This is a genomic window from Mesorhizobium sp. WSM4828 (assembly GCF_055811175.1).
The window spans coordinates 13,486-68,834 of the sequence record NZ_JBVVQK010000002.1 but is presented as its reverse complement, the minus strand read 5'-3'; the positions used below and the strand labels follow the sequence as shown (position 1 = coordinate 68,834).

Genomic DNA, 55,349 nt, shown 5'->3' with positions numbered 1-55,349 from the left:
CAGCACGATCGGCAGGCCTCGCTTCTTCACGTCGAGGATCAATTCGAGCACGCGCCGGCTCTCCTTGACGCCAAGTGCCGCCGTCGGCTCATCCATGATCACCACCCGGCTGCCGAAGGCGGCGGCGCGCGCCACCGCCACACCTTGACGCTGGCCGCCCGAGAGCGTTTCCACCGCCTGGCTGATGTTCTGGATGGTCATCAGGCCAAGCTCGGTGAGCTTGTCGCGGGCGCGCTTTTCCATCGCCGGACGGTCGAGCATGCGCAGCCAGCTGCCAAGAAAGCCCGGCTTGCGGATCTCGCGGCCGAGGAACATGTTGTCGGCGATGGACAGCGCCGGCGACAGAGCCAGGTTCTGATAGACCGTCTCGATGCCGGCCTCGCGGGCCTCCATCGGCGACTTGAAGGCGATAGGCTTGCCTTCAAGCCGGATCTCGCCTTCGTCGGGGGTGACGGCTCCGGAAATCGCCTTGATAAGCGACGACTTGCCGGCGCCGTTGTCGCCGATGACAGCAAGGATTTCGCCCGGATAGAGATCGAAGTCGGCGCTGTCGAGAGCGGTGACGCGGCCATAGCGCTTGACCAGGCTGCGAGCGGTAAGGATCGGTTCCTGAGTCTGGTTCATGCCGAGATCTTCCTGATCCACTGGTCGATACCAACAGCGATGATGATAAGGGCGCCGACGGACAATTGCGTCCATTGGGGATCTGTCCCCCAAAGCCTGAGGCCGAGCGCGAACACCCCGACGATCAGCGCACCGAAGATGGTCCCGAGGATGGAACCGCGGCCGCCGAACAGCGATGTGCCGCCAATCACCACGGCGGTAATCGAATTGATATTCTCGAACTGCCCGGCCTGCGGCGAGACCGATCCGATGCGTCCGATCAAGGCCCAGCCGGCGATGGCACAAATGATGCCAGTCAGCGTATAGACCGTGACCAGCATCCGGCTGACGCGCACCCCCGACAATTCCGCGGCTTCCGGGTCGTCGCCGACCGCGTAGACATGCCGGCCCCATGCCGTGTGATTGAGCACGTACCAGGCAATTGCCCCCATGATCAGCACCAACAGCACGCCATAGGTGAAGACGGCGCCGCCGATCCTGAACGAGCCGCCGAAAAACTGCAGCAGCGGTGCCGTAGCCTCGAGATCCTGGCTGCGGATGGTCTCGTTGCCGGAATAGATGAAGTTGATGGCAGCGTAGATCGACCAGGTGCCGAGCGTCACGATGAAGGGCGGCAGTTTCACCCAGGCGATGAGAATGCCGTTGATCAAGCCGCAAATCGCGCCGACAAGCAGCCCGACGGCAACGGCGACCGGCGCTGGAACACCGTAATGCATGGCAAACTGGCCCATAACAACCGAGCTCAGCACCATGATGGCGCCGACTGACAGGTCGATGCCAGCGGTGAGCACCACCAGTGTCTGCGCGATGCCGACCATGCCTGTTATCGCCACCTGCTGGAGGATCAGGGTGAGGGTGAAGGGAGAAAAGAAGCGGCCACCGACGACGACTGCGAACAGAACCACCGAGATGAGCAGGATGATCAGCGGCACCATGGCGGGGCTTTTGTGCAAGCGGTGCTGGATGCTCTCCAATGTCGAGCGGGAATGCGTCTCGAATGAAGCGACGCTGGCGTCGCTGGCGGCCAGGACCGTCTCGAATTCCTGCGGTCCCTTGCTCCTGGTTGTTTCGACGCTCAAGTCGGCCTCCCCGCCTGTGATGTGGAGCGGCCGAAACCGCTCCACATTCTCTATTGTTGTTTTGAAGTTGAGCCGATCAGGGGATCAAATCAACCCCAGCACTTGCTGAGGCCTTGCTTCGTGTCGATGGATTCGATGCCGGCGGCAGGCTTGTCGGTGATCAGCGTGACGCCGGTGTTGTAGAAATCCAGACCGGGCGACGGCTCCGGCTTCTTGCCCGTGTCGGCAAAGGTCTTGATCGCTTCGATGCCGAGCGAGGCCATGAGCAGTGGATATTGCTGTGAAGTGGCGCCGATCACGCCCTCGGCAACGTTCTTGACACCGGGGCAGCCGCCATCGACCGAGACAATCAGGACGTCCTTCTCCTTGCCGACGGCCTTCAGCGCCTGGTAGGCGCCCGCGGCCGCAGGTTCGTTGATGGTGTAGACGACGTTGATATCCGGATCCTTCTGCAGGCAATTCTCCATGGCAGTATGCCCGCCATCCTCATTGCCGCTCGACAGATCGTGACAGACGTTGCGTGCGTCGGTTTCGTCGCCGATCTTCTTGGGATCGCCGAGGTCGATGCCGAAGCCCTTCATGAAGCCTTGGTCACGCTGGACGTCGACGGAGGGCTGGCTGGCGATCAGATCCATGTAGGCGATGTGCGCATCCTTGGCTTTGTCGCCCAAGGTAGCCTTTGCCCAGGAGCCGATAAGCTCGCCGGCCTTGAAATTGTCGGTCGCAAACGTCGCATCCGCGGCATCGGCAGGCTCGAGCTGCGTGTCGAGAGCGATCACCAGCACTCCAGCATCGCGCGCCTTCTTCACCGCCGGCACGATGGCCGCAGTGTCGGTGGCGGTGATCAAAATGCCTTTGGCGCCGTCGGCGATGCAGGATTCGATCGCCGCAACCTGGCCCTCATTGTCACCTTCCGCCTTGCCGGCATAGGCTTTCAGATCGACACCGATTTCCTTGGCTTTCGCCGCGGCACCTTCCTTCATCTTGACGAAGAAGGGGTTGGTGTCGGTCTTGGTGATCAGGCAGGCACTGACATTGGCTGCGGACGCGGTCGAAGCAAAGGCCATCAGGCTCAGTCCGGCCGCGGCAAACACGGTGGATTTCAACAGTTTTGACGTGGTCACGATTTTCCTCCCATGGAACCATTTAGGATGCCGGCCAACCGGCATCTGCAGCGCGTCCGACGAAATCTCCCAGTGTCGGCGCCGACCTCAAGAGACACCAGTCCGCCAGCACTGTCAATAATTAAATCACTCTTATTTATTATTGACAACGTAGGATTGTTCACTCACTCTAGACCAAAAGCATTGAGGGGAAACGACGGGAGGAAACAGGGTGGAGACCGGCATTACGAGGCACGGCTCGCCCGATGCGGCCGAAAGCCGTCTGCACCGCGGCACCAATCAAAGCGGCATGCGGGACCACAATGAGCGGCTAGTGCTTTCACTCGTGCGCCAGCACGGCAGCCTGGCCAAATCCGACATCGCACGTATGACCGGGCTCTCGGCGCAGACAGTATCAGTCATCATGCGCGAGCTGGAGGAGGACGACCTGCTCGTCCGGCAGGCGCCGTTGCGCGGCAAGATCGGCCAGCCCTCGATACCCATGGCGCTCAATCCCGACGGCGCCTATTTCATCGGCCTGAAGATCGGCCGCCGCAGCGCCGAGCTGGTGCTGATCGATTTCCTCGGCAATGTGCGCTCGATGCTGCAGCATTCCTACCGCTACCCCGCCCCGCGCGAGACGGTGGAATTCGTCACAAGCGGCATGAAGAAGATGCGCGGCGAACTCACCCCTGCGCAAGACAAACGCATCGCCGGGCTTGGCATCGCCATGCCATTCGAGTTGTGGAACTGGGCCGACACCGCCGGCGCACCGCGCGAAATCATGGACGAATGGCGCCATCGCGACATCCGCGCCGACATCCAGGCGCAATGCGAATTTCCAGTCTATCTGCAGAACGACGCCACCTCGGCCTGCGGCGCCGAGCTCGTGTTCGGCCACGCGGCGGGTACGGCACGCGATTTCGTCTATTTCTATATCGGCGCCTTTGCCGGCGGCGGCATCGTGCTGAACGGCCGGTTGTTTGGCGGCCCAACCGGCAATGCCGGCGCGCTGGGCTCGATGCCGGTGCCCGGGCCGGACGGCAAGCCGACGCAGTTGATCGACGTGGCGTCGATCGCCATGCTGGAAAAGGCGCTCAACGCGCGCGGCGTCGAGGCCTCGCATCTGTGGACATCACCGGGAGATTGGGGCGAGATCGGCGCCGAGCTTGACGACTGGATCGCCAGCGCCTCGCAGGCGCTCGCCTATGCCATCGTTGCGGCGTCCTCAGTCATTGACTTCGAAGCCGCGGTGATCGACGGATGGATGCCGCTCGCCGTGCGCAGGCGGCTTGTCGATGCCGTTATTCAGGCCATCGGCCGGATCGACGGCGAAGGCCTGAGGCTGCCGGCCGTTCGCGAGGGAACCGTCGGCATCCATGCGCGGGCGCTGGGTGGCGCCAGCCTGCCGCTGTCGGAGCGCTTCCTCATCGGCTCGACCACGATTTCCCGGAGCTTCTGAAAATGCTGATCGGCATCCCGGCGCTGCTCGGCCCGGAGCTTCTGGCGATATTGCGCGCCATGGGACATGGCGACGAGATCGCGCTGGTCGACGGCAACTACCCGGCCGAGCAGCAGGCACGGCGGCTGATCCGCGCCGACGGTCATCATCTCGTCCCCGTGCTCGATGCGGTACTGAGCGTGTTGCCGGTCGATGACGCCGTGCCGCAGGCGCTGTTTCGCGCCTCGGCCAAAGGCGATCCGCTGCTCGCCGATCCGGTTCACCATGAAATGGAAGCGATCTGCGCCAGGCGTGCGCCGGGCCGCAAGGTGGTTGCGCTTGCCGGTGCCGACTTCTATGCACGGGTCAAGGCCGCGCACGCAATCGTCGCGACGAGCGAGCCGCGGCTTTATGCCAACATCATCATTCGCAAGGGCGTGATCTATCCGCCGGAAAGCAAGACTTCATGATCCTCTGCTGCGGCGAAGCCCTGATCGATATGCTGCCGCGGACCACGACGGAGGGCGAGCCTGCCTTTGCGCCCTATGTCGGCGGTGCCGTCTTCAACTCGGCAATTGCGCTTGGCCGGCTCGGCGCGCCCGCTGCCTTCTTCTCCGGCCTGTCGTCGGATCTGTTCGGGAGCCAGCTCAGGGAGGCGCTGGGAGCCAGCAAGGTCAGTTCCACCTATGCGCACACCTCGCCGCGGCCAACCACGCTCGCCTTCGTGCGCCTCACGAACGGCCAGGCGACCTACACCTTCTACGACGAGAACACCGCCGGACGCATGCTGACCATCGAGGACCTGCCGGAACTCGGCAGCGAGATCGAGGCCATGCTGTTCGGCGCCATCAGCCTGATCTCGGAACCGGCCGGGTCGGCCTATGAGGAGTTCATGCGACGCGAGCATGAGCGCCGCGTGATGATGCTCGACCCCAACATCCGGCCAAACTTCATTCCGGACAAGGCCAAGCACCTCAGGCGCATCCGCAACATGATGGCGATGGCCGACATCGTGAAACTGTCGGACGAGGATCTGAACTGGTTCGGCGAAGCCGGCTCGCATGAGGACGTGGTCCGCAACTGGCTGGACCGCGGTCCGAAGCTGATCGTCGTCACCCATGGCAGCGAGGGCGCGGTCGGTTATAGCAGCCAGCACCGGGTCACCGTCGTCCCGGACAAGGTCGAGGTGGTCGATACGGTCGGCGCCGGCGACACATTCAATGCCGGCATTCTTGCCTCCTTGCACGAACAGGGTCTGCTCTCGAAGACGGCAATCGCCAGTTTACCCGAAGACGCCATCCAAAAGGCGCTGACGCTCGGCGCCAAGGCCGCGGCGGTGACGGTATCGCGGGCCGGCGCCAATCCGCCATGGCGGCATGAACTCGCCTGACCGGCCGGTGCGCAGCCCATGGACTGCTCACCGGCGATCACTTTATGTTTCGCCCAGCCTGGCGGGCGGGATGCGAAGCCTGTATCAGGCCGGCCGAAGCCCGGATTTCCCGCGTTTAAGAGGGCAGATCGGAAATTAGAGGTAACAGGCTGCGACACTTGAGCAATTCAGGGTTTTGCCCTGCGGCTTTCTCGGCCGTGCCAAGTCTGCTACCAGCGGCCGGTTATCTGACTAAAACGGTTTGAGGCCGACATGCAGTTCATCGATCTTGGCGCGCAGCGCGAACGCATCCGCGACAGGCTGAAAGCGGCAATCGACCGGGTTGTCGACGAGGGCCGCTATATTCTCGGACCTCAGGTCACCGAATTCGAAAACAAGCTCGCCGCCTATATCGGCACCAAGCATGTCGTCGCTTGCGCCAACGGCACCGATGCGCTGCTGCTGCCGCTGTTTGCCGCTGGCATCGGCCCGGGCGACGCGGTGTTCGTGCCGAGCTTCACCTTCGCCGCCACGGCCGAAGTGGTGGCGCTGACCAAGGCCGAACCGGTGTTCGTCGATGTCGATGCTGACAGCTACAATATCGACATCGCCAGCCTCGAGGCGGCAATCGCCATGATCAAGGCGGAGGGCCGGCTGAGGCCGAAGGCAATCATTCCCGTCGACCTGTTCGGCCTCGCCGCCGATTACGAGGCGATCATGGCCATCGCCAATCGCGAAGGCCTGATGGTTATCGAGGATGCCGCGCAGGCGACCGGCGGCTCGGCTGACGGCAAGATGTGCGGCTCGTTCGGCACCGTCGGCTCGACCAGCTTCTATCCGGCAAAGCCGCTCGGCTGCTATGGTGACGGCGGCGCGATGTTCACCAATGACGATGCGCTGGCCGAACAGCTGCGCTCGTTCGCTTTTCACGGCAAGGGCGAGACGCAATATGACAATGTCCGCGTCGGCATCAACTCGCGGCTCGATACCCTGCAGGCGGCGATCCTGATCGAGAAGCTGGCCATCCTCGAGGACGAGATGGTGGCGCGGCAAGCGGTCGCTAATCGCTATGCCGAAGGTCTCGGCGATATCGTCAAGGCAGCGCGCAATCTGGGCGGCGGCCGCTCGGCCTGGGCGCAATACGCCATCGAAACGCCGAAACGCGACGGGCTCAAGGCACATCTCGGCGAAAAGGGCATTCCGTCGGTTATCTATTATGTGAAACCGCTGCACAGCCAGATTGCCTATCGCGACTTTCCGCGCACGCCGACCGGCCTTGTCGTTTCGGAAGAGCTGCCGAAGCGCATCCTGTGCCTGCCGATGCATCCCTATCTGAGCGAGGCCGACCAGGACCGGATCATCGAAACGATCCGTAACTATATCGGCTCGAATTCGGCACATGTAGCGGCGGCATGAATCCGAAAGTTTCGAAGCGTGGTCGCGGATTACATCGACGAGTTCATCATGTTCTGCGCCGGGTTGTGGATGGCTGGCGTCGGCTTCGGATTTTTCCCGGACCCCTCTCAAGCTCGCCCCGGCCAACTGTCGGCATGGTGGACCAACTTTGGAACCCATTTTAAATGGATGGGGCCGCTGTTGATCCTCATCGCGATAGTGCTCGCGTTCGCGGCACCTTCCTAGATGCGCTCGCGCCGGCAACAGGCTCGCCATTGACGGCATCGCTGATCAACAACGGACCGCTCACCTCTGGGCCGCCGGTATCGATTTCGGGATGCTTTGCTCTGCGCCGAAGCATAGTCTGCACCTGTCTTCCCTCTAGGCTGGCTATTTCATGAAGAAGATTGGTTTCCTCTCGTTCGGGCACTGGACGCCCTCGCCGCAATCGCAGACGCGGACGGCATCCGATGCGCTTTTGCAGTCCGTCGAGCTGGCCGTCGCGGCCGAGGAGCTGGGTGCGGACGGCGCGTATTTCCGCGTGCATCACTTCGCGCGCCAGCTCGCCTCGCCCTTCCCGCTGCTGGCAGCGGTTGGGGCGAAGACCAGCCGAATCGAGATCGGCACGGCGGTGATCGACATGCGTTACGAGAACCCGCTCTATATGGCCGAGGACGCCGGCGCCGCCGATCTAATCGCCGGAGGGCGTCTGCAGCTGGGCATCAGCCGCGGCTCGCCGGAGCAAGTAATCGAGGGATGGCGCTACTTCGGCTACGCCCCGCAAGAGGGGGAGAGCGATGCCGACATGGCCCGCAGACACACCGGAGTGCTGCTCGAAGTGTTGCTGGGCAAAGGCTTTGCGCAGCCCAACCCGCGGCCGATGTTTCCCAACCCGCCCGGCCTGCTTCGCGTCGAGCCGCACTCGGAGGGCCTGCGCGAGCGCATCTGGTGGGGCGCCGCCACAAACGCCACCGCAGAATGGGCTGCGAAACTGGGGATGAATCTGCAGAGCTCCACGCTCAAATTCGACGAAGGCGGAAAGCCGTTTCACATCCAGCAGGCCGAACAGATCCGGGCTTTTCGTGAGGCCTGGAAGGCGGCCGGACACACGCGCGAGCCGCGGGTATCGGTGAGCCGGAGCATTTTTGCGCTGGTCGACGATCGCGACCGGGGCTATTTCGGCGGCAACCAGAGCGGAGATCATTTCGGTTATATCGAGGCAGACAGACGCGCGGTGTTCGGCCGCTCCTATGCCGCCGAACCGGACGTCCTGATCGAGCAGCTAAAGGGCGACGAAGCCATCGCCGAGGCCGATACGCTGCTGCTTACCGTCCCCAACCAGCTCGGCGTCGACTACAATGCCCACGTCATCGAGGCGATCCTGACCCATGTCGCCCCCGGCTTGGGCTGGCGCTGACGCGCGACTTTGTTGGAAAAGCTCACGGCGGTCGATACGATGCTCGCGTTCTAGCGGTCTCACTGCTGCTTCCCGTCGGCTCGTTTCAGCATCGCTAATGCGCGACTGATCCGTTGCAGCGCTGTGGCGTTGGCCAGCACTGCGTACAGCACGAACCCACCCGCCAGAATCCAGGGAGAAGCCGCGCCCATGGCGGTAGCGACTCCGTCGGCGGCGAGCAGCACGCAAATGAACACCAGGCGTTCCATCCGCTCGAAGAAATCCGGCCAACCGTGGTTTTCCACAGGGATTTCCAGCGCCGTCCGCGCCTTGGCATAACTTGTGAGTATCCCGCCGGCGAACGCGAACATTGCGATCGCCCACAGATCGGCGACCCAGCCGATTGCCGCAAAGACGGCCAATTCCTGATAGCGGTCGACGACGGCATCGAAATAGCCGCCGGCCTTGGTGCTCATGTTTGTCCGGCGGGCGACCGCACCGTCCAGCGCATCGAAGGTGAAGGCAAAGGCCAGGCAAAGGCCAAAGGCAAGGCTTGAATGGTGGTAGACGTAGGCCGCCGAGGACAAAGCGACGAGCACGAGCCCGCTGGCCGTAACCTGGTTCGGCGTCATGCCGATCCCGATCAGGGGAGAAGCGGCCTGCTCCCATAGCGGGTCGATGCGACTTTTCATGAGACCGGCGATCATGGCGGTTCCTCTGATGATGTCGTTTCACCGAGCTTTACCAGCAATTTGCGGGTTTGTTCCACCGTCGCTACCGTTCGACTTGGTCAACGCAGACGGAGAACTGGCTCAGCAACGTTCTCAACCCGCCGCAACAGCGATTTCTTTTTGGCGAATGCGGCCGACGGATTAAGGTGCTCGCCAAGCCGACGGAGCAAATCGACCGGCGGTCTGGCGGCCGCACCCGAACGATGTGACTATGATTGCTTGCCATCCGTCGGAAGCCAGCCGAAAACTCGATGCATAAATTTTCACCCAAGTTTGCCTACCTGCTCGCGACCTCTCTTGGCGCGGGATTATCTCCAATATGGCCGGGTACAGCGGGCGCAATGGTTGGGGTGGCTGTTGCCGCGGCTCTGGTACCAACATCGCCTTGGCTGACCGTGCTTGCCTATGCGGCCCTGTTCGCCGTCGGCGTGTGGGCGTCATCGCATGTTATCTTCCGAACCGGGACGGAGGACCCGCAGATCGTCGTCATCGATGAGACCTTCGGCGCCGCCGTGACACTTTCAATGCTGCCACTCGACCCACTCTGGTGGGCAGCAGGCTTCCTTGCTTTCCGGTTTTTCGACGTCGTCAAGCCTTGGCCCATCCGTATCATGCATGACAAGATAAGGGGTGGGGCCGGCATCATGCTGGACGATGCTGCCGCGGCTGTCGTCGCTGGGCCGTTGCTGCTCCTGCTGAACGGTTTGATTGACCGTTTGCGGTAACGGCGACATTCGGCCCGCCAAGGCCACGGTGGTCCATCGGAGTTTAGCGACACAAGCGGAGACCGGACCGATGCGAAGCCACAGGATCGCGGCCATTCCAGGCGATGGGATCGGCAAGGAAGTCGTAGCAGCCAGGCTTCGTGCGCTGGCCGTCTGCGCCCTGGGCATCGGAACGCGGGAGGCATCCGCGCCGCTCACCGATGGTGTTCGTGTGCCTGCGTACGGAAACCAAACCCGTCAAGTGTTTCGATCAGCACCTGTACGGGATCAGGCACACCGTGCGATGACCGCCATGCGACAAAGCCGTCCGGCCTGACCAAGACAGCACCGCCGCTTTCAACCCCGAGCGCGGAAGGCCACCGATGGTCCAAGTCAACCAGCTCCCCATTGGCACCCAAGGCGTGGCAGGTCAGCGGCATTCCGAAGCGCTGGCTTACGGCGTCAGCGGCCCGACACCATGCTTCGTCGGCGCAGAGGAGAAGAAGATCGCGATCGCACAAATCGAGACTCGAAATCCGCTGGCCGGCGCGCTCGACCGCGAAATGCGGTAAACGCGTCCCAGAGCGGCCCGACAGCTCCGTGGATTTTTGGAACGGGTGATCGTCCGGCGTGGATTCCCGAGCCACGATGCCTGCAGTGTAGCGTTGGCCAAATACCACGTCGTAATCCTGGACGATCGCAACCGGAGGAGGCAACCGCTTCGACGGATTGTCGAACCATTTCTGTAGGCGGGCGAGCGCTTGCGCCAACGTAGCCTCGATGACCGGCCGGCGCTCCATGTCACCAGGCGACTTGCCGAGGTGACCCATACGATTACGCTGGCATCAGCGGCTTGACGCGATCGACAATGGCGGCGACCGCTTCCTTCGGGCTCTTGCGACCGAGGACAGCAAGCTGAACCTCCTCGAGAAACGTCGACTGAGCGCGAGCGGCTTCGGGAAAAGCCGGGAAGGCCGGTCGCGCCTTGGCGAGCGCGGCAGCCTCGACCTTCGCCTGCGGCAGCGACCCGGCGAACGACGGCTCGGCATAGGTCGAGGTGCGGACGGGGCCATTGCCGTTGCGCGCCATGTCGAGTGTGGCGGCCTTGCTCGCTACGAAGCGGATGTAGCTCCAGGAGAGCTTCTTGTCCGTCGAATTGGCGGGAATGGCCATCGCCCAGGATTCGACGACCGGATGCATTTCGTGACCGCTGCCGAGGGTTTTGGAGCCGGGGAACTCGATTGCCTTGATCTTTCCCGGTGCGGTCGACTGTTCCTTGTTGTTGAGCTGCGCGTAGCGGGCGAAAGGCAGCACCGCGAAGGCAGCGCGCCCCTGCTGCATCCACGTCACCATGTCGTCGTTGCGCGTTGTGGCATAGCTGCGGGGGAGCGCGCCGGCCTTGAAGAGGTCGGCAAGCACGGACAGGCCTTTTTCCATCGCCTCCGGATCGGGGACCACCTTGAACTGCTTGTCGATGAAATCGCCGCCGAAGGCGCGGGCGAACATGACCGGGAAGACGGCGAGGTCGCTCGCAAGGATCATGCCGACGACGGGCGTGCCGGACCTGGAGGTGAAGCTCAGCTTCTTCGCCTGCTCGACCAGTTCCTCCAGCGTGTTCGGTGGCGCCGAAATGCCGGCCTCCTGAAGCAGCTCCTCGTTGTAGAAAAGCCCCTGCGTAGCATGGCGCACCGGAACGCCGACGAGCTTGCCGCCGACGATCATCGACTGGCGCAGGCCCTCGGCGATATCGTCGAAATCCTCGATCGGCTCGGCTTTCCGGAGATCGTCTAGCGGCTCGAACAGCGAGGCGATCTGCGACGTCATGCGGTTGTCGATGACATAGCCGACGTTGAAGTCGGTCTCGCTCAGGCTCGCCTCCCGGAATAGCCGGTCCTGGAGCGGATTGCTGTCGAGCGTCGTCCAGGAGATCTGGGCGTTGTTCTTGTCCTCCCAGGGCTTGATGACATTGCCGGCGGCGCCGGTCGTCAGGTTGGCTTGGTGGACGCGATGGCAAAGCACGTTCAGCGTCTTTACCTGGGCATGGGCCAACCGACCCAAGGCGCTCGTCGCGCCGACGGCCATCGCGGTCGTCAGCAGGGCTCTGCGTGTCATGTGCAAAGGCATTGTCTTCCTCCCTTTCTCGGTGACGTCGTCACCCCTTGGTCGCGCCGGCGGTCAATCCGGCGACGAGAAACCGGTTCATCAGGACCACGAAGACGAGAACCGGCAGCAATTGGACGGTAGAGGCCGCAAAGAGCACGCCCCAGTCGACGCCGTCGATCGAACTGATCATCTCCGAAAGGACCAGAGGCGCGGTCTTGGCGTGGTTGGCGGTGAAGATATAGGCGAACAGAAACTCGTTCCACGCGAAGACGACTACGAAGACGGCGACAGCGAGCATGCCGGGCGCTACGAGCGGCAAGATGATCTTCACAAGGATCGTCAGCGGCCGCGCGCCGTCGAGGACGGCCGCCTCGTCGAGTTCGCGCGGTACCTGGTCGATGAACGTTCGCATCAGGAGCGTGCCGAGCGAGACGAAGAAGGTCGCGTAGAGCAGGATCAGCACCAGATGGGTGTCATTGAGCCCGAGCCGATTGACGACCGGGAACAGTGGCAGCGTCACGACGATCGGCGGGATCAGCCGCGATCCGATCAGAAACATCACCGATCCTTCCAGGAAACGGACGCCACGATAGCGCGAGTAGGCGAAACCGGCGAGCAGACTTGCCATGACGGCAAGCGCCGTCGCCCCGGTGGTGATGATCAGGCTGTTGACGAGCCCGTCGAAAAAGGCCGGCCAGCGCTGCCACAGCGAGGCGTAGTGCTCGAAGGTCGGTTCGAAGAAGAGCTCCGGTGGAACCGCGAAAATCTCGCGACCGGGTTTGAACGACGAGAGCACAATGAAGCCGATCGGAAGCAGTGACCAGACGACGATTGCCGCAACAGCGAGCATCTTTCCGGCACCGATGGCGAGACGCCTAGAACGCATTGGCCACGGATTCCTTGCGCAGCCGCCATACATAGCCAGTCGCAAGCAGCAGCGAGATGACGACCATCATCCACGCCGTCGCCGCCGCCGTGCCGAACGAGTTGTAGCGGAAGCCTTCCTGATAAAGATAAACGGAAACGACCTCGGTCGTGCGTGCCGGGCCGCCCTGGGTCAGGAGCCAGACTTCGGAAAAGAGGCGGAAGGCGAAGATGTAGCGGAAGAGCAGCGCGATCAGCATCGCTGGCGCCAGAAGCGGCAGCGTGATGTTGCGGAAGAGCTGGAACCCATTGGCTCCGTCGGTGCGCCCAGCCTCGTAGAGCTCCTTCGGAACCGCGAGCCGTGCCGCATACAGGATGATGAATGTGAATGGCAGGTGCAGCCAGATCGTGAGCAGGGCGACGAGGATGAGGCCGTGAGAAGGGATAAACGTCCAGTCGAGCGTCGGCAGACCGGTGTATCGCAGCATCAGCGTGATCGGGCCGACGTCCGGATCGAACAGGAAGCGCCACATTGCGACCGCCGTCACCTCGCTGATGGCGTAGGGAGCGAGCACCACGACGAGCATGACGCGCTGGAGGGGAAGCCCGGAGGCGAAGAGCAGGGCCAGGCCAAGGCCGAGCAGCAGTTCGATATGAACCGCCACAGCGACGACGAGGACCGTGTTCCAGACCGAACGCCAAAAATAGGGATCGGTGAGGACGCGGATATAGTTATCAAACCCAACGAAGGTCGCCGATTGGCCGAATGACGAGGCTTCGAAACTCAGCCACAGGACGAAGATGGCGGGGAGCACGATGATCCCAAGCACCAGGAGGTGCACGGGCGTCGCATAGAGGTAGGCAGGCGAAAACGCGAAGCGCCGCCTCTTGGTCTCGCCAGCCGCTTCCGCCGCCCCTTCCCCCCTGTGGCCGACAGACGCCTCGGAACCAAATGCCATTGCTCCTCCCTAAGCGGTTGCGCGTCAGCCGTCCCTGGCGGCAAGTGGAACGGTGCCCTCCACCGTTGTTCTGTACATCACCCGGCGGTATCCGGGGTAATCGTTGATGGCGGTGTGCAGGACATGGGGGTTGTTCCACATACCGAGCGTCTTCGGTTCCCAACGCAGCCTGCAGTTGAATTCGGGCCGGACAGCCCGCGCCATCAGGAAGTCGATCATCGGCTTGCTTTCTTCCTCCGTCATCCCCTTAAAATTGGTCATCACGCTGCTGACGAAGACATAGCGCCGGCCAGTCTCGGGGTGGCGACAGATCACAGGATGCTCGACGACGGCATTCTCGATCGCCTCGACATCGGCCTTGACGCCGAGCCGGCTATGGGCTGCGTTGATGGCGAAGACCCCGCGGCCGCTATGGACGCCCGTCAGCCCTTGCAGGATCTCGACCAGTCGCGGCGAAAGCGAGTCATATGCCTTCTCGAGGCTGGAGAAGCAGGTGTCGCCGCCAACCGGCGGCACCTCCTCACCGTAGAGGATCGTAATGCCCGGTGGCTTCGGTAGCCAGGCGAGGTCCATGTGCCAGTCCTCGCCGATCACCTTGCCCGTGTCGTCCGGCTCGCGCACGAACCGCACAATATCGTCGAAGCCGTCGATCGGCGTGTGCACCGGATTACCGCTAAATGGTCCGAACCGGCGGGCGACCTTGTGGACGCCGGCGGCGTCAAGCTCCTGATCGCGCACGGCGAGCGCATGATACTTGTAGAGCGCGCGGCGAACGTCCTGGAAAGCATCCTCGCTCGCGCTCACCAGATCGATCCCACGAATTTCTGCACCGAGCGCTCCAGTGAAGGGGCTGACCTCGAAACGGGTGAATGCATCATCGCGCAGCACGTGATCCTCCCTAATACGCGTCTCGTCGCCATCAAGGGCTGACTTACCTGCAAGTAAGTAACTCGAAAGCGAAAGGCTGTCAACTCACCCTCGCTTTGATCCACCGGATGTCTAGCCTCGACCCGAGCCCTTTCCCGCATCCTGCCACGCGGCGCGGATGATCGCGGCGAGCGCTGCGAAGGTCCTGGCGACCTCGTCGAAGCTTCCGGTGTCCTGCGTCATCGGTGGACAGGACAGAAGGGTAATGCGCAGCATGTGCACGAGCTCGTCGCTGAGTGTGTCGGAGGAAAGCTCTCCGTCCTTCACCGCCTGGTCCACCGCATGACGCAGGCTCTGATCATAGACCCGGTTGACGCGCTCCAGGGCACGTTCCGCTGGTTCGCCGAGAACCGGGAGGTCGTGGCGAAGGCGCGAAAGCGGGCTCCACATATTGCGGGCTCCCTTCTCAGCGTTGAAACGTTCGTAGAAACGGCGCAGATCCTCGAGCTGCATATCGAGTCGGTCGAAGAACCGGATATCGGGAGTCGTCCAGAAGCGCTTGATCCGGGCCTCGGCGTTGGCGGCGAAGTCGGCGATCAATTCCTCCATCAGCTGACGCTTGTTGCCGAAGTGATGATGGATGTTGGCGCGGGTCGTGCCGATCGCCGTCGCTATATCGCCGAAGCTGAAACCATCGTGGCCGCGCAGGACATAGAACTCGGCCGCGACCTCTTTGATTCTGCTGCGGGTAGAGTGCGCCTCATCGCCGGGAGATCCTGAAGTGTTGGCTCTCATATCCCTTCCGAAATTCATGCCGCCGTTGGACGATCAGTATAGGGGAGCGGGCTGCACCCCCTCGTTTCATACATGGATATTCTTCTACGCACGAGTGGAAGTAATTTGCGCCAGGTGCAGACATTCGCGAAGCATCTTGGCGGCAGCCATTAGCGCGGTGCGGCGGGTGAGCAGATACGGGATGCCTGTATCGAACTTCAATCGGGTTCGCGCCCTCGACTGAGAATTCCGGGTCAAAGCAGGCCCAATCAGCTTGCTGGCGACACGCCGCAAACTCAGGCAGTGGATAGCGGCCGCGCATCCGCTGCGCCGATCACTTCCCGCATTGTCACGATGGTGCGGAACGCCTTCACGTTTGAATCGGCGTGGAAGACCTCCCGCGCAAAGACATCGTACGCCTCCATCCCCGGCAATTGCAGGAGAAGCACGAAATCGGTTTCACCGGTGACATACCAGGCCTGCCGAACCTCCGAGCGCCCACGGAGCTTGCCGATGAAGGCGTCCAACTCGACAGCGCTCTCCCGTTCCAGGGAAACGAGCACATGGACGGTCAGCGGCAGGCCTACGGCCGCCGGACGAACGACGGCAACGTCTGCTGCGATCACGCCATCCTTTCGCAGCCGGCGCAGGCGGCGCAGGACCGCGCTCTGGGAAAGCCCGACCTGCTCGGCGAGACGCCGCGCCGGGATCTGGTTGTCGCGCTGAACCAGCGACAGCAGCACATGGTCGAAGCGATCGAGGGCGGCAGTTTTCGTCATGAGGACAGGCATCTATGACGAAATCAGGCAGCTGGGCAACGACAATAGGCGCCAAGCGGCATCGTTTCCGGAATAGAATTTTCGCCTCATGACCACAGACACACAGCCGGGCCTTGGCCCCGATCTCATTGCGGCGCTGTTACAGCGCCTGTCGCCGTTTTATGCACCGACACCGCTGCTCGACCTGCCAAACCTGGCTGCGAGCCTGGATGTGACCCAGGTGCTTGCCAAGAACGAGGGCCACCGTGCCCTGGGCAGCTTCAAGTCCCTCGGCGGCACGTATGCCGGTCTGTGCGCTCTCGCTCGCACTACCGGGATGGATATCGATGAATTGCTCGATCCAGAGCGGGGCCAGACGCCGCTGCCGGCGCTAGTCACGGCCAGCGCCGGCAATCACGGACTTGCCGTTGCGGCGGCGGCGAAGTTTGCCGGCGGGAGGGCAAGAATATACCTCCACACGGGCGTTCCTGCAGCGCGAGTGCGGCGTATCGAGTCCCAAGGCGCTGAAATCGTGTGGGTCGACGGCACCTATGACGATGCGGTGGATCGAGCCTCTGCGGCGGCCCGCGCTGGAGAAGGCATTCTGGTTGCCGACACCTCGAGCGACCCGGATGACCCAGCTGTCGCTGATGTCGTCGCTGGCTATGGCGTGCTTGCTGCGGAAATCCGTCGCCAGGTCGACGAGACCGGCCATCTGAGGCCAACCCACCTTTTCGTGCAGGCCGGTGTCGGTGGACTTGCCGCCGCCCTGACGACTGGGCTGAAGGACTGGCTGATGCCTCCAGCCATGATCGTCGTCGTAGAACCAGAGGCCGCAGCCTGCGTCGCGGCCGCGCTGTCGCAAGGACGGTCGGTGCGGATATCCGGCGATCTCAAGACGTCGGCGGACATGCTCGCCTGTGGCGAAGCAGCCGCATCGGCGCTCGACGTACTCCGCCAAGGCAACGCTCGGGTCATAACCGTGTCCGAAGCGGCGCTTGCCGACGCGAAGAGCCGGCTTCGCGAGGCAAACGGTCCAGGTACAACCCCGTCGGGTGCCGCCGGCCTCGCTGGTCTCGCCACAGCCGTCGCGGCTTCCGGCCGGTCGCAGGAGCTTGCGCTCGACCGATCGAGCCGGGTGCTGATCATCGTGACCGAGGCCGAACTGGAGAAGGACGCATGACGATGGCGCCGGACCCGGGACTATTGAGCAGAAGAGCGGCTGGGCCACGGACTGCTCAGATGGCCGCGTTCCAGACCCAACGCAGAACGGGTCCATGAAGCTTATCTACCAGACCCACTCCCCCTACGCGCGCAAGGTTCTGGTCTTTGCCCACGAGGCTGGGCTTGCCGGACGTCTGCGCGTCATTCATCAGGAGACGAGCCCCATCAATCGCAACGATGATGTGTTTGCGATCAATCCGCTTGGCAAGGTGCCCGTTCTCATTCTCGATGACGGCTATGCGATCTTCGATTCGGGCGTAATCTGCGACTATCTCGACAATCTCGAAAGCAATCGTCGGCTCATCCCCGAGACAGGGCGGGCCAAATGGTCCGCCTTGCGCGCCTCCAGGCGCTCGCCGGCGGCATGTGCGATGCAGGCATTTCCATTCGCTGGGAAAACGAGCGCCGCCCTCAACATCTGCGTTATCCCGCCTTGGGCGCAGGCATGACGATGAAGCTTATCGAATCCTATGACTTCGTGGAACGCGAGGTCGAATTCGACGCGCCGCTCCATATCGGCCACATCGCGCTAGCCACTTGCCTAACCTGGCTGGAATTCCGCGGACTGCCCGACTTCTTGCAGGGAAGGCCACGACTGGAACAATGGTATAGATCCTTCGTGGAGCGCCCTTCAATGCGTGCCACACCCTACGGCGGCGACACGCGAGATTGATATCGATCGCCAGGCTTTCGAAATCCAGTATGTGCCGCTCACCAGCCAAGCATTCTCGCGACCATTCGCTGGTCGGCCCCGATGATACTGCGCGAAACCGGTAATCTTGCCAGCACAGCCTTGAGGGCGGCCATCAAGGCCATTTCTTCGTCTGTGCGCCTGGCCTGACGCAGCGCCGCGTCAGGAAGCGGCCACTGCAACGAAAAGCGATTGTCCTTGCCTTTCGATGCGGAACAGGATGGGCTTTTTCTGCTGGCGGGATTTCGCCCACTCTTGCTGGATATCCGACGGCTGCGTCACGTTGCGGTTGTTGGCCGAGACGATGACGTCGCCAGGCCGAAGGCCGTTCTCGGCGGCGGGGCTATTTGGCGCCACCTCCTGGATGAACACGCCGGTGGTACCCGGCTGGAGACCGAGTTGCTGGCGCGCTTCGTCCGGAATCGGGCTGAGCGACAGTCCGAGGCGTTGGTCCCCCGCTTCGGGACTCGGAACGGCACCGGTCTGCACCTCCTCGTCCTTGCGTTGACCGACGGTCAGCTCCACCTCCTGCTGGGAGCCGCCGCGGTTCCTTGTCAGCGTCGCTTTCGACCCTGGCTTTTCGTTTGCTGCCGCCAACGTCAAGTCATGGACGCCCTGGATGTCCTGGCCGTTGAACCGGGTGATCACATCGCCCGATTGCAAGCCTGCCTTCTCCGCCGGGCTGCCGGGCTCGACAGAGGCGACCAGCGCTCCCTTGGTGCTCGATATCCCAAGCGCTTGGGCAAGCGACGGCGTCACCTCCTGGAGACGCACTCCGATAAAACCGCGCTCGATCCGGCCCGTGCGGATCAGCTGATCGGCGACGCTCCGTGCAGTTCGGGACGGCACGGCGAAACCGATGCCTATGCTGCCGCCCGACGGCGAGACGATAGCCGTGTTGACCCCGATTACTTCGCCGCGCGCGTTGAACAGGGGGCCGCCGGAATTGCCTCTGTTGATCGAGGCGTCTGTCTGGAGGAAATCGTCGTAAGGGCCGGCCTGGATGTCGCGCGATCGGGCGGAAAGAACGCCGACGGTCACGGTTCCGCCGAGCCCGAAGGGACTGCCAATCGCGATCGTCCAGGCACCCGGCTGCATTGCGTCAGAATCACCCCAGGCGGTGGTCGTCATGTTGGGGCGTGGATCGACCTTCAGCACCGCGATGTCGGTTGCTGGATCGCGGCCCACCAGTCGCGCGGGCGACGTCTCCTTGTCGGAGAATACGACGTGGATTTCGGTGGAGTCGGCCACGACATGATTGTTGGTGACGATGTAGCCCTCGGGACTGATCACGAAGCCGGAGCCAAGAGCTTCTCGCACCTGCGGCTGGGCAGGCCCGCGGCTGTCGAAGGGGTTGAGAAAATCGTCGAGCATCGTTTGGTCCTGGATGATCTGCCTGGTCGTGATCGCGACCACGGCTGGCAGCTTCTGACGCACGATTGCGCTGAAGTCGTTCGGGATTTCCTGTGCCGAAACCGCAGCAGGGCCGCCAGCCGAGAGCATTAAAATTCCTGCGACGAGGCCAATGCACAGTCGCTTCCTGGAAATGTAAGACATGATTGGTTCTCCTGCCCGACCGCCCTGGCACTGCTGCGCGACTTGTCCCAGACGCAAGAACTGACATTCACGCCGATTGTTTCACCGGTTCGAAAAAATGTTGATGGTGGGCTGAACGGCGAAGAATGTGGCCTTGCGTGGCCATTGAAATTTGGTCGAAACTCTCCAAAATGTCAGCTGGTGGAAATCGCGAGAGCCACCAACATGACGTCAACATAGGAGACCATTCAAAGCGGAGGACCATCGATGGAAGGAACCATGTCGACGAGTTTTCCCCCGATCGGGCCCGAGAGCCCTGATGTTTTTCTTGACCGGTTGCTCCATCCGGCACGGCATTTCGAGCGACCTCAGGACGTGCTGACCGACGTGACGCTGGACGTCCAGGAGAAGCGTGCGATCCTTTCGTCATGGGCATCGGATGCCTGTGCGGTGGAATCGGTGCCGGCGCTGCGCATGCCGCCGGGAGTCACCGAACCGGTCAGCTTCGATGCCATCATGGACGCGTTGCGCCAATTGGATCAATTGGAGAAGCTTCCCGGCGCCGGTCGCGGTCGTGAGGTCGACAGCATCGCGATCGCCGGTTTCACAGCATCGGTCGATCGACTTTGAGCGAAATGCCGCCCCTCCCCGGGGCCCGATCCGCTGGCGAGGAACTCGCCAGCGGCAACCGCCGAATGCGTTCACCCGCCCATTCGTCTACACGTCTGGATCACGCCTGAAAATTTTTCCATGGCCCCTCTTGAACGCGTAACGCACTGTTATAAATAACTAATCGCCGGTCGCCAGATGGGGCCGGCGTAAGTCCAGGAGGTGTCAAGGCGCTCTTGGCGCTTCTTGTATCCATGTTGCTCAAAGGAGGATGTGGCTATGAGGACAAACCTCGATTTTACCCCCCTGTTCCGGTCCAGCATCGGCTTCGACCGCATTTTCAACATGCTGGAAAACGCGAGCCGTGTCACTGCGATAGACAATTGGCCGCCTTATGACATCGCCAAGACTGGTGAAGACGCCTATCGCATCACCATGGCGGTCGCCGGCTTCCCGCAGGATCAGCTGACCATCACTCATCAGCCTAACCTGCTGGTTGTGAGCGGGTCGCAACCTGGCGACGATAACGGCCAGTATCTCTATCGCGGCATTGCCGGGCGCGCCTTCGAGCGTCAGTTCGAACTGGCCGACCATGTGAAGGTCGTCGGCGCCAGCCTGGACAACGGGCTGCTGAACATCGATCTCAAGCGCGAGCTTCCCGAAGAGATGAAACCGCGCCGGATCGCCATCGCCGGCAGCACGGCAAAGACAGCACCGCGGCAGATCGAAGCCGAAAAGAACGCAGCCTGAGGTCAGAGTGAATCAGAAGCGACAGGCACCGGCATTCGCCGGTGCCGCGCGGTTGAACATGGAGGTGAATGAAGATGAACATGCGTGACCTTATCCCGTGGGGCCGCAACAACAACCAGGCCCCGAGCATCTATAGCGGTGGCGATCCCTTCCTTTCGCTTCACCGCGAGGTAAACAGGCTCTTTGACGATATGTTGAGGAGCTTCGAGACGCGCTTGCCTACTATGGGGCAGATTTCGCCTTTCGATAGCGGCTGGCCGAAGGTGGAGATTTCGGAGTCGGATAATGAGCTTCGTGTCACCGCCGAGGTCCCCGGTATGGAAGAGAAGGACATCGAAGTCCTGCTCGACGAAGACGTGCTGACCCTGCGTGGCGAAAAGCGGTCGGAGACCGACGAGAAGGGCTACTCCGAGCGCTTCTACGGTCGCTTCGAGCGGCGCATACCCCTCGGCTACGAGGTCGAGGACGACAAGGTCAAGGCGTCCTTTGCCAATGGCGTCCTGACCCTGACGCTGCCGAAGAACCCGAACGCGCAGTCGAAGGTGAAGCGCATCCCGATCACCCACTGACGCATGGAGCAAGCCGGAGGCGGCAGGCCGCCGCCTCGGGCGCATCCTTCGCCAAAATGGGAGGGATGAATGATGCAGGAAAGAGAAGTCACACCAGTCGTAGAAAATCTCGAACCGGCAAACGACAACCGCGGGCGAGCGCCGTCGTTCGGCAGATCCGAGTTCCCCCGCGATGCGGTCGCGCGGATCTACAAACCTTGCCGCTCGGTCATGACCTCGGGCCGTGCGCGGCCGAAAGGCTGGCGGCTGGTGTTCGAGCGGCGTACTGCGCCGGTCATCGAACCGCTGATGGGCTACACCGCAAGCGGTGACACGCTGACCCAGGTGGAGCTCGATTTTCCGACGGCTCAGGCGGCCATCGACTATGCCGAACGCCAGGGGCTTGCCTATACGGTTCAAGGAAGCCCGGGGGCCGAAGAGTCCAGTGTCGAATCTTGCGATGCGGAAAAGCGGCTGCAGGCCGGCGAAGACGTTGTCTGGAACCGCCTCAAGTTGGCCTTGCTGCAGAGCAGCCACGGCGGGGTTTCGCAGGCGCCACATTATGGACCGGCGCTGACGGACCCGGAGGCGCTTTATGCATCGCCGATGGACGTGGTCGTCGATCCTCTTCTGACAGCCGACGAGAAGCGCGCCATCCTGCGCAACTGGGCCTGGAACGAGTATCTGGTCGATCTCGCGACAGCCGAGGGGATGCCTGAAAACGCGCGTCCGACACGGCTCGACGAAGTGGAACTGGCCCTGCTCGCGCTGGAGTCAGCTACGGCAGCGAACCTGGCCGTTTCCATCCCTGAACAGAAGCGGAAGGCAATGTGAGGTGGCGTCATGGATCCGCTGATCGTGTTCGATTGTGAAAATACGGTGCCGAACCGTTTCGCACTGGCCGTCGCCGCGGCGGGACGGGCTCGTGCGCTCAGCCGGGGTGCTGAGCCTCGCCTGACCGAGGAAGTGACGGCGCCCGTCGAACTTGCCCTGCGCGAGATCGCCGGCAACCGCTTCCAGCCCGACGAGGTCAAGCCCTTCGTTCTGGCCGGTACGGTTGCGCGCGATGGCCGGGTTCGGCCCGGCCAACGAAGAAAGCTTCGCGGTGGCGAAGGGCAATCCTTAGCCGCCGCACCCGCCTTCGCTCGGAGGGCGGTACACTGACCAATGTCAGGAAAGGAGGATGAACAATGGAGAAATGGCTGAAAACTGAAAAACGTCCGGTGATCGATATAGTCAATGTGATCGCCGGCATAGCGCTGGTACTGTCGCCTTGGTATCTCGGGTTTGCGGCTGAAACCTACGCGGCCTGGAACGCCTGGATCGCCGGCGCGGCGATTGCCCTGATCGCCGTGGGTGCGCTGGTTGCTTTCCATGCCTATGAGGAATGGGCAAACCTGGTGGTTGGGCTGTGGACGCTGATCTCGCCCTGGGCCCTCGGTTTTTCGGCCCTGGCAACGGCTATGTGGGTACATGTGGTCGTGGGTGTCATCGTGGCGGCCTTGGCTGCCGGAAGCCTCTGGTTCTTCGGCGACCGTCCGCTTTCAACGGCCTGACCAGCATCTCTGGCGGGCCCGTATCTCCGGGCCCGCTTTTTCTCAAACGCCACGGATGCGGTCTGCCGTTGTAGGCGTTGCGGCCAGGCAAATCGGCAGCCGAAACATAGGCCGCTTTTTCACCGACGTGTGTTGAGCCGGATCTCGGCCTGCATTTGCACCTCGTCATTTCCTGTGCTTGGCGAGCGGGGAAGAAAGAGATGAACGCTTGTTCCCTCGCCGACCGCACTCTCGATCCTAACATGCCCCCCGGACTGCTTGATGAAGCCGTAAACCTGGCTAAGCCCAAGTCCGGTTCCCCGGCCATCGGCCTTGGTCGTAAAGAACGGCTCAAACACGTAGGCCAGGACCTCCTTGCTCATCCCGCACCCCGTATCGCTGACCGTGACCCGAACAAAAGAGGCAGCCGGAGCGGGCACGTCTTCGATGTCGCCGGGAGTATCGCTGGTCTCGATCGCCAGCGTGCCCCGGCCGGCCATCGCGTCCTTGGCATTCACAGCCAGGTTCAGGATGGCGACGTCGAGCTGATTGGCATCGACAACGACGGGGCCAAGTGCCGGATCCAGCTCAAGCCTGATGCTGATCTCGTTCCCCAGCGTCCGCTCCAGCAGCATCGTGACGGATTCGATACGTCCATTCAGGTCGATTGTCTCCGGATACAGCGACTGTCCGCGAGAGAACGCGAGCAATTGCTGCGTCAGCGCACCGCCGTTTTGCGTTCGTTTGAGCAACTCTTCGATCAGCATCGCCGTGTTCGGATTGGCAGGATCTTCGCGCAGCTGCTTCTGAAGCAGTCGCAGCCCCGATTCGAACACCGCGAGCAGATTGTTGATGTCGTGAACGATCCCGGCAGCGAGCCGGCCGATCGCTTCGAGCTTTTGCGATTGACGTCGACGCTCCTGCTGCGCGCGTTGCGCGGAGACGTCGCGAAGACTGGCCAGAAGTGCCGGCCTACCGTCCCAGCTAAGCTCAACCGTCCGCATTTCCACTTGGGCTGGTGCTCGAATGGGTCTGTGGACGGTGATCTCCCTGGTTTCACCCGACATGACTGGCCGTCCGAGAGGAATGTGGACGAGATCGGCAGCCGGATAGCCGAAAATGGTGGCCGCCGCCGGATTTGCATAAAGCACCGTTCCCGACAGATCGACGACCAGAACCCCGTCGGCTGTGGTTTCGATCAGCCGTCGAAAGTCGAGCTGGCTGATGCCCGTCAGACTTGCGTCGCCGTATTGGTCGGAGATTTCGGCTGCGCCGCGCGCCATCTCAACGCTCCTCACGCCGGGACGCGGAGGACTCGCCGAACACGTCGGGTGCGCCGTGGAAGGGCTGACCGAGATGCATGCCAGCGCCGTCGATTGTGAAGCGTCGAATCTGCTTGTCATGCTCGCTGCCGCGCATTTTCAGCACCATGATCCCGCGATGCATGAAATCTCCTTCCTGGATGTACCGCAACAGGATGATCGAGTCCGTGAGGGTTGAAATATGTTGTTCGCTGGCACTCTGGCCGCCGACGAGCGACTTGTTGGTGGCTGTGCAAAGGCCAGCGATCTCGTGTTTCTTGATGAAGGAAGTGAGACTGATCAGGAATTCCCGGAAACCGGTCTCTGGCGCGATCCGTTCCAATGCCGACAGGCTGTCAATGGCGATCCGGTCAGGTTTGAACTCCTCAACGAGTTCGCGGATCATCAACAGGTGGTCCGGCAAGTTCTGCGCTTCCGGGTAAATGCAAACGACCTTCAGCCGCCCATCCGCCTCCATAGCCTCGAAATCGACGCCCCAGCCGCGCGCATTGCGAAACAGCTGGCCGCGGCTCTCTTCGTAGCCTACCAGCAAGGCACGTTCGCCAGCCGCCGCGCCGCCTGCCAGAAAGTTTGTCACCAGCAGCGTCTTTCCGGTCCCCGTCGCACCGCTGACGAGGGTGATGCTGTCGCGGAAGAATCCACCGCCACACATCATGTCGAGTTCCCGATTGCCGCTCAAGACACGCGTCAGCAAGCCTGACAAATCGAAATTGCCGATAATCATCTGGTCGTGGTCACGCGGGCTGGCGTCGACGAAGACCAGCTTGTTGATCTCCCGCCAACGGCGGATGTCCCAGCCGAAGCTGGCCATGTTGACCTCGATCTCGACCGGCGATTCCTCGAACGTGACGAAGACGCCGGGCTCGTCGAGCATGGTGATGCCGTGGGCCAGAAACTGCGTTGCAAATACAGTCTTGCCACTCCCGGGCGTGCCACCGACGATGGTGGTGCGCCCGCGCGGCAGGCCGCCCATCACAAGATCGTCGAAAGCCTCGATACCGGTCCTGACCCGTTCGAGCACGGGATCGATGAGGATCTCTTCAGCTGTGGTCATGGCCACTGTCCTTCCTGCGATAACCGAAATAGTCGAGAACCTGAGCGATGTTGCTGATGTCGCCAATCAGCCGGCGTGGAGGGGTGGTTGACTCATCCGAGAGCGTCGGCGTCGCTAGAATGCCGGCCCTTTCCGCCTCTTCAGGATGCGCGAGGACGTCGACGACCTGGATTTCGATACCGCCGGCCAACTCCTCTACTATCCTCCGACGGCTTTCCAGCGCCCGACGGGCGCCCGGCGCATCGCCGGCGACATACAGGCGAAGCAGGCCGTTGGCCCCTGGATTGGACCGATGACTGACGCTCATGTTTACGCCTTGCTGCAGGGAGTTGCAGTTTTCGGCGTGCACGAGGCGCCACGCCACGGAATCCAGTCGCCGGCATTTTTCTTCCCTGAGCAGCTGTCGGTCTGCCTGGAAGCCGATGCACCCGCGGCTCGCGCTCGGTGAGGCCTGGATCAGCGCCCCTGTGCAATTTGTAGATAGCGGCGCCCGCCTCGTCTGCGCACTTGTGAACATTTCGCCGCGCCGGTCGTTGTAAATGCCGCCATTTGGGAAGAGGAGTGCGATGGAGAACCCTCGAAGACGATCAGACCCGATCGGAAACAACCTGCTTCGGGCTCTCAGAGCCGACGACTGGGAGATCCTGCAACGGAGGCTCGAACAATGGTCGGCGTCCGCCGGGACCTTGCTGCACGAGCCAGGCGATGCAGTCCGTTACGCCTACTTCCCGCGCGGATCGGCCCTGGTCTCCTACCGCGTCGTGCTGAGCGACGGGCGAGCGATCGAGACTGCGCTCATCGGACGTGAAGGAGCGGTCGGCGGCATCGTCAGCCAAGGCAGACTTCCGGCCTATGCACGGGCCGAAGTTCAACTTGGCGGTTCATTCTTCAGGATCGACCTGCACCATCTCGAGGAGGCCAAATTGCGTTCCTTGACATTGCGTCACCTGTTTGCCCGCTATGCTGATTGCCTGATGGCGCAAGTATTCCAATCCGTCGCCTGCAGCGCAGCGCATTCGATCGAACAGCGCACGGCAAGATGGCTGCTGGCCGCGACAGAACGGACGGGAGCCGAAAACCTTGCGGTGACACAGGAACAGCTTGCAACAATGCTGGGAGTAGGCCGCTCCTATCTGAGCCGGGTCATTCGCGACCTGCGGCAGCGCGGCGTCATCGAAACCCGGCGCTCCCGGCTTGCGGTACGCAGTCCAGAAGGACTGCGCTCGCTCGCCTGCGAGTGCAATGCGGCCGTCAGCCGCCATTTCAACGAAGTTCTGAAGGGGGTCTATCCGGCGGAGGAAAACGGCATGAAGGGTTCGCCAGGCATGCCGCACAGGAAAGGACAATGACTGACCATTATCGTCGCTGGCTGGTCTGGGCCTCCACTTTTTTGCGCCGGACCCTGCCTACACCGATGCCGCGCGGGCTGGGCGACCTATATCCGGTTTCCTGTGGAGGCCGCCATGGACATGAGCAACAGAAAGACGCAGTTCAATATCTGGTACTGGATCGCGGCGTTCGTGGGCGTGATTGTTGTCCAGTACATCTATGCCACGACGCAGCACGTCGCCCAGATACCGTACAGTCAGTTCGAGACCTTGCTGAACGCCGGCAAAATCGCCGAGGTGCAGGTTTCGGACCGCTTCATCCAGGGCCGCTTCAAGGAGCCGCAGGACGGCAGGCCGCTGTTCATCACCACACGCGTCGAGCCGAACCTCGCCCGTGACCTGCAGGAACACGGTGTCACGGTGACTGGCCAGGTCGAAAGCACCTTGCTGAGCGACCTGCTCTCCTGGGTTGTGCCGGTGCTCGTCTTCTTTGGCCTGTGGATGCTGCTTCTAAGACGCATGAACGGCGGCGTCGGCGGTTTGATGCAAATTGGCAGAAGCAAGGCCAGAATCTATGTCGAAGCCAATACCGGGGTGACGTTCGACGATGTGGCGGGGGTCGACGAGGCCAAGGCCGAGCTGCAGGAGATTGTGGATTTTCTCAAGAACCCGGGCGAATACGGCCGCCTCGGAGGACGCATGCCCAAAGGCGTGCTGCTGGTCGGACCGCCGGGCACGGGCAAGACCCTGCTCGCCAAGGCCGTCGCGGGCGAAGCCAAGGTTCCGTTCTTCTCGATCTCCGGTTCGGAGTTCGTCGAGATGTTCGTGGGGGTCGGGGCCGCGCGCGTGCGCGATCTTTTCGAGCAGGCACGGTCCAAGGCTCCCGCCATCATATTCATTGACGAGCTCGACGCGCTTGGCCGCGCCCGCGGGACCACGGTCGGCGGCCACGACGAAAAGGAGCAGACGCTCAACCAGCTTCTGGTCGAACTCGACGGTTTCGATCCACAGATCGGCGTCGTGCTGCTGGCGGCGACGAACCGTCCTGAAATCCTTGACCCGGCACTTCTGCGCGCCGGCCGTTTCGACCGCCAGGTATTGGTCGACCGGCCCGACAAGCAGGGTCGCATCAAGATCCTGCAGGTTCACATGAGCAAGGCCAAGCTGGCGACGGATGTCGATGCGGAAAAAGTGGCGGCGCTGACGCCCGGTTTCACCGGTGCTGACCTGGCAAATCTCGTGAACGAGGCGACGTTGCTCGCCACGCGCCGCAAGGCGGATGCTGTAACGATGGACGATTTCAACAATGCGGTGGAGCGCATCGTCGCGGGACTTGAGAAGCGCAATCGGCTCCTGAACCCGAAGGAGCGCGAGATCGTCGCTTACCATGAAATGGGTCATGCGCTGGTAGCCATGGCGCTGCCTGGCGTCGACCCGGTGCACAAGGTGTCGATCATACCACGCGGCGTCGGCGCGCTCGGCTACACTATCCAGCGTCCGACCGAGGACCGCTTCCTGATGACACGCGAGGAGCTGGACAACAAGATGGCAGTGCTGCTCGGCGGCAGGGCGGCCGAATGGATCGTATTCGGCCATCTGTCCACCGGAGCCGCCGATGATCTCGCCAAGGTAACCGACATAGCGCGCGCTATGGTGACGCGTTACGGCATGTCGGCAAAACTCGGGCACGTGGCGCTGGAAAAGGACCCACGCTCCTTCCTGAGCCCCAACCCGCTCGCCGGCGGACCGCGCGAGCACGATTATGGCGAAGCCGCCGCCGATGCCATCGACGCGGAAGTGCGCGACATTGTGGAGGCCGCGTTCGAACGAACCGTCAGCCTGCTCACCGAGCGGCGCGAGGTGCTGGAAAGGGCGGCACGCAGGCTGCTCGAGACCGAGACGCTCGATGAGACTGAACTTGCGTCGCTGGTCGGAGATGTCTCGGCGGCAGATCGCGCTGTACGGGATAGGTCTAGTCAATCGTCGGACAAGAGAAAGCCTGCGCTGCAGCCGGCCAGGACCGCGGCTGCAATCCCCACGCGCGGATCGGGGAAATTCGGGACGCAATGAGTTCCGGACTGCGCCCGCTGGTATAGATCCTTCGTGGAACGCCGTGCCGCACGCTACTACGGCGACACGCGAGATCGACATCGATCTCTAGGCTTTCGAAATCCAGTATGTGTCGGTCACCAACCAAGCGTTCTCGAGGCCATTTTTTGGTCGCCCTCGGTGATATTGGGCGAGACGGGTGACCTTGCCTCGCGCAGCCTTGAGGGCGACCATCAAGGCCTTTTCTTCGTCACTGCGCCGGGCTCCGCTGCAGGGGTAAAACCCGCATGGCACCAGTGATCGCACGGGAAACGTATCGCCAGCCCTTTCCAGAAGCATCATGAAACCTCGTCGGTCTTCACCTGTGAACGGCAATGCCATCCGGCCAGCATCGGACAAATTTGAAAGCCACCGTTCCGGCACGTGCGTCACTCCGGCAAAAGCGATCACGACATCGAGGTCTGGCAGATCAACCGCCTGCGTTGCATCACCGGACACCACTTCGACATGGGCATAATGAGCAAGGTTGCTTTGCGCGCGCCGAGCTAGTTCTTCGTCGATCTCATAGCCAATCACGCGTCCTTCTGAACCCGTCAGTTCAGCGAGGATGGCGGTGAAATAGCCGACACCGACGCCCACCTGAAGGACAGTCTGGCCGGGAGCGATGTTCAGATGGTCGAAAACCAATGCCCAAAGCGACGGCAAGCCGCTGTTTAGTCCGCGTTTTTCGTCAAGCAAGACCAGAACGTCGTGATAAATCTCATGAAGTGCGGCTGAAGGGCTGGTATGGACCGCCCCGATTTGCAATCTCGAATGGATACGCCATGGCCCGTCGCCAAGATACTGTTCGCGCGGAACCTTTGCGAAGGCCTCGATGACCGCAGGGTTGTGCAAGACGGGTGATGCGACACGCAGGTCTTCGGCAAACCACCGGCGCGCTTCACTAGCATCGATTTCTGTTGGCATAGAATATCGGCTCCCGGATTGCGCGTACTCCATCATGCTCTCAGAAAACCGAGGGACGGCAAAGGGCGCCTATCCTCGTATGGACGGGGCGATGCGCGCTGTCCGTTTGCGATCGAGCGCGGTTTCGCCGAGCGCCTACTGCGAGACTGTAAACCGTGGCGATATGGAAGAACACTCTGGCCGACGATCACATCCTCCGGCTGGCAAGCAGCCTTGTCAGCCAGTCCGGATCCATTTCGGGCACGGAGGACAAAAGCCGCTCGGTATACGGGGCATGCGGGGGCGTGAGAATTTCGCTCTTCAATCCCTGCTCAACGACTTTACCCTGGTGCATGACCACAATTTCGTCGGCGATCGCTCGCACGGTGGCAATGTCATGGGTGATGAAAATGTAGCTCATGCCGAGCTCGCGCTGAAGCCGCATTAAGAGCTTCAGGATTTCTTCCTGCACAATCTGGTCGAGCGCGGACGTGATTTCGTCGCAGATGATGAGTTCCGGATCGGCGGCCAACGCTCGGGCGATGCAAACGCGCTGCTTCTGGCCCCCCGACAGTTCGGCCGGCAGACGGTCAAGATAAGTGTCGCTCATCTCGACCATGTGCATGAGTTCGCCGATCCGCCGATCCCGCTGCGCACCCTTGAGGCCAAGATAGAATTCAAGCGGCCGAGCTATGACTTCTTCGACCGTCTGGCGCGGATTTAGCGCGTTGTCGGGCATTTGATAAATCATCTGTATGCGGCGCAGGATCTCTTTTGTGCGCGTCTTCAGGGTCTTGGAAAGGGCCTGGCCGGCAAAGGAAATCGACCCCGAAAGCGGGGGCAGCAGGCCGGTAACAACCCGAGCGAGCGTCGATTTCCCGGAACCGGATTCGCCGACCACAGCCACTGTTCTTCCACGTGGAACTTTGATGGAGACATCCTGGAGCACCTTAACCGCCCGGCCGTAGGCCGCCGTGACGTTGTCTATCGTAAGCAGATATTCATCGGCCGGAACTTCGGGCTTGGCGAGCTTGCGTACGGCCCAGAGCGTTTTGGTATATTCCTGCCTGGGCGAGGCGAGCATCTGGCGCGTTTCTGCCTCCTCCACGGTTTGTCCATGGCGCAAAACCATGATTCGGTCCGCCATTTGCGCCACCACCGCCAGATCATGCGTCACATAGATTGCAGCGGTGTTGAATTCCTCCACGATGTTGCGAATGGAGGCGAGAACTTCGACCTGTGTCGTCACATCGAGCGCCGTCGTTGGCTCATCGAAAACGATGAGGTCCGGGCGGCAAGCCATCGCCATCGCGGTCATTGCCCGTTGCAACTGTCCGCCGGATACCTGATGTGGATAGCGAAAGCCGATGGTCTCCGGATCTGGAAGCTGAAGACGACGATAAAGATCGACCGCACTGCGGTTCGCTTTCTCTCGACTGGCAATCCCATGCGCCACCACAGTTTCGACAGTCTGATCGAGGAGTCGGTGGGCCGGATTGAAAGAGGCTGCGGCGCTTTGCGCAACATAGGCGATACGGGAGCCTCTGAGGCGACGCCGCCCTGTTTCGCTTAGTGCCAGAAGATCGATCCCGTCGAACAGGATCGAGCCCTGAGTAATACGGCAGCCCGGCTTGGCGTAACCCATCGCGGCGAGGCCAATGGTGGATTTGCCGGCGCCTGACTCGCCGATCAAGCCAAGAACCTCCCCCCGCTTCAGCGCCAGATCGACCCCGCGGACGATGGGATGCCATCGCTCGTCCGAGAAACCCTCCACATGCAGATTGCGGATCTGAAGCAGATCCTTGCCTTTTTCGCGCGAGGCCGGATCGCTACCTTTCATCGCGCAACCCGCTTGTTGCGTGCAGGAACCAGTCCACGACGAAATTCACGGAGACCGTGAGGAGGGCAATCGCGCCGGCCGGCAGCAGCGGCGTGACATCGCCGTAGGTGATCAGGGTCGCATTCTCACGCACCATCGATCCCCAATCGGCGGTCGGCGGCTGAATACCGACGCCCAGGAAGGACAGTGCCGCGATTGTGAGAAATACGAAGCAAAATCGCAGGCCGAACTCCGCGACCAGCGGCGGCATCACGTTGGGAAGGATTTCCTTGGCGATGATCCATTTCGGGCCTTCGCCGCGCAATCGCGCCACTTCCACATATTCCATCACTGCCACATTAAGCCCGACGGCGCGTGCGAGCCGAAAGACACGGGTAGAATCGAGCAGCGCAATGATGATTATCAGGCTGGTGATCGACGAGCCAAAGATCGAGAGCAGCACCAGGGCGAAGATCAGGCTTGGGATCGACATCAACACGTCCACCGCACGCGATAGTATCTGGTCGAGCCATCCCCTATACAATGCAGCGAGAAGGCCGAGCGAGACGCCAACCGCGAAGGACAGCAGTGTGGTCGCGATGGCGATACCGATGGTGTTGCGCGCACCGTAAATCAAGCGCGTGAGCATATCGCGGCCGAGCTGGTCGGTTCCCAATTTGAACTCTTGGCTCCACGGTGCGAAGGCTTCGCTGAAGACCTGCGTTTCGCCGTATGGGGCGATCCAGTGCGCGAAGACCGCAACGATGACATAGCCGATGATCACGAGCATGCCGAACCAGGCACTGAACGGTGCCTTCTTCAGTGCCGTTTTGACCCGGGTGGCGCGCGAGCGCCTCAGCCTGTGAACCTGAGCGATGGGCTCGTAGCTGGTCATCGTGGATGCAAGAGCCTGGGATTGGTGGCGATGGAAATGATGTCGGCTGTCAGATTGAGGAGGATATAGGTCGCCGCGAAAATCAGGGCGCAAGCCTGGACAACCGGAACATCCCTTGATTTGACCGCGTCGACCATCAGCTGACCGATGCCGGGATAGACGAACACCACTTCGACCACGACCACTCCGACGACGAGATAAGCAAGATTGAACGCCACCACCGTGACGATCGGAGCCCATGCGTTGGGCAAGGCATGCCTGAGCACGATCGCCATGGGCGACATTCCCTTGAGACGCGCCATGTCGATATAGGGGCTTGCGAGCATGTTGATGATCGCCGCTCGTGTCATGCGCATCATGTGTGCCACGATGACCAGCGTAAGCGTGGTCGCCGGCAAGGCTACTTTCCAGACGTGGTCCCAGAACGGCGTCTGGTCGTTCACGTTGGACAATGTCGGGAATTTGGGAACTGCGTTGAGTATCCAGTTCAGTGACACTGCGAGCCAGTGCGGCAGGGATTGTGCGAACTCGGATCCGATGAATGTGTCGCGCGAGATGACCAGGTAGGCAAGCATATAGGCGACGAAAAACTCCGGGAACGAAATGGTTGTCAGCGTCACTGCGTTCACCAGCCGGTCGAACCAGCCATTGCGGTAGAGCGCAGCGAGGATGCCCAGTCCCAGGGCCAGCGGAACTGCGATCAGCGCAGTCATCGATGCGAGGAACATCGTATTATAGAGGCGCGGCGCGATGATCTCGGCGACGGTGCGCCGATATCCGGTGCGGCTCGCGAAGGAAGAGCCGAAATCACCGTGGAGCATCTGCCCGACCCAGACGAAGTAGCGCTCGACAGGCGGACGGTCGATGCCAATTTCTCGCTGGAAGGCGGCGACCGTTTCGGGTGTTGCGGATTGTCCGAGCATCGCCTTGGCGAAGTCGCCCGGCAGCATTGCAATCGCAGAGAAGATAATGATGGAGACGATGAACAGTGTGACGAGGCCGAGGCCAAGGCGCTGCAGGACCGTTCTTGCGACGGGGTTCATTTGGACGCGTTTCCTGTTGCCGTCGCTGCCCGGCCGGCAGGGCACGCGGCTGCAAGCCGGAGCCCAGTGACCATCGCGGGTCCGGCCCGCACTCTCACGCAGTGGCGATCCACCAGCGTTCGGCCATCTTCAATCCATCGTTCTCCCAGTTCGGCGCCACTTCGCCATGTGCGAGCTTATTGGATTTGGCGCTGACGAAATTATTGAAGACCAGCACGATGCTGCCGCCATCATCATGCGTCAGTTGCTGCATCTCGGCATACATTGCCGCCCGCTTGGCCTCGTCCGTCTCGGCGCGCGCCTGGACAAGCAACTCGTTGAAGCGGGGATTCTTCCAGAACGACTCGTTCCAGCTGGATTCCGCGGCGAAGGCTTGCGTGAACATCCAGTCCGCCGTCGCCCGACCGCTCCAATAGGAAGCGCACCAGGGTTTCTTGAGCCAGACATTGTCCCAATAGGCGTCCTCGGCCTCGCGCACCACGTTCACGTCGATGCCGCACTGGGCTGCCGTCTCGCGGATCAGCGCAGCCGCATCCACCGCGCCTGCAAAAGCGGCATCGGCGACCGAGAGGTCCACCTTCAGTTTCTCCATTCCAGCCTTTTTCAGATAATGCTTGGCCTTCTCCGGATCGAAACTGTGTTGCGGCTGCGGGTTCGTGGCGAATTTGATCGCCGGCGCGATCGGGTTGTCGTTGGCCACAGTGGCGTGGCCGAGAAAGATCTTGTCGACGATCTCCTGACGGTTGATCGCCCATTTCAAAGCCATTCGGACGTCCGGATTATCGAACGGCGCCATCGTGACATTCATCGGCAAGGTATAGTGGCCATAGCCGGTGACCTCGACGATCTCCACCTTGGGGTTGCGTTTCAACATGCCGAGAGTCTTGAGGTCGGCGCGGCCAATATAGTCCACCTCCCCTGTCGATAACGCGGCCATGCGAGCGGCGAGATCGGTGATGGCGATGAACTCCACCTCGTCGAGATAGGGTTTGCCGTTCTTGAAGTAGTTCGGATTGCGCTTGAGTTTGGCCGAAACGCCGGGCTGGAAATTCTCAAGCACGAAAGCGCCGGTGCGAACGCCCGATCCCCAATCCGCCTTGCCGTCCTTGGCCGGCATGATGACCAGATGGTAGTCACTCATGATGTAGGGGAAATCGGCGTTGCCGCTTTTCAGCGTGAAGACAACCGTTTCGGAGCCATCCGCCTTGATGCTGGCGACGGGCTCAAGCAGCGGCTTCGCCGCCGACTTAGTTTCGTCGCCCATATGATAGCGCAGCGAAGTCACGACGTCGTCCGCCGTCACATTCTTGCCGTTGTGGAAGGTTGCGCCCTTGCGCAGCTTGAAGACCCAGGTTTTGGCGCCATCAGACGATTCAAAGCTCTCGGCAAGGTCCGGTTGGACGTTGCCTTTCGCATCGACCTCGGTAAGGCTGTTGGACATCGAGCCCGAGAACGCTGTCTGTGTGAAGGTGTCCAGGTAACCGGCCGGATCGATCGAATCCGTCGTTGCGCCATGTGCCATGCCGAGCTTGGCGAAGCCGCCCTGCAGCGGTTCGGCCCGGGCCGTACTGACGAAGAGCTTGTCTGCAGCGGTGACAGTCAGCCCAGCGGCTAGCCCAAGATGAATGAAGTCGCGACGGGAAATCTTGCCGCGGCCAATCAGGGTTTGAGCGATACCAAGCTTGTATTCAGATTCTGACATTTGACTCTCCCATTGCGGATTTTCCGCGTTATTGTTCGTCACGCACCCTGTGAAGAAATCTGCTCGTCAGCCGCGATTATCCTTTCTTCTGACTGCTCAAATCCGCACCTCGATCAGGCCGTCACATAGATGCTGCCCGCCTCGACGGTGACTGGAAATGTGCGCGCGCGAACGGACGGATCGACCAGGGCCGCGCCTGATTTGATGTCGAATTCCCAGCCATGCCAGGCGCAGCGCACGATCTCGTTTTCGCGGTGATAGATGAATTGCGCCTCTTCGACCGGTGCAGTTGTTCCGCATTGCGGCCCCTCGCAAAGCGGAGCGCCACGGTGCGGACAAACATTCAGCAGCGCGTGGAACGAATCTCCGATGCGAAAAACCCCGACCGAAAGGCTGCGGATCTTGGCGATGAAGGGAGATCCGGTTTCGATCTCGTCGACTCTGCAGATGTATGTTTTCTCGGGCATCGTCTGCCTCCTCAGGCGGCATTCGCCGCTTGCGCGCGGGGGATGCGCTTGTAGACCTCGAGCGCATTCAACCCCATGATCTTGCTCTTCCAGGCAGGAGGGATTTGCAGCGTGTTGGCATCGTCGTAATCCCAATGCGGATAGTCAGAGGCAAACATCAGCGTATTTTCGCCGTCCATCGCCTCGAGAGTGGACCAGAGATGCTGGATATTTGCGGGCTGCTCCAGCGGCTGCGTGGAAAAGCGGATGTTGCGCCGGCAGTATTCCGACGGCAGCATCTTCAGCCATGGCGTCTCTTTGCGTAGGGCTTTGTAATCGGCGTCAAGGCGCCACAGTACCGACGGCACCCAGGCGACGCCGCACTCGATGACGACGAAGTAGAGGTCCGGCCATTTTTCGAAGACGCCATGCGCAATCATGCTTGCGACATGCGAAATCGCCGACATGTGCAGGATGGCATGGGTCTCCCAGAAGAATGTCGTCGGGGCCGGAGCAATCGCGGTCGAATTCACGCCGCCATGGCCGCCCAGATGAATGGCAAAGGGTAGCCCCACCTCGGCGCAAGCCTCATAGATCGGATGGTAAAGCGGATCGCCATAGGGCTTGACGGAGCCTTGCGAGGCAAGAACCTGAACCATGCGGGGATGACTGCCCAGGCGACGTATCTCGGCGGCCGCGAGCTTCGGATCCTGTGGCGCGATGATGATCGAGCCCATGAAGCGATCGTCCTTCGGAAGCCACTGGTCGATCTGGTAGTCATTGTAGGCGCTGACTAGGGCGCTGGCATAATAGGGATTAGCGAGGGTGGAAGCCTCGATCGGCTCGTCGCCGGTCAGGATCGCCACATCGACCTTGTACTTGTCGAGGTGCTTCTCCTTCATGATGAGATAGTTGTCGGCTTCTGTTTTCGGACGGACGTCCTTGCGGGAGAAGTCCTGCGGATGAAACCAGGGACGATGGCCATGCGGGAAGGCGCCAACGGGACCTGTCTTCTCGCCTTCGACGAACATGTCCTTCCATAGGCCGGAAAGGTAAGGCTCCAATACGGTCGCGCTTGACCAGTAATTGTGACAATCGCAGTCGACTATGAACACGTTGATCAGCTCCGTAGCTTCAGCCTGGTCGATCTGCCGGCCGATTTCACCGCGTGCAGCTTCCGCCTTGAGTATTGTTTGATCAAGCTTATGATCCTGCGCAATATGATCGACTTTTTCGATCGGGGTGTCCCGTGCAGCTAGATCACATCGAAACCTTTCTCGACATCATCGAGTCGCGAAACTTCAATCGCACGGCCGATCGGTTGGGATTGACCCAGTCGACGATCAGCACCCGCATCAAGAATCTGGAGAGTGCGATCGGGTCGGAGCTCTTTCAGCGCGGGCGTGCCGGTGCTGAGCCGACAGCCGCAGGGCGGCGGTTCGAAGCCTACGCCAGATCCCTGCTGTCGACGTGGTCGCAAGCTCGCCACGACGTGCGAGCGTTCAATCGTTTCGAGGGCACGTTGCGCATCGCCGCACAAGTGGGCATGACTCGTTCGGTCCTGCCGGGATGGGTCGAGACACTGTGCCAGGCGCTTCCCAAATCCTCGATCCATGTCGAGTCGGATTATTCGAACCAGATGGTCAGCGATCTAAGCATGGGAAATCTGGATATCGCCGTGCTTTATGCGCCTCGTTACCTGCCTGAGATCGCCTACGAACATCTGATGGTCGAGGAATATGTGATGGTTTCGACGGCTGCCAGAACGCTGTCCGACGTCGACCCTGAAACCTACATTCGTCCGGGCTACACCGCCGTGCTCGAAAAGACGCACGCAGAGCTGCTGGCCCAGTTGGCGATCTGCCGGCTTTCAACGGGATCGGAAACTCTGGCAGAGATCATGCTGCGGCGAACGGGCGGCACCTGCTACATGCGCAGCGACGATGCGCGCAGGTTCACTGCCGAGCTCCCATCGTTCCTCGTCGAGGGAGCGCCGACGCTGCACCAGCCAGTCCACACCGCGATACTTGCTCGCCGCAAACACGAACCCATTATTCGCAAAGGCATCCGAGCTCTCCAGGTCGCCGTAATGTCACTGGAAGTTTAATCGAAATTGCCGATCATAAAGGTAGGATTGCGCGGCTGTTCAGCGCGTTTTTAAGTGACATCTTGGCTCGACTTCAAACCCGAGTTGAATGATGAACGCACACGCGGCCTTAGGAACCCTCGGCTTCGCCTCAACAAGGCTTCACCGGCAGTGGGCACAGACCACCCCGCAACTTGTGCTCTGCCGGCGCGTGATCGACGAAACGCACGATGTGAAAACATTCGTTCTCACAGCCGCTTCAGATCGGATGTTCTGCTTCAGCGCTGGCCAATATGTTGTGGTGCACCTGAGGATCGAGGGGGCCGCGGTGACGCGCTCCTACTCTGTTTCGTCGCCACCGACGCGACCGCTAGACCTTCAGATCACCGTGAAACGGACGCCGGGCGGGCTCGTTTCGAATTGGCTCCATGATAATTTGAAGCCGGGTGATGGGATCGAGATCGAAGGCCCGCTCGGCTCGTTCAATCTCGACGATCTGCCGCACGGAAAGTCCCTTTTCCTTTCGGGTGGCAGCGGGATAACTCCCGTCATGTCGATGCTGCGCGCATTTACCGACCGCGCAGCCGACCAGGATATCCGCTTCATTCACAGTGCGAAAACGCCGGACGACATTATCTTTCGGCTTGAACTGGACGCACTTGCCGCTCGCTTTTCCAATGTTCAAGTGACTTGCATTTGCAGTCAGGAAGACCCCGCCTGGACGGGTCCAACCGGGCGAATTAACAGTGAGATGCTCCTGACCTTGGTTCCCGATCTCCACAGCCGCACGGTTTTTGCCTGTGGGCCGGAATCCTACATGAAGGCAGCGCGCGGCTGCCTCGGCGCGATCGGCCTCGCCCCTTGGCAGTATCATGAGGAGAGCTTCGGAGGCGGCAACGTTTCGCCCTCGGTATCGGATTCAAAGGTTTCGTCTTCGGTCCGCTTCGCCCGCTCAGGCATTATGCATCACTGCGCGACCGGAGAGACCCTGCTGGAAGCTGCGCGCCAATGTGGCGTTTACGTCCCCACCGCTTGCCAGCAAGGAATTTGCGGGACGTGCCGGATCGCCAAGCTGTCCGGCGAAGTTGTCATGGATGACTTGGGTGGGCTGACATCGGAAGACAAATCGGCAGGCTACGTCCTGGCGTGCTGCAGCCGCCCCCAAGGCGACGTTTTTCTTGATCTCTGATTGTCACATCCGCACCGCGGGACGAAATCGGATCAGCCTTGCGTTGCACAACCAAGCCGTACTACTGCGTCGCAAAGTGTTTGGCGTTTCGGAGCCTGTTAGCCGGCCTTACCCGGAGACTTGACCGCCCCTGAACACTCTAGGTTAACGGCAGTTTACCTCATTCGAACAGACGAGGACAGTGGGCCAACCCGCCTTTCGGTTTCCGTGGCTTGGACGGACCCCGTCTTGCGTCGCTGGCGTCCATAACCGAACTCGCTGTTTTTGAAATTTCCAGTAAAGAACTGGCCGAGGCCATCCTGTCGGAAGGCCAAATCGGGACGAAGATCGCCTGCTCCCTGGCGCGCCCGAACGCCATCCTTGCCGAACATCTCATAAATACGGGCGGCGGAACGCGATGAGGCGCACCGCCCATTCCCTGCTCGAGTTGGAGGAGAGGCTCTCCATGGTTGGGCTGTCGGCCCGTGGAAGATATGCGTGTCTCCTTGCCCAGCATGAACTAGCCGACATCCTCGGAATGACCGCGGTTCACGTCAACCGAACGTTAAGGGAGCTCCGTAAGGCCGATCTCGTCTCTTTCAAGTCAGGCCATCCGATCTCGTCTCTTTCAAGTCAGGCCATGTAGAAGTGATCAACCCGAAGAAGCTGGTCGAAATGGTGGCCGGATTCGATGGCGAGTATCTCAGGTAGTGTGTGTTTCGGCGTGCAAATATTGGACACCGATCAGCGGTCAAAGGTCGGCGCCGATTGACAGGCTTAACTGCCCAGCCCATATCCGCGAAAGACTGCGAAAGACTTTGGGAAGGGTGAACACCGCCGGTGTCTACGACTGCGACAGCTTGCCCTGGGTCGCCTGGCAAAAAAGTGCGACCTGAAGCCGGCAGGGTATAGACGGTATATTACTCGACCCTAATTAAACGCCATGTTCCGGTTGCTGCTTAGCTTCGTCTCGTTGTTATTTTCCACCACGCTTCTTTGTGCGCAAGAGTGGCAGCCCTTCGGCATCAAGCAGTTTGGCTTTGTATTCGATGTGCCCCCTGGCTTTGTTCTAACTCAGCGTTCCGATCAGGGGGCAGCTTTTCAGGGCAAAAACGAGGCCTTTCTTGCTGTTTGGGGGGCAAGGCTCGGAAAGGCCAGTTTCCGCGCCGAGATAGAGCATCGAATTGTCGAGGACGAACAGGCGGGCTGGAAAGTGACCTATCGGCGCGTTAAGCCGACGTGGGCCAGTTATTCCGGCCTCAGGGACGGGGAAATCCGCTATGTACGCGTCATTGCGATCTGCAATGACCGTGCGGCGCTCTTTACAATGAACTACAGCAGATCCGAAAAAATCGCGTACGATCCCGTCGTGATGCGAATGGTGCGATCCCTAAGGGCGGAAGGCTGCTAAAGCCAGATCAAGCTGCAGAAACATGGCATCTGCAGGGTGAAGCGAGAGAGGGCCCCGAACCCGACCAACTGGCTCTCGCCCTGGAAGGCCTCGACGGCGATGTTGCCCGCGGCGGGAGACGCGAGCCGGCGTCGAGAGGTCGCCGTCCGAGCGCCTACAAGTTCGGTCTCCATGCTGCTCTCGATTGGCTCCCAGTCTCTGGGGGATTAGCTGTCGTGGCCTACTTCACAGTCGTTGCCGATAATTAGAAGCCGTGTAGCAAGGTACTTGCGTTCGTGGGATCGCGTGTCATCATCCCTCATGACCATGGATGAGGCAGAACAGGCCGTTCGCTATTTCTGTACGAAATGGGCCGAGCTGCGCGGACTTCCTCATGCGCCTGAGAATCCAAATTTTTCCGACGTCTTTTCGTGGCTTGAGCAGAAGTCTCCTGGTCACCTGAAATTCCGGAGTATCACTCCAGTGCGCGATGACGTGGAACGATGGTTTGTCGATGAATTCAAGCAGGGCTGGCGCAATTAATTTAGCGGTCTTCCTCACGGCGAAATAGCCGCCTCGAACGCTTGGATTTTTAGATGCAATTCCTTCAGAGCTTGAGAATCTCCAGCCTAACCGGCCCGCGGCTCCAGCCTTCTCGCGCAAGCATAACGACATGTAGGCGCGACCGCGGAGTGCATCTTTAATCGATTGACTCGCGTGATGCACCGGCAGTTAATTGCCCGGTTGGTCCTGACCAAAGAGGGGCAGTAAATTGGGAGCAAACGATGAAGGTGCAGAAGGAAGACTATCGAACGAATAGGGCCGACTATGCCATTGCTGCGATGCCGCAGTTAGCGGCAGCACCCGTTCTTGGTGACCCATCGGTACGCTCCTTGCAGCGGCGAAGTTTGGCGCGCGATGCTCTGCCGTTCAAGGAAACGGCTTGAACGCTGCCGCGCGAGATTCCAATTGGGCCGCACCTAAATTCCAGATGTCCCGATGCAGGCCCACGTCCCGTCGTCGCCTTTTTTCCAGACGACGATGTACTTGCGCGCCATGGTGGAGAGGGCGCCGCCTTTGCTCGGCACGGAGCGAAATGCGCCAACTTCGTAGGCGAGATTCCCGCTCCCTTCTGGCGGTCGCCCTACTGGAACCCCGAACTTTTGCGAATTGTTGGCGGATCCGACAGGAATCTGAGGCATAGCTAAGATTGCCTTAGCTCGTGCTCGAGCATGTTCCCGTCTTCGATCATCTGCGGGGTCATCCCAACATCTTTTATGGCATGGGCTTCAACGGAACCGGCATTGCACAGACGCGATCGGCGGCCGCGTCGCCGCCTCCTGGCCAGTCTGGTGCTCGAGCGCAAGGATCGGTGGAGCGCCAGCGGTCTCGTCGGGATCGACCGGCGGCTGGCATTGCCTCCAGAGCCGTTCCGCTATCTCGGCGCCAGACTTGTGCGCGGCGCTATCCGGCCCAAGAATGACATCGAGATCCGCAACGGGAACCCGGATGTTCTCACCCGTTCTCTTGCGCAGCTCACGCCGGGGCATCGTAAGCAGTAGTAGTCGTGGCCAGCAGTCCGCCTGGGCTGTCATTCAGCCGAGCCGATCCGCACCGGCCGCTACTATAGGTAAGCGAAGGCGACAAGACAGTACAATCTCGCTGCATGGCATCGACCCCGGCGTAGAGGCGCTGCAATTCAGCTCCAGCCGGACCGTCGCGGCCGAAGATCAGACGGCCTGGCGGTTGCGATGGACCGCAATTGAGTTACGCTCCACCAACCGGGCCGCCAGCACACGGTGCTCGAAAGGCAAGGTGCCCTCCCCTAGCCTCCTCAAGAGAAGCTCCGCCGCCGCCGCTCCGATCAAATGCGCCGGCTGTGCGATGGCTGTGATACCCTGGGCCACGAATTGCATCCAGTCGAGATCGTCGAAGCAAAGCAGCGAAAGGTCTCCTGGGATCGCAAGCTTCAGTGCCGATGTCGCCTCCAGAACGCCTGTCGACATCACGCCATCGGCGGTAAACAGGGCGGACGGCGCATTGCGCATTGTCAGCAGATCGAGTGCCTCCTTGCGGGCCGCCTCGCTGGAATAGATCGCCACGCGGCGGATCAACTGCGGATCCGGCGTAATGCCCGCGGCGCGATGGGCTTCGAGGTAACCTAATAGCCTTTGCCAGCTTGGATGATGATAGCGAATATCAACGCTGGAGAGATCGGCGTTTGCCACAAACGAGCCAACATCATCCCGTTGGCCCGGCCCGAGCTCCGCCAGAATTCCAATGCGGCTGTGTCCGGCGCCGATCATCGCCGCGATGCTGCTACGCGTTACGGAAACATTGTCGACCACGACTGAATCGGTTTCCAGGCCCGCAACCATGCGGTCGAACTGCACGACGGGACAGCGGGCTGCGACTGCCTCACGAAGATGATCCGCTTCGTCCCCGAAAGTCGATGAGACAATCAAACCGTCGACCTGCTTTTCCAGCAGCAGCTGCACCGCCTCTCGCTCGAGTTCGGCATTTTCGTCACTATTCGTAACGATAACCCCGAAGCCGCCACGGCGCGCCATATCCCCTATTCCGCGCAGCACGCTCGCGTAGAACGGGCTTTCGATGTCGCCAACCACAACTCCGATAGTCTGCGTCTTACCGGTGATCAGACCTTTGGCCAGGCGATTGGGGCGATAGCCCAGCTCAGCTGCAGCGGCACGCACCTTCTCCTGGACCTCGGGGCTGCTGTAGCCATAGTCACCAAGTACACGCCCCGCCGTGGCGGAACTCACCCCGGCGCGGCGAGCGACCTCTATGATGGTTGCGTTTTTCGACAATCTTTCAGTCACTCGGCAAACTCCGCCGCCAAGGCGCGCGTTGTGACGGCGACCTAGCGGCAGTTAAGCCCGCCCCGCAAGGCCCAACACTGCAACCCCCGCGGTTGCGCACACCATTGCAATCACAGTACCTCTGACAGAAAGCGCCGAAGACGTGGACTCTGCGGATTGTCGAAAAGGTCCTCAGGCCGTCCTGCCTCGATGATCCGCCCCTCGTCCATGAACACGACCTGGTTCGCGACTTTGCGGGCAAAGTTCATCTCGTGTGTGACGACCACCATCGTCATCCCGCCGCGACCGAGATCGGCCATCAAATTGAGGACACCCTTGACCAATTCAGGATCGAGCGCGCTGGTGACTTCGTCGAACAGCATGATTTCGGGCTCGAGGGCGAGCGCACGCGCGATGGCCACCCGCTGCTGTTGCCCGCCCGAGAGATTGGCTGGCCGGTGATCCTTGCGCTCCAGCAGTCCGACTTCATGCAGCCTCGCCAAGGCCGCGCCCTCAGCCTCCTCGCGCGACATGCGTTTCACCTTGCGCAGAGCCAGGGTGATGTTGGCGAGCGCGCTGCGGTCGGGGAACAGATTGAACTGCTGGAAAACCATGCCGACGCGCCGCCGGAGTTGGTCAGGGGTGTGTTTGTAGATGCTTTCGCCGTCGAGCAGAATGTCACCGGCTCGACACTCTACGAGGCGATTGAGGCAACGCAGCAAGGTCGACTTGCCCGAGCCGGACGGACCGATGAGGCAGGTGACCGTCCCGGGCTGCACCTTCAGACTGACGTCATGAAGCACCTGGACGACGCCGTAAGCCATGTCGATATTCTTCACCTCGATGCCGCCGCCCTTGAAGCGTGTGGGCGCTGCTGCAGGCAACGTCGCTGCGCCCGGCACGATCGCTTCGGCAAGCTCGGCGACTTCCTTGAGGCCGCTGTGCACGGCGGTGATACGTTTGCCGACGCGCATGCGCGTGTCGATATAGTTGACGAGGTGGGTTAGCGGGACCGTGATCACGAGATAGAACACGCCGGCCAGCAACAGCGGTGACAGATTGCCGGTCAGCACGGCCTGGTCCTGGCCGACGCGGAACAGTTCGCGTTCGGAAGCGAGCAGGCCAAGGAAATAGACCAGGCTGGAGTCTTTGACGTTGCCGATGAACTGGTTGACCAGTGCAGGCAGGACGCGGCGGATGCCTTGCGGAATCACCACTAGGCGCATGCCTTGGCCATACGTCATACCAAGAGTGCGGGTCGCGTCGATCTGACCACGCTCGACGCTTTGAATGCCGGCGCGGAAAATCTCCCCGATATAGGCGCCCGCAATAAGGCTGAGTGCCAGAATGCCCAGCGGATAAGGCGATGGACCGAACAGCTCTCGGCCCAACCGCGCGAAGCCCTGGCCAATGATCAGAATCGTGACAATGGCCGGGAGCCCGCGAAAGATATCGGTATAGACCCGCGCAAGGATTTTCAGCGGCTGGTTCTCGGAAATCCCCATCACGGCGAGTACGATACCGATCAGCGTCCCGAAAAACGTCGAGGCAAGGGCCAGGATCAGGGTGTTCTTGAGGCCGACCATCACCATGTTCGGCAGAACTTCTGCCATCGCCTGGAAATCAAGAAAGCTGCGGGCGAAGTTGTCGAACCAGCTCATATCAAGTCCATCTATAACTCGGCCGGGCACCGTTGCTCACGGGCCCGGCCGGAAACGATAACGAATACGCGCGAATTTACTTCTTTGGCAGATATTGATCCGGCATCGGGGTACCCGGGAACCATTTCTCGTGAAGCCGTTTCCAGGTGCCATCGTCCATGGCCTCGCGCAGGGCCTTGTTGAGCGCTTCTCGGAAAGCGTCGTTGCCTTTTTTGACCACGAACCCGGCAGGCGCGTCGAAGGACGGCACATTCATTGTTATCTTAAGGTTCTTGTAGCGCTCCACATACTGCTTGGCCGACTCATAGTCGGTGAAATGGCCATCGATCGTCCCGTTGTTCAGCGCCGCCACCGCAGTGTTGTTGTCGGGGAATTTGACGATGTCGCCCTTCAGGTTCTTCTCGGCATAGATTTCCTGGAGCGTTCCCTGGATCACGCCGATGCGCTTTCCGGCGGTGCTCTCATTGCTCGTCAGAGCCGGATCAGCCGAAATGATCGACAGGTAGCCGGCGAGATAGCCGTCGCCAAAATCGACGGTCTTCTTGCGCTCCGCGGTCGTGCCAATAGCGGCGACAGCGACGTCGAAGCGGCCGTTGGCGACAGACGGCAGCAGCGCCGAGAATTCCTGGCCGGTGAAAACGACCTGCTCCTCCTTGAACCCGAGCCGGCGCGCCACGTCGCGGAAGAGTTCAGCGTCGAAGCCGGTGAAGTTGCCGTTGGCGTCGGTGAAGACATAGGGTTTCGCATCGCCCATGGTTCCGACGCTGATCACCGTCGGGTCGATGAGGTTGTAGGGGTTGTTGGCCGCTTTTGCCTGCGTTGGTGCGGCCAGCGTGCCAAGTCCTGTCACCAGCGCGATCGTCAGCGCCAGACCGGATTTCACCAGTTGGCGCCTGTTCGAAATCGTTTGCATGTCTTCTCCTCTTACGATTGGCCGAAGTCGGCCTGCGGTCCCACTCGACGTCTCATCCGTCAAACGCTCTGGGCGGCGCTGCGTGGATGAATGAGAACGTTATCACTTTCCCTAGCATTGTCTATTTCTCGCGTCAATTGTCCGTGGAATTACGCAGCTAGATGGCTTTCCCGCCTCGAACGTGCCCCGCTCCGCGGAGGATCTCTGGCGTCATTGTCCCTATGTCGATCGCTGTCGCGTGGCCAATCGCCCCGTAGTACTGGCACGTAGCGGCTGCTGCCTCCGCCGCACGATCGAGAGTGGCTTCAGGCGCCTCTTCCCTGAGCAAGCCGACTAACGTTCTGGCGATGAAGGTGTCGCCCGCGCCCAGCGTGTCGACGGTTTCGACCAGTCGCGCCGGGGTGCTGTAGGAGGTCGAGTCTCGGTAGAGTGCGGCGCCAGCTCGACCGCGAGTCACCAGGACCCACTTTGAACCATATGCAAGCAGTTCGGCTGCGATTGCAGTCAATTCCTTGTCGTCGAGGCCGTCACCCGAAACGGAAGCCAGATAGCAATAAGGCCCGATCTCGCGTCGATGTTCCCGTTCGCGCCGCGTGGAAAAATCGTAGGACAACAGTGACTTACCCGACACCGCGGCAACCCACGGGTCTAACCCGCTGGACTGGCCGATGTGGACGGCCTGAAAGCCTGAGAGAAAATCCAGATCTTCTTGCGTCGGCGTGAACATCGAGACCCCGAGATCGAAATCCAGGAAAATCCGATCGGCGTTGCGGTGACCTATGAGGCAGTAAGCGGTCGCCCCCTCGAGGCGTCGCAATCGGGTGACGTCCACGCGCTCGGACTTGAGTACGGCGTCGATCAAGTCCCCGGCCCGGTCTTTGCCGATTGATCCAACATAGGCAGATTGCCCGCCGAAGCGGCTCACATACACCGATAGATTGAGGCAATTTCCGCCAGGATACATCTCGCCGCGAGCGAGATAGCAATCGACCACGTTGTCGCCCATCGCGGCAATATTGACCATCGCAGGACTTTCAGTTTAAAGGACGTGAGAACGTTCGCACAATGACCTGCCATTTGTCAATTGTGCGCCGGCCCAAGCTCTGTCACCGAGAAGAGAACCTCATGATTTTCGCCCTCCCCGCCGACGTTGAACGAGCCCTGGCCGCTATGGCGGGGAAGCACTTTGCGCATCTATTCCTCGTGGCGTGCGGCGGCTCGCTCTCGATCATGATGGCAGGCAAATACTTCATCGATCGTCGCAGCGGCACATTCGCCTGCGACATCTACAACGCGGATGAGTTCGTATGCCGAGATCCGCGACGGTTGGGACCTGACACACTCGTTGTTCTTTGCTCGCAGACCGGAACCACCAAGGAGACCGTCCGAGCGGCCAATCACGCAAGAATTCGAGGCGCAACGACAATCGGCATGACACTTGACCAGGTATCGCCCCTCGCGCGCGCCGTCGACCACCCTGTGGCGTACCAGGCCTCCTACACGACGGGCGAACCGATTGATGCAGCCCGCAGCAATTACGGCGTGCTCTACATGTTGCTCGCCGGCTTGATCGATGCTCGGGAAAATGCCGGGCTAACCGCCGATCTGCTGAGGAGTCTGAGTCATCTTCAGCCGGCGATCGAACGTGCGCACCGCACCTATGCCGACCGGTTTAAGACCTTCGTACCCCGTTTCGCGCCGTGCAATACGATCTACACACTGGCCAGCGGTGCAAGCTATGGCGCGGCCTATTCGTACGCCATCTGCGTATTGATGGAGATGCAGTGGTACGACTCGCAAGCCATACACGCTAACGAGTTTTTCCACGGTCCTTTTGAGGTGGTGGATCGGGACGCTTGCTTCGTGGTCTTGCTGGGTTTGGACGAAACGCGGAGCCTTTCCGAACGCGCCCGCGATTTCCTTTTCAAGTACGGCAGGCGGGAAAACATCCTGGTGCTCGATGGAACGGAACTCGACCTCAGCGGTATGTCCGAACACATCAAACCTTATCTCGTGCCCCTGGTCTTCTTCGACACTCTATGGCGTTTTGCCTACGAGCTGGCCGGTCTGCGCGGCCGGCCAATGCTTGAGGGCCGGCGCTACATGAAGAAGCTCACGGATTACTAATTCCGCAGCACTCTGCAGCCATCCAACAACCCCCAGCCCGTCTTCTGCGAAGAAGGATTTTTCCATGATTGCATCCCCAAAGCCGCGCCATGTCGTTGTTATCGGCGCGGGCATCTTCGGCATCTCTTCCGCGCTGCACCTCGCTCGTCTTGGCTTTGATGTAACGGTTGTCAACGACGGCGCACCGGCCAACGGTGCATCCGGCCGTTCACTTTCCTGGCTGAACTCAGCGCGACGTGCGGACACTGCTTACCACCGCTTGAGGCTTGCAGGCATCGACCGCTATCGGACCCTGGCCGCCACAAGGCCGGAAACGGCGTCGTGGCTTCGATTTGACGGCGGCCTCACCTGGGATGCGGATGATGAGGCGAACCAGATCGCGTCCATCTGCCAGCTGGAGCAGGATATTGGTTATGACGCGCTTCTGCTCGGCCCTGCCGAAGTCGGCGCAGTAACGCCCGGTGTCAACGCCAGCGCAATCACCCGGCAGGGCGCCATCTTCAATCCTGGTGAAGGATGGGTTGACCTGCCCTCTTTGATCAGTCTGCTGCTCAATGAGTTCCGCTCCCGCAGCGGCAAGCTTGTTCAGGACGCTGGACGCGTGCGGATAGATGCCACAGGTGGTCGCGCGCGTGGCGTCGTCACTGCCGACGGTGTGCCATTAAAGGCGGATGCAGTGCTTCTTTGCGCTGGGCCAGCGACGCCTGTCATGCTTGCGGAGGTCGGAGTACATATCCCCGACGCTACACCAATTTCACTTCTCTTGAGGACCAAGCCGATCAAGACCGAGTTCCGTGCCGTGCTGAATACGCCGCGCGTGGCGGTGCGCCCGACGCCAGATGGCGCGCTTGTTTTGGATTCGGCGTGGTCGGAGGAAGAAGTCGTGGTCAACTCTGACGGAACCTACGCCGTGCACGAGAAGACCGTCAAAGGACTGCTCGACGAGGCTAGTGCAGTGCTCGAGGGTCATCCGCGGCTCCAGCTCGCTGCCTATGCAGTTGGCCCGAAGCCCATCCCCGGCGACGGCGAGCCTGTGCTTGGCACCGTCGAGACCGTCGCCGGGCTTCACGTCGCCTTCAGCCATAGCGGCGCCACGCTTGGATTGATCGGCGGCGAATTGCTCGCCAGAGAAATCGCCTCAGGCAATCCGCATCCCATGCTTGCAACGTTCCGCCCCAATCGTTTCAGCTGAAAGGGCAATTGGGGCAAGGTCGACCGTCCTGATGGGCCGCGGGCCTGGGGAATCTTTCCCTTACCGAGAGAGGGGTGACAGGATCGCGTGATCAGGTCGTCGTCTTACGGCAACAGAGACGGCGAGGAGTGTCGGCGCTGCGCGTCCAAGCGCGAACGCCCAAGGGAGAAGATGAGTGCGCTGACCGCGACAAGTTGCGCAAGCTTCCGTCAGCAAAATCGGACACTGCGCACGATCGGACGCCCGTTCCTCCAGAACGATTTCGCCTTATCGAGAGACGGCCCGCCTTGCGGCGTGCGAGGGGTCGGCAGTGACTTGACCAACCGTCAGGATTGCGCCCATTGTCTCGTACAAGAGCGCTTGTGGGTAATCCACACTCAGCTCAGCGGCAAGAACACGGCTCGCCACGTTGGCCTCGACGCGTGCAAGGACAGGGAATGACCATCAAGGTGAAAGTTGGCGAGGCCAAGACGCATCTCTCGGAACTGCTTTCAAGGGTCGAAGCCGGCGAGGAGGTGATTATTTCGCGCGGCAACTATCCCATCGCCAAACTGTCGCGGATTCAACGGCGCAACGATGTCGAGGCCGTGATCGAAGAGATCGGCGCTGCCCGGGCCCGCGCCAAGCCCGTGACGCACGACGAAATTCGGGCCTGGCGCGATGAAGGGCGCCGCGCTTGATGGCGATCATCGTCTGATGCTTTTCGTTGTCGACCTTTCCATGGCGGCTGCCTGAATTCTTCCTCACGAAGACAGCGAGGCGGCGGCGCCCTGATGCGACAATTGCCGGGAACAAGGGCGCCTGTCCCTCCCCTATTCTGGCACGAGGCGCGTAACGTCGTACTGATGGCCGAGCGCCGTGGCCGCATCGCGGCGGGCGAAGCTGCCACCGCCATAGCACGGCTGCGCCGATTGCCGCTGGAGGACGCGGGCGGCGGGTCGGACGGCGCGGTGCTGACGCTAGCGGCGTCGCACGGGCTCAGCGCCTATGACGCCGGCCTAACTTGCCCTGGCAATCGAAACCGAGTTGCCGCTGGCCACCCTCGATCGCAAGCTCGCACTTGGCGCGCGCGGCCAGGGGGTTCGAATTCTCGGGCCGCGCGCGAATGGAAACTGACCTCTTCGCTCGACCACCTGCCTATGTCGTTCGACGTGCCGAAGCGTTCGACCCTCTCGATTCCGAACTGCCATTGGACCGCCGCGATTTTCTTGCCGAAAAACCCGAGAAGATCGAAGGTAGAACGCACCGAAGAGCCTCTACCTTGTGGGAATCAGATGCAGTGCAGACTTGCCGCCCTTCACGGCCGCCGCCGACAGCTTGCGGTCAAAGCTTGCAAGCTGGCCGCCACGCGCCTTGGCGAGCGCGAGAAGATAGGTATCGGTGACCTGTCCAGAGGTCAGGATTTTCGCTGGATCGATGTCGCCAGAGCCAACCAGGCTCACATCGTCGGGCCAGAAGCTGTGCCCGTGCAGGGTCCGCAACTTGGCAACCATTTGCGCTACGATGGCGGGCGAGCCGGGAGAATTGGGATATCTTTGGTTGCCGACGATGCGCAGGACGCCGTTTTCGGTGATGGGACACGTAGCCCATGCGGAGTTACCGGTCTCTTCGAACCAGCCATGCGCGTCGTCATGGGCGACGTGGCCAGGATCGATCAACGCGACCAGCACGTTGACGTCGAGCAGGAACGTCACGGCAGTTCGTCTCGCAGGGCGTTGACCGTCTCAAGCGTGACAGGAGGTGCATCCGGCCGAGGCGACAGAAGAGGGATCCCGTTGCGCTCGCCGCCGGCTTGAGGCCGGCGCAGCGAGCGCCGGGCGAGATCGGTGATGACCTCGCCGAGGCTGCGATCCTGCTGCCGGGCGATAGCCTTGGCCGCGACCAGGACATCGTCATCGATCGCCAGTGTGGTTCTCATTTCGCCCTCCTTGGTGCGCATCAAACATCACGCATCATATAGAATAGCGAGGTCGGATGCTCAAGCGGTGCGAATACCCGGCGGACTTTGCGTGGAACACGTTTGCGCCGGAAGGATCGTCGCTCCACGGCTTCACCCTTTGTATGCAACGAGAACTGCGCCCGCTGTAATCAGTGAAACGCCAAGCCAGTTCGGCAGGGACAATTGTTCACTGAGGAAAACCACGCCGAATACCGCGTCAAGCGCGACGCTTAGCGTGGCGCCACCGAGCAACTCCCCCTCCTACAATGCAGCGCCAGGGCTGCGATGACATATCTTGATAGTGTTGCCGAAGTCAGCCAGATCCCGCTACGTCGATAACGGCCTTGATCAGACCGCACTTCTGCTGCGCCCAGATTGCGACGTCGCGTGGGCTGTCGCGCAGGGTGGTGCGGTGGGTGACGAGCTGGTCGATTGGTATTTTTCCAGCGCGGATCGAGGCAATGACGTGCAGGAAATCGCTACGTGTCGCGTTGCGACTGCCGATCAGCATCATTTCCCGCTTGTGGAACTCTGGATCGGAGAAAGTTATATCTTCCGGTACGACGCTGACCATCACCATGACGCCGCCATGGGCAACATAGTCAAAGGCAGACTGCATCGAACGGCTGTTTCCCGTTGCGTCGTAGACGACATCGAAGCCTGCCCCGGCGGTTCGCTCCGCTACTGTTTTCACGATCGATCCCTTCGATCCGTCGATCACCAGGAAACCTAGTTGCCTCGCGGCAAAAGCCAGCCGCTCGGCATCGACGTCCATGACGGTCACGTTCTGTTGCGCGATGCGCGCAAAAAGCGCGGTGCCGAGGCCGATCGGCCCGGCGCCGATAACCAAGGTGCGAATGCCCGGCCCCGCCATGGATCTGCGGACCGCGTGGGCACCGATGGCCAGAAACTCGACCGTGGCAGCCTCGACCGGTGACAGGCCGGCCGCTGGTATCAAGTTCTGCGCCGGCACGAGAATCTGCTCACTCATGGCACCGTCACGGTGCACGCCAAGCACCTCAATCGACATGCAGCAGTTGGGCTTGCTCTGGCGGCAGGCGGCACAATGTCCGCAGGCAAGATAGGGATTGACGAGGATTTGCTCTCCAACCCACAGGTCCACGGGCGCGTTGATTGCCGCGATCGTTCCCGAAACCTCATGGCCCATGACGCGCGGATAGGTGAGATAAGGATGCCTGCCCTCGAGGATGTGGTAGTCGGTTCCGCATATCCCGACAAAGGCGACATTGACCAGTGCCCAGCCTTCGGGCGGAGCGCCTGGTGCCTGCTGCTCCTCAAACACCAGTCTGCCGGGCTCGGCGCATCGCACGACTTTGATGGTGGGGTCCATGACTGCAATTCACCCCTTGCTAAGCTGGAGTCCGGCAACAGGAAGTGGTCCGGCGGGTGCAATCCGTCGGACCGCTGGTGGATCACTCGAAGTCCTTGACGTTCTGCAGCGTCACCAGTCCGGCGCCGGTATCCACATTAGCCTCGACGAGTTCCCCACGGATGGCCTTGACGACAGTGTCGATGCCAAGCTCGCCCATTTTTGCGGGAAATTGAGCTACGCTGGCGTCCTCCGCTCCCGACTTGATCGCTTCGATCTCACCGCAGCAGGCGTCAAAGCCGACCACTATGAGGTTGTCGTTGGCAATGCCTGCATTGCTGATCGACTTGACAGCTCCAGGGATCGGCGGTCCGCAGGCCGCGTAGATTGCCTTGAGATCAGGATTGGCGGTCAGGATGTCTTCGGTCACTGACGTGCCAAGTTCCAGCGTGCAGTTGGTTGCACCTTTGCCGACGACCTCGACCTTGACGTCACCCAGTCCCTCCATCATGCCCGTGACCCGGTCATCCAGAGCCGGCACCCCGGGAACGCCTTGCAGAATACCGATCTTGTCACCGCTCTTGAGCACCGTCTTCAGGTATTCTCCGGCGATCCTGCCGCCATTGAGATTGTTGGTCGATACCAACGCCGTCTGGCCTTTCCAGTTGGGGATGCTGTTGTCGACGAGAACCACTTTGATGCCGGCGGCCACCGCCTTGTCGAGCGCCGGCGCGACCGTCGGGTCGACCGGAGTGATTGCAAGCCCTTTGACGCCTTGCGTGATCATGGATTCGATCAGAGCGATCTGGCCTTCAATGTCGGTAGCCGCCTGGCCTTGGCCGGTGACCAGTTCGATCTCCGGATGAGCGGCCGCGTATTTCTTGGCGGCGTCCTCCATGGTCGAGTAGAACGGCACCGGGAATTTCGTAATCAGGCCGACCTTGATCTTGTCTGCGGCCGAAGCCGGCACGGAAAACGCAACGGCGATCGCCAGCCCTGCGAACAGTTTTCGATTCATTGGCATTGTATTTCTCCCTTGGATTGAGACGCCTCCCGGCGGGAGACGCTTCAGGCATTTGCGGACCGGAAAGGTCCCCAAATTTCGAACGGGTCAGGCTCCAACGATCATGGAAACCAGTTCCTGTTTGTTGCCCTTGGTCGGCACCAGTTCGCCGACCCTGCGGCCCTGGCGAAGCACCACCGCGCGATCGGCGAGCTCGACGACGTGTTCCATGTTGTGAGTGATCAGGATGACGGCATTGCCCTGGTCGCGGAGCGCAGCGACCAGATTGAGCACCTGGCGTGATTCACGCAGGCCGAGTGCGGCGGTCGGCTCATCCAGAATGACAACCTTGCGGGCGAACACGGTCGAGCGGGCTACGGCTATCGCTTGCCTTTGGCCGCCAGACATCATGGCGACGACGGCATCCAGCCGCGGCAACGTAACCTTCAGGTTTGCCAACAGATCGCGGGTCTCGGCGTCCATCCGGCGCTGCTGCAGAAATCGCAGGCCGCGCGGAAGCCATTGCGGGCCAGCCAGCTCGCGACCGGCAAAGAAGTTCTGTCCCGGCGTCAGATTGTCGAACAGCGCCAGATCCTGATAGACGGTCTCGATGCCGGCGAAGCGCGCATCCGCAGGGGAGCGTATCTGCGTTGGCGCACCGTCCAAAAGGATCGCGCCGGCATCGAGTTGGTGCACCCCGCTGATGCATTTGGTCAGCGTCGATTTACCCGCGCCATTGTCGCCGAGCAGGCCGACGATCTCGCCTCGCCGCACCTCGATGCTGACATCGTCCAGCGCAAGAACCGAACCGAAACGCTTGGTAGCACCGCGTACCGCCAGCACGGGATTGTCCGTGCTGACCGCATGATCGGCGTTGGCCGCAACGGCGCTCATGACTGTCTTCCGGCTTGCAGGACACGCACACGCCCTTCGAGGTAATTGCGCAGCACGTCGGACTCGACCGCTATGACGATAACCACGCCGATGACGATGAGCTGGAAAAAGACGTTGACGTTGAGCAGGTTGAGCGCGTTGCGGATAACGCCGATCATGATGGCGCCGATCAAGGCATGGCCGAGGTGGCCGCGACCGCCAAGAAAACTGGCGCCGCCAATGATCACCGCCGCGATCGTATCCAGTTCCAGCAAATTGCCGAACAGCGGCGAACCGGCGTCGGTGCGGCCGGCAAGGATGACAGAACCGATGCCGGCGCACAGCCCTGAGATGACATAGACGGAAACCAGGACCCAGGACACGGGAATACCCATGCGCAATGCAGCGTCGGGCCGGCCGCCAACGGCATAAATCCAGCGCCCCCAGACCATGGTTTTAGCCATGACGAAAAGAACCGCGGCAACGCCGGCAACGACGAACACCGATCCAGGCAGACCCCAGACGGCGTCGCGGCCAAGCGCATCGATCGAATCCGGCATGCCAGGAATGGCGCGCCCGTCGGCCAGTTGCAGCGCCAGCCCTTTGGCGATGCTCAACGTCGCCAGCGTGATGATGAAAGGATGCGGCAGCCGGCCGAAGACGTAGAAGAGTCCATTGATGGCGCCGACCGCGGCACCGCAGCCAACCATCACGGCGATCACGACGATGGCGGGGGCGCCGGCATGAAAGCTCAGCGCGCCGACGACGGAAGCCAGTGCAAGGTTCGAGCCGACGGAGAGATCGATGCCGCGCGTCAGGATGACCAGATGCTGGCCCATCGCGACAACCGAGATGACGGCCGTCTGGGCGAGGATGTTGCTGAGATTGCGTCCCGTCAGGAAATAGGGTGACAGAAAGCTGAGGACGGCGATCAGCAGCACCAGGATGACCACCGGACCAGCGCTCAGCAGCATCAGGCCAAGCGCAAGGCCGGGGACGGCTTCTGACTTCCTGGATGCTGGCAACGCGGCCTCGCCGACAGTCGTGCCGGTGTTTCCCGTTTCAGGCAAATTCCCCTCCCCGCCGCGGGGGGGGCGGGGGCGGGGGGGGGAACAAAAAAAAATTTTTAGGGGGGGGGGGGTTATTGATAAAAAAAAAAAAAAAGGACGGGGGGGGGGGGTGTTT

At 61.1% G+C, this 55,349-nt stretch carries 61 protein-coding genes and 1 pseudogene (1 of these 62 running past the window's edge); 29 read left to right on the top strand and 33 right to left on the bottom strand.

What is annotated here, in order from left to right:
- The 3 genes from AC0L2X_RS03055 to AC0L2X_RS03045 form a co-directional block, all read right to left on the bottom strand.
- On the bottom strand, positions 1-624 hold the 5' portion of the coding sequence (locus tag AC0L2X_RS03055; protein WP_352665846.1) for an ATP-binding cassette domain-containing protein. It extends 165 nt beyond the left edge of the window; only the first 624 of its 789 coding nucleotides appear in the window; its start codon is at positions 622-624; its stop codon lies off the left edge, out of view.
- Complete coding sequence (locus AC0L2X_RS03050; RefSeq protein ID WP_352566490.1) at positions 621-1,703, bottom strand: ABC transporter permease; 1,083 nt, start codon at positions 1,701-1,703, stop codon at positions 621-623. The genes AC0L2X_RS03055 and AC0L2X_RS03050 overlap by 4 nt, the downstream gene beginning before the upstream one ends.
- Positions 1,704-1,792: 89 nt before the next feature.
- Positions 1,793-2,809 (bottom strand): sugar ABC transporter substrate-binding protein, encoded by a 1,017-nt coding sequence (locus AC0L2X_RS03045; RefSeq protein WP_352665933.1) that lies wholly within the window; start codon positions 2,807-2,809, stop codon positions 1,793-1,795.
- Between the two features lie 229 nt (positions 2,810-3,038).
- Here AC0L2X_RS03045 and AC0L2X_RS03040 point away from each other — a divergent pair, with 229 nt between their 5' ends.
- The 6 genes from AC0L2X_RS03040 to AC0L2X_RS03015 all read left to right on the top strand — a co-directional run bounded on the left by AC0L2X_RS03040 (position 3,039) and on the right by AC0L2X_RS03015 (position 8,428).
- Complete coding sequence (locus AC0L2X_RS03040) at positions 3,039-4,268, top strand: ROK family transcriptional regulator (protein ID WP_473554363.1); 1,230 nt, start codon at positions 3,039-3,041, stop codon at positions 4,266-4,268.
- A gap of 2 nt (positions 4,269-4,270) precedes the next feature.
- Complete coding sequence (locus tag AC0L2X_RS03035) at positions 4,271-4,717, top strand: RbsD/FucU family protein (protein ID WP_473554360.1); 447 nt, start codon at positions 4,271-4,273, stop codon at positions 4,715-4,717.
- Positions 4,714-5,637, top strand: a complete 924-nt coding sequence (locus AC0L2X_RS03030) for a carbohydrate kinase family protein (protein WP_473554358.1) — start codon at positions 4,714-4,716, stop codon at positions 5,635-5,637. Before AC0L2X_RS03035 ends, AC0L2X_RS03030 begins: the two co-directional genes overlap by 4 nt.
- 252 nt (positions 5,638-5,889) lie before the next feature.
- The gene (locus tag AC0L2X_RS03025) at positions 5,890-7,032 is read left to right on the top strand and encodes a DegT/DnrJ/EryC1/StrS family aminotransferase (RefSeq protein WP_473554357.1); all 1,143 of its coding nucleotides are present in this window, start codon (positions 5,890-5,892) and stop codon (positions 7,030-7,032) included.
- 18 nt (positions 7,033-7,050) lie between these two features.
- Entirely contained in the window at positions 7,051-7,257 is a 207-nt protein-coding gene (locus AC0L2X_RS03020; RefSeq protein WP_473554354.1) for a hypothetical protein, read from the top strand.
- A 151-nt stretch (positions 7,258-7,408) separates the two neighbouring features.
- Positions 7,409-8,428: an LLM class flavin-dependent oxidoreductase gene (locus AC0L2X_RS03015; protein WP_473554352.1), complete on the top strand. Its 1,020-nt coding sequence runs from the start codon at positions 7,409-7,411 to the stop codon at positions 8,426-8,428.
- Positions 8,429-8,487: 59 nt separating this feature from the next.
- Here AC0L2X_RS03015 and AC0L2X_RS03010 read toward each other — a convergent pair whose 3' ends face one another.
- Complete coding sequence (locus AC0L2X_RS03010) at positions 8,488-9,114, bottom strand: CDP-alcohol phosphatidyltransferase family protein (protein ID WP_352566476.1); 627 nt, start codon at positions 9,112-9,114, stop codon at positions 8,488-8,490.
- Between the two features lie 239 nt (positions 9,115-9,353).
- Between AC0L2X_RS03010 and AC0L2X_RS03005 the strand changes: the two genes are divergently transcribed.
- A complete protein-coding gene (locus AC0L2X_RS03005; RefSeq protein ID WP_473554350.1) occupies positions 9,354-9,863 on the top strand; it encodes a phosphatidylglycerophosphatase A family protein in 510 nt (169 codons plus the stop codon).
- A 194-nt stretch (positions 9,864-10,057) separates the two neighbouring features.
- Here the strand turns inward: AC0L2X_RS03005 and AC0L2X_RS03000 are convergent, their stop codons facing one another.
- The 7 genes from AC0L2X_RS03000 to AC0L2X_RS02970 all read right to left on the bottom strand — a co-directional run bounded on the left by AC0L2X_RS03000 (position 10,058) and on the right by AC0L2X_RS02970 (position 16,188).
- Positions 10,058-10,612: an aromatic-ring hydroxylase C-terminal domain-containing protein gene (locus AC0L2X_RS03000; protein WP_473554347.1), complete on the bottom strand. Its 555-nt coding sequence runs from the start codon at positions 10,610-10,612 to the stop codon at positions 10,058-10,060.
- Between the two features lie 64 nt (positions 10,613-10,676).
- Positions 10,677-11,966: an ABC transporter substrate-binding protein gene (locus AC0L2X_RS02995; RefSeq protein ID WP_473554346.1), complete on the bottom strand. Its 1,290-nt coding sequence runs from the start codon at positions 11,964-11,966 to the stop codon at positions 10,677-10,679.
- 28 nt (positions 11,967-11,994) lie between these two features.
- Positions 11,995-12,831, bottom strand: a complete 837-nt coding sequence (locus AC0L2X_RS02990; RefSeq protein ID WP_352566469.1) for a carbohydrate ABC transporter permease — start codon at positions 12,829-12,831, stop codon at positions 11,995-11,997.
- A complete protein-coding gene (locus AC0L2X_RS02985; protein WP_473554344.1) occupies positions 12,821-13,768 on the bottom strand; it encodes a carbohydrate ABC transporter permease in 948 nt (315 codons plus the stop codon). Before AC0L2X_RS02985 ends, AC0L2X_RS02990 begins: the two co-directional genes overlap by 11 nt.
- 24 nt (positions 13,769-13,792) lie before the next feature.
- The gene (locus AC0L2X_RS02980) at positions 13,793-14,656 is read right to left on the bottom strand and encodes a TauD/TfdA dioxygenase family protein (RefSeq protein ID WP_352683794.1); all 864 of its coding nucleotides are present in this window, start codon (positions 14,654-14,656) and stop codon (positions 13,793-13,795) included.
- Positions 14,657-14,767: 111 nt separating this feature from the next.
- A complete protein-coding gene (locus AC0L2X_RS02975) occupies positions 14,768-15,430 on the bottom strand; it encodes a TetR/AcrR family transcriptional regulator (RefSeq protein ID WP_352566463.1) in 663 nt (220 codons plus the stop codon).
- Between the two features lie 275 nt (positions 15,431-15,705).
- Positions 15,706-16,188, bottom strand: a complete 483-nt coding sequence (locus tag AC0L2X_RS02970; RefSeq protein ID WP_473554341.1) for an Lrp/AsnC family transcriptional regulator — start codon at positions 16,186-16,188, stop codon at positions 15,706-15,708.
- Between the two features lie 88 nt (positions 16,189-16,276).
- Between AC0L2X_RS02970 and AC0L2X_RS02965 the strand changes: the two genes are divergently transcribed.
- From AC0L2X_RS02965 to AC0L2X_RS02955, 3 genes are all read left to right on the top strand, one after another.
- The gene (locus AC0L2X_RS02965) at positions 16,277-17,350 is read left to right on the top strand and encodes a pyridoxal-phosphate dependent enzyme (RefSeq protein ID WP_473554338.1); all 1,074 of its coding nucleotides are present in this window, start codon (positions 16,277-16,279) and stop codon (positions 17,348-17,350) included.
- A 94-nt stretch (positions 17,351-17,444) separates the two neighbouring features.
- Positions 17,445-17,840: a glutathione S-transferase N-terminal domain-containing protein gene (locus AC0L2X_RS02960; protein ID WP_473554337.1), complete on the top strand. Its 396-nt coding sequence runs from the start codon at positions 17,445-17,447 to the stop codon at positions 17,838-17,840.
- Positions 17,837-18,064 (top strand): glutathione S-transferase family protein, encoded by a 228-nt coding sequence (locus AC0L2X_RS02955; protein WP_473554335.1) that lies wholly within the window; start codon positions 17,837-17,839, stop codon positions 18,062-18,064. The genes AC0L2X_RS02960 and AC0L2X_RS02955 overlap by 4 nt, the downstream gene beginning before the upstream one ends.
- A gap of 180 nt (positions 18,065-18,244) precedes the next feature.
- Here AC0L2X_RS02955 and AC0L2X_RS02950 read toward each other — a convergent pair whose 3' ends face one another.
- Positions 18,245-19,639, bottom strand: a complete 1,395-nt coding sequence (locus AC0L2X_RS02950; protein ID WP_473554332.1) for a Do family serine endopeptidase — start codon at positions 19,637-19,639, stop codon at positions 18,245-18,247.
- A gap of 246 nt (positions 19,640-19,885) precedes the next feature.
- Here AC0L2X_RS02950 and AC0L2X_RS02945 point away from each other — a divergent pair, with 246 nt between their 5' ends.
- The 6 genes from AC0L2X_RS02945 (at position 19,886) to AC0L2X_RS02920 (ending at position 23,081) form a co-directional block, all read left to right on the top strand.
- Positions 19,886-20,248, top strand: coding sequence for a hypothetical protein (locus AC0L2X_RS02945; protein ID WP_473599275.1), 363 nt, complete (start codon positions 19,886-19,888; stop codon positions 20,246-20,248).
- Positions 20,249-20,506: 258 nt separating this feature from the next.
- A complete protein-coding gene (locus AC0L2X_RS02940; RefSeq protein ID WP_352490774.1) occupies positions 20,507-20,977 on the top strand; it encodes an Hsp20 family protein in 471 nt (156 codons plus the stop codon).
- 74 nt (positions 20,978-21,051) lie between these two features.
- Positions 21,052-21,546: an Hsp20/alpha crystallin family protein gene (locus AC0L2X_RS02935; protein WP_473554326.1), complete on the top strand. Its 495-nt coding sequence runs from the start codon at positions 21,052-21,054 to the stop codon at positions 21,544-21,546.
- Between the two features lie 69 nt (positions 21,547-21,615).
- Positions 21,616-22,359 (top strand): NADH dehydrogenase ubiquinone Fe-S protein 4, encoded by a 744-nt coding sequence (locus AC0L2X_RS02930; protein ID WP_473554324.1) that lies wholly within the window; start codon positions 21,616-21,618, stop codon positions 22,357-22,359.
- Positions 22,360-22,368: 9 nt separating this feature from the next.
- On the top strand, positions 22,369-22,689 hold the full coding sequence (gene rpoZ / locus AC0L2X_RS02925; RefSeq protein ID WP_473554322.1) for a DNA-directed RNA polymerase subunit omega: 321 nt from the start codon (positions 22,369-22,371) through the stop codon (positions 22,687-22,689).
- Between the two features lie 26 nt (positions 22,690-22,715).
- On the top strand, positions 22,716-23,081 hold the full coding sequence (locus AC0L2X_RS02920) for an SPW repeat protein (RefSeq protein WP_352709420.1): 366 nt from the start codon (positions 22,716-22,718) through the stop codon (positions 23,079-23,081).
- 119 nt (positions 23,082-23,200) lie between these two features.
- Here the strand turns inward: AC0L2X_RS02920 and AC0L2X_RS02915 are convergent, their stop codons facing one another.
- The 3 genes from AC0L2X_RS02915 to AC0L2X_RS02905 are packed head-to-tail and all read right to left on the bottom strand — an operon-like array spanning position 23,201 to position 25,743.
- Complete coding sequence (locus AC0L2X_RS02915; RefSeq protein WP_473554319.1) at positions 23,201-24,343, bottom strand: two-component system sensor histidine kinase NtrB; 1,143 nt, start codon at positions 24,341-24,343, stop codon at positions 23,201-23,203.
- A 1-nt stretch (position 24,344) separates the two neighbouring features.
- Positions 24,345-25,403 (bottom strand): ATPase domain-containing protein, encoded by a 1,059-nt coding sequence (locus tag AC0L2X_RS02910; RefSeq protein ID WP_473599274.1) that lies wholly within the window; start codon positions 25,401-25,403, stop codon positions 24,345-24,347.
- Positions 25,404-25,422: 19 nt separating this feature from the next.
- Complete coding sequence (locus AC0L2X_RS02905; RefSeq protein ID WP_473599273.1) at positions 25,423-25,743, bottom strand: circadian clock KaiB family protein; 321 nt, start codon at positions 25,741-25,743, stop codon at positions 25,423-25,425.
- A gap of 259 nt (positions 25,744-26,002) precedes the next feature.
- Between AC0L2X_RS02905 and AC0L2X_RS02900 the strand changes: the two genes are divergently transcribed.
- Together AC0L2X_RS02900 and ftsH are read left to right on the top strand one after the other, a co-directional pair.
- Positions 26,003-26,785, top strand: coding sequence for a Crp/Fnr family transcriptional regulator (locus AC0L2X_RS02900; protein WP_473554315.1), 783 nt, complete (start codon positions 26,003-26,005; stop codon positions 26,783-26,785).
- Positions 26,786-26,899: 114 nt separating this feature from the next.
- Positions 26,900-28,834 carry an ATP-dependent zinc metalloprotease FtsH gene (gene ftsH / locus AC0L2X_RS02895; RefSeq protein WP_473554312.1) on the top strand — a complete coding sequence of 645 codons (1,935 nt, stop codon included), beginning with the start codon at positions 26,900-26,902 and terminating at the stop codon, positions 28,832-28,834.
- Between the two features lie 87 nt (positions 28,835-28,921).
- Here the strand turns inward: ftsH and AC0L2X_RS02890 are convergent, their stop codons facing one another.
- The 7 genes from AC0L2X_RS02890 to AC0L2X_RS02860 form a co-directional block, all read right to left on the bottom strand.
- A complete protein-coding gene (locus AC0L2X_RS02890; protein WP_473554310.1) occupies positions 28,922-29,779 on the bottom strand; it encodes a protein-L-isoaspartate O-methyltransferase family protein in 858 nt (285 codons plus the stop codon).
- 187 nt (positions 29,780-29,966) lie between these two features.
- Positions 29,967-31,598, bottom strand: a complete 1,632-nt coding sequence (locus tag AC0L2X_RS02885; protein ID WP_473554309.1) for an ABC transporter ATP-binding protein — start codon at positions 31,596-31,598, stop codon at positions 29,967-29,969.
- Positions 31,588-32,472, bottom strand: a complete 885-nt coding sequence (locus AC0L2X_RS02880) for an ABC transporter permease (protein WP_473554306.1) — start codon at positions 32,470-32,472, stop codon at positions 31,588-31,590. Before AC0L2X_RS02880 ends, AC0L2X_RS02885 begins: the two co-directional genes overlap by 11 nt.
- Entirely contained in the window at positions 32,469-33,515 is a 1,047-nt protein-coding gene (locus AC0L2X_RS02875; RefSeq protein WP_473554305.1) for an ABC transporter permease, read from the bottom strand. Before AC0L2X_RS02875 ends, AC0L2X_RS02880 begins: the two co-directional genes overlap by 4 nt.
- Before the next feature lie 94 nt (positions 33,516-33,609).
- Positions 33,610-35,217: an ABC transporter substrate-binding protein gene (locus AC0L2X_RS02870; RefSeq protein WP_473554303.1), complete on the bottom strand. Its 1,608-nt coding sequence runs from the start codon at positions 35,215-35,217 to the stop codon at positions 33,610-33,612.
- 113 nt (positions 35,218-35,330) lie between these two features.
- The gene (locus AC0L2X_RS02865) at positions 35,331-35,684 is read right to left on the bottom strand and encodes a Rieske (2Fe-2S) protein (RefSeq protein WP_292653661.1); all 354 of its coding nucleotides are present in this window, start codon (positions 35,682-35,684) and stop codon (positions 35,331-35,333) included.
- An 11-nt stretch (positions 35,685-35,695) separates the two neighbouring features.
- Positions 35,696-36,778 carry an amidohydrolase family protein gene (locus AC0L2X_RS02860; protein WP_473554300.1) on the bottom strand — a complete coding sequence of 361 codons (1,083 nt, stop codon included), beginning with the start codon at positions 36,776-36,778 and terminating at the stop codon, positions 35,696-35,698.
- Positions 36,779-36,852: 74 nt separating this feature from the next.
- Between AC0L2X_RS02860 and AC0L2X_RS02855 the strand changes: the two genes are divergently transcribed.
- The 8 genes from AC0L2X_RS02855 (at position 36,853) to AC0L2X_RS02820 (ending at position 41,869) form a co-directional block, all read left to right on the top strand.
- A complete protein-coding gene (locus tag AC0L2X_RS02855; RefSeq protein WP_473554298.1) occupies positions 36,853-37,770 on the top strand; it encodes a LysR family transcriptional regulator in 918 nt (305 codons plus the stop codon).
- A 91-nt stretch (positions 37,771-37,861) separates the two neighbouring features.
- The gene (locus AC0L2X_RS02850) at positions 37,862-38,938 is read left to right on the top strand and encodes an FAD-binding oxidoreductase (RefSeq protein ID WP_473599272.1); all 1,077 of its coding nucleotides are present in this window, start codon (positions 37,862-37,864) and stop codon (positions 38,936-38,938) included.
- A gap of 212 nt (positions 38,939-39,150) precedes the next feature.
- Positions 39,151-39,339, top strand: coding sequence for a hypothetical protein (locus AC0L2X_RS02845; RefSeq protein WP_473599271.1), 189 nt, complete (start codon positions 39,151-39,153; stop codon positions 39,337-39,339).
- The gene (locus AC0L2X_RS02840; RefSeq protein ID WP_473554292.1) at positions 39,336-39,563 is read left to right on the top strand and encodes a helix-turn-helix domain-containing protein; all 228 of its coding nucleotides are present in this window, start codon (positions 39,336-39,338) and stop codon (positions 39,561-39,563) included. The genes AC0L2X_RS02845 and AC0L2X_RS02840 overlap by 4 nt, the downstream gene beginning before the upstream one ends.
- Positions 39,564-39,860: 297 nt before the next feature.
- Positions 39,861-40,328, top strand: coding sequence for a hypothetical protein (locus tag AC0L2X_RS02835; protein WP_473599270.1), 468 nt, complete (start codon positions 39,861-39,863; stop codon positions 40,326-40,328).
- 300 nt (positions 40,329-40,628) lie between these two features.
- Positions 40,629-40,850: a hypothetical protein gene (locus tag AC0L2X_RS02830; RefSeq protein ID WP_473599269.1), complete on the top strand. Its 222-nt coding sequence runs from the start codon at positions 40,629-40,631 to the stop codon at positions 40,848-40,850.
- 242 nt (positions 40,851-41,092) lie between these two features.
- Positions 41,093-41,254, top strand: a complete 162-nt coding sequence (locus AC0L2X_RS02825) for a hypothetical protein (RefSeq protein ID WP_473599268.1) — start codon at positions 41,093-41,095, stop codon at positions 41,252-41,254.
- Positions 41,255-41,611: 357 nt separating this feature from the next.
- Positions 41,612-41,869 carry a hypothetical protein gene (locus tag AC0L2X_RS02820; protein WP_473599267.1) on the top strand — a complete coding sequence of 86 codons (258 nt, stop codon included), beginning with the start codon at positions 41,612-41,614 and terminating at the stop codon, positions 41,867-41,869.
- Between the two features lie 168 nt (positions 41,870-42,037).
- Here the strand turns inward: AC0L2X_RS02820 and AC0L2X_RS02815 are convergent, their stop codons facing one another.
- The 4 genes from AC0L2X_RS02815 to AC0L2X_RS02800 form a co-directional block, all read right to left on the bottom strand.
- Complete coding sequence (locus AC0L2X_RS02815) at positions 42,038-43,147, bottom strand: LacI family DNA-binding transcriptional regulator (protein WP_473599266.1); 1,110 nt, start codon at positions 43,145-43,147, stop codon at positions 42,038-42,040.
- 110 nt (positions 43,148-43,257) lie between these two features.
- Complete coding sequence (locus AC0L2X_RS02810) at positions 43,258-44,787, bottom strand: amino acid ABC transporter permease/ATP-binding protein (protein WP_473554277.1); 1,530 nt, start codon at positions 44,785-44,787, stop codon at positions 43,258-43,260.
- A gap of 76 nt (positions 44,788-44,863) precedes the next feature.
- Complete coding sequence (locus tag AC0L2X_RS02805) at positions 44,864-45,700, bottom strand: ABC transporter substrate-binding protein (protein ID WP_473554275.1); 837 nt, start codon at positions 45,698-45,700, stop codon at positions 44,864-44,866.
- Between the two features lie 157 nt (positions 45,701-45,857).
- The gene (locus AC0L2X_RS02800; protein ID WP_473599265.1) at positions 45,858-46,724 is read right to left on the bottom strand and encodes a PfkB family carbohydrate kinase; all 867 of its coding nucleotides are present in this window, start codon (positions 46,722-46,724) and stop codon (positions 45,858-45,860) included.
- A 101-nt stretch (positions 46,725-46,825) separates the two neighbouring features.
- Between AC0L2X_RS02800 and AC0L2X_RS02795 the strand changes: the two genes are divergently transcribed.
- The 3 genes from AC0L2X_RS02795 to AC0L2X_RS02785 all read left to right on the top strand — a co-directional run bounded on the left by AC0L2X_RS02795 (position 46,826) and on the right by AC0L2X_RS02785 (position 49,699).
- Positions 46,826-47,827 (top strand): SIS domain-containing protein, encoded by a 1,002-nt coding sequence (locus AC0L2X_RS02795; protein WP_473599264.1) that lies wholly within the window; start codon positions 46,826-46,828, stop codon positions 47,825-47,827.
- A 64-nt stretch (positions 47,828-47,891) separates the two neighbouring features.
- Entirely contained in the window at positions 47,892-49,019 is a 1,128-nt protein-coding gene (locus tag AC0L2X_RS02790) for an NAD(P)/FAD-dependent oxidoreductase (RefSeq protein ID WP_473599263.1), read from the top strand.
- Positions 49,020-49,456: 437 nt separating this feature from the next.
- Positions 49,457-49,699, top strand: a complete 243-nt coding sequence (locus AC0L2X_RS02785; RefSeq protein WP_473554266.1) for a type II toxin-antitoxin system Phd/YefM family antitoxin — start codon at positions 49,457-49,459, stop codon at positions 49,697-49,699.
- A gap of 576 nt (positions 49,700-50,275) precedes the next feature.
- Here AC0L2X_RS02785 and AC0L2X_RS02780 read toward each other — a convergent pair.
- From AC0L2X_RS02780 to AC0L2X_RS02750, 7 genes and pseudogenes are all read right to left on the bottom strand, one after another.
- On the bottom strand, positions 50,276-50,713 hold the full coding sequence (locus AC0L2X_RS02780; protein ID WP_473599262.1) for a TA system VapC family ribonuclease toxin: 438 nt from the start codon (positions 50,711-50,713) through the stop codon (positions 50,276-50,278).
- The gene (locus AC0L2X_RS02775; protein WP_023679266.1) at positions 50,710-50,937 is read right to left on the bottom strand and encodes a hypothetical protein; all 228 of its coding nucleotides are present in this window, start codon (positions 50,935-50,937) and stop codon (positions 50,710-50,712) included. Before AC0L2X_RS02775 ends, AC0L2X_RS02780 begins: the two co-directional genes overlap by 4 nt.
- Positions 50,938-51,069: 132 nt before the next feature.
- Positions 51,070-51,192, bottom strand: a pseudogene (locus tag AC0L2X_RS02770) (EamA family transporter); the annotation flags it as partial.
- Between the two features lie 79 nt (positions 51,193-51,271).
- Positions 51,272-52,297: a zinc-binding alcohol dehydrogenase family protein gene (locus AC0L2X_RS02765; protein ID WP_473599288.1), complete on the bottom strand. Its 1,026-nt coding sequence runs from the start codon at positions 52,295-52,297 to the stop codon at positions 51,272-51,274.
- A 94-nt stretch (positions 52,298-52,391) separates the two neighbouring features.
- Positions 52,392-53,306 carry a sugar ABC transporter substrate-binding protein gene (locus AC0L2X_RS02760; RefSeq protein WP_473599287.1) on the bottom strand — a complete coding sequence of 305 codons (915 nt, stop codon included), beginning with the start codon at positions 53,304-53,306 and terminating at the stop codon, positions 52,392-52,394.
- Between the two features lie 93 nt (positions 53,307-53,399).
- Positions 53,400-54,185, bottom strand: coding sequence for an ATP-binding cassette domain-containing protein (locus tag AC0L2X_RS02755; RefSeq protein WP_473554259.1), 786 nt, complete (start codon positions 54,183-54,185; stop codon positions 53,400-53,402).
- Complete coding sequence (locus AC0L2X_RS02750; RefSeq protein ID WP_473599261.1) at positions 54,182-55,234, bottom strand: ABC transporter permease; 1,053 nt, start codon at positions 55,232-55,234, stop codon at positions 54,182-54,184. Before AC0L2X_RS02750 ends, AC0L2X_RS02755 begins: the two co-directional genes overlap by 4 nt.
- Between the last annotated feature and the right edge of the window lie 115 nt (positions 55,235-55,349).

Excerpts from the sequence above, each read along its gene's own strand:
- AC0L2X_RS03035 (WP_473554360.1), top strand. The coding sequence starts at position 4,271 with ATGCTGATCGGCATCCCGGCGCTGCTCGGCCCGGAGCTTCTGGCGATA.
- AC0L2X_RS03030 (WP_473554358.1), top strand. The coding sequence starts at position 4,714 with ATGATCCTCTGCTGCGGCGAAGCCCTGATCGATATGCTGCCGCGGACC.
- AC0L2X_RS03025 (WP_473554357.1), top strand. The coding sequence starts at position 5,890 with ATGCAGTTCATCGATCTTGGCGCGCAGCGCGAACGCATCCGCGACAGG.
- AC0L2X_RS03015 (WP_473554352.1), top strand. The coding sequence starts at position 7,409 with ATGAAGAAGATTGGTTTCCTCTCGTTCGGGCACTGGACGCCCTCGCCG.
- AC0L2X_RS03010 (WP_352566476.1), bottom strand. The coding sequence starts at position 9,114 with ATGATCGCCGGTCTCATGAAAAGTCGCATCGACCCGCTATGGGAGCAG.
- AC0L2X_RS02995 (WP_473554346.1), bottom strand. The coding sequence starts at position 11,966 with ATGCCTTTGCACATGACACGCAGAGCCCTGCTGACGACCGCGATGGCC.
- AC0L2X_RS02990 (WP_352566469.1), bottom strand. The coding sequence starts at position 12,831 with ATGCGTTCTAGGCGTCTCGCCATCGGTGCCGGAAAGATGCTCGCTGTT.
- AC0L2X_RS02985 (WP_473554344.1), bottom strand. The coding sequence starts at position 13,768 with ATGGCATTTGGTTCCGAGGCGTCTGTCGGCCACAGGGGGGAAGGGGCG.
- AC0L2X_RS02975 (WP_352566463.1), bottom strand. The coding sequence starts at position 15,430 with ATGAGAGCCAACACTTCAGGATCTCCCGGCGATGAGGCGCACTCTACC.
- AC0L2X_RS02970 (WP_473554341.1), bottom strand. The coding sequence starts at position 16,188 with ATGACGAAAACTGCCGCCCTCGATCGCTTCGACCATGTGCTGCTGTCG.
- AC0L2X_RS02965 (WP_473554338.1), top strand. The coding sequence starts at position 16,277 with ATGACCACAGACACACAGCCGGGCCTTGGCCCCGATCTCATTGCGGCG.
- AC0L2X_RS02960 (WP_473554337.1), top strand. The coding sequence starts at position 17,445 with ATGAAGCTTATCTACCAGACCCACTCCCCCTACGCGCGCAAGGTTCTG.
- AC0L2X_RS02955 (WP_473554335.1), top strand. The coding sequence starts at position 17,837 with ATGACGATGAAGCTTATCGAATCCTATGACTTCGTGGAACGCGAGGTC.
- AC0L2X_RS02950 (WP_473554332.1), bottom strand. The coding sequence starts at position 19,639 with ATGTCTTACATTTCCAGGAAGCGACTGTGCATTGGCCTCGTCGCAGGA.
- AC0L2X_RS02945 (WP_473599275.1), top strand. The coding sequence starts at position 19,886 with ATGGAAGGAACCATGTCGACGAGTTTTCCCCCGATCGGGCCCGAGAGC.
- AC0L2X_RS02940 (WP_352490774.1), top strand. The coding sequence starts at position 20,507 with ATGAGGACAAACCTCGATTTTACCCCCCTGTTCCGGTCCAGCATCGGC.
- AC0L2X_RS02935 (WP_473554326.1), top strand. The coding sequence starts at position 21,052 with ATGAACATGCGTGACCTTATCCCGTGGGGCCGCAACAACAACCAGGCC.
- AC0L2X_RS02930 (WP_473554324.1), top strand. The coding sequence starts at position 21,616 with ATGATGCAGGAAAGAGAAGTCACACCAGTCGTAGAAAATCTCGAACCG.
- rpoZ (WP_473554322.1), top strand. The coding sequence starts at position 22,369 with ATGGATCCGCTGATCGTGTTCGATTGTGAAAATACGGTGCCGAACCGT.
- AC0L2X_RS02920 (WP_352709420.1), top strand. The coding sequence starts at position 22,716 with ATGGAGAAATGGCTGAAAACTGAAAAACGTCCGGTGATCGATATAGTC.
- AC0L2X_RS02915 (WP_473554319.1), bottom strand. The coding sequence starts at position 24,343 with ATGGCGCGCGGCGCAGCCGAAATCTCCGACCAATACGGCGACGCAAGT.
- AC0L2X_RS02905 (WP_473599273.1), bottom strand. The coding sequence starts at position 25,743 with ATGAGCGTCAGTCATCGGTCCAATCCAGGGGCCAACGGCCTGCTTCGC.
- AC0L2X_RS02900 (WP_473554315.1), top strand. The coding sequence starts at position 26,003 with ATGGAGAACCCTCGAAGACGATCAGACCCGATCGGAAACAACCTGCTT.
- ftsH (WP_473554312.1), top strand. The coding sequence starts at position 26,900 with ATGGACATGAGCAACAGAAAGACGCAGTTCAATATCTGGTACTGGATC.
- AC0L2X_RS02890 (WP_473554310.1), bottom strand. The coding sequence starts at position 29,779 with ATGCCAACAGAAATCGATGCTAGTGAAGCGCGCCGGTGGTTTGCCGAA.
- AC0L2X_RS02885 (WP_473554309.1), bottom strand. The coding sequence starts at position 31,598 with ATGAAAGGTAGCGATCCGGCCTCGCGCGAAAAAGGCAAGGATCTGCTT.
- AC0L2X_RS02880 (WP_473554306.1), bottom strand. The coding sequence starts at position 32,472 with ATGACCAGCTACGAGCCCATCGCTCAGGTTCACAGGCTGAGGCGCTCG.
- AC0L2X_RS02875 (WP_473554305.1), bottom strand. The coding sequence starts at position 33,515 with ATGAACCCCGTCGCAAGAACGGTCCTGCAGCGCCTTGGCCTCGGCCTC.
- AC0L2X_RS02870 (WP_473554303.1), bottom strand. The coding sequence starts at position 35,217 with ATGTCAGAATCTGAATACAAGCTTGGTATCGCTCAAACCCTGATTGGC.
- AC0L2X_RS02865 (WP_292653661.1), bottom strand. The coding sequence starts at position 35,684 with ATGCCCGAGAAAACATACATCTGCAGAGTCGACGAGATCGAAACCGGA.
- AC0L2X_RS02850 (WP_473599272.1), top strand. The coding sequence starts at position 37,862 with ATGAACGCACACGCGGCCTTAGGAACCCTCGGCTTCGCCTCAACAAGG.
- AC0L2X_RS02840 (WP_473554292.1), top strand. The coding sequence starts at position 39,336 with ATGAGGCGCACCGCCCATTCCCTGCTCGAGTTGGAGGAGAGGCTCTCC.
- AC0L2X_RS02835 (WP_473599270.1), top strand. The coding sequence starts at position 39,861 with ATGTTCCGGTTGCTGCTTAGCTTCGTCTCGTTGTTATTTTCCACCACG.
- AC0L2X_RS02830 (WP_473599269.1), top strand. The coding sequence starts at position 40,629 with ATGACCATGGATGAGGCAGAACAGGCCGTTCGCTATTTCTGTACGAAA.
- AC0L2X_RS02825 (WP_473599268.1), top strand. The coding sequence starts at position 41,093 with ATGAAGGTGCAGAAGGAAGACTATCGAACGAATAGGGCCGACTATGCC.
- AC0L2X_RS02810 (WP_473554277.1), bottom strand. The coding sequence starts at position 44,787 with ATGAGCTGGTTCGACAACTTCGCCCGCAGCTTTCTTGATTTCCAGGCG.
- AC0L2X_RS02805 (WP_473554275.1), bottom strand. The coding sequence starts at position 45,700 with ATGCAAACGATTTCGAACAGGCGCCAACTGGTGAAATCCGGTCTGGCG.
- AC0L2X_RS02800 (WP_473599265.1), bottom strand. The coding sequence starts at position 46,724 with ATGGTCAATATTGCCGCGATGGGCGACAACGTGGTCGATTGCTATCTC.
- AC0L2X_RS02795 (WP_473599264.1), top strand. The coding sequence starts at position 46,826 with ATGATTTTCGCCCTCCCCGCCGACGTTGAACGAGCCCTGGCCGCTATG.
- AC0L2X_RS02790 (WP_473599263.1), top strand. The coding sequence starts at position 47,892 with ATGATTGCATCCCCAAAGCCGCGCCATGTCGTTGTTATCGGCGCGGGC.
- AC0L2X_RS02785 (WP_473554266.1), top strand. The coding sequence starts at position 49,457 with ATGACCATCAAGGTGAAAGTTGGCGAGGCCAAGACGCATCTCTCGGAA.
- AC0L2X_RS02775 (WP_023679266.1), bottom strand. The coding sequence starts at position 50,937 with ATGAGAACCACACTGGCGATCGATGACGATGTCCTGGTCGCGGCCAAG.
- AC0L2X_RS02760 (WP_473599287.1), bottom strand. The coding sequence starts at position 53,306 with ATGAATCGAAAACTGTTCGCAGGGCTGGCGATCGCCGTTGCGTTTTCC.
- AC0L2X_RS02755 (WP_473554259.1), bottom strand. The coding sequence starts at position 54,185 with ATGAGCGCCGTTGCGGCCAACGCCGATCATGCGGTCAGCACGGACAAT.